The organism is Actinomadura rupiterrae, from assembly GCF_024172125.1.
Taxonomy (GTDB): domain Bacteria; phylum Actinomycetota; class Actinomycetes; order Streptosporangiales; family Streptosporangiaceae; genus Spirillospora; species Spirillospora rupiterrae.
Genome location: NZ_JAMZEA010000006.1, coordinates 736,897 through 780,933, shown reverse-complemented (window position 1 = coordinate 780,933; position 44,037 = coordinate 736,897). Strand labels below are relative to the sequence as shown.

The following is a 44,037-nucleotide window of genomic DNA, read 5'->3' as shown; positions in this document are numbered from 1 at the left end:
CCTGGCACGAGCGTGAGGCCCCGGGCATGTGTGAGGCTCCGGCGTCTACGCGCCCGCTCCGCGAGGTCCGGGTGTGTGTGAGGCTCCGGCGTGTGCGCAAGCTTCAGCGCGAGGCCGGAGCGGGCGTGAGGCCCGGGCGCGTGAACGCGAGGCACTGCGCGTGTGCGGGCCCGAGCGCTTGCGCGCGTCCTCAGCACGTACGTGAGGCCTCGGCGGGCGCGCAAGGCCCCGCGCGCGTGAGAGGCCTGGTGTGTGCAAGCCCCCAGCGCGTGCGCGGCTTGGGCGCGTGCGTGAGGGTCCCCGCGCGAGCGAAAGCGCCAGTACGTGCGCAAGGATCCAGCGTGTGCAGGCCCCGGCGCGTACGCAAGCCCGGCGCGTGTGTGATGTTCCGGCGTGTGTGTGAGGCCCCAGTACATGTGCGGCCTGGCGCGTGTGTGAGGTTTTGGTGCGAGCTTGGGCGGGCGCCTCTGTGCCGTCCCGACGTGTGTGAGGCCCCGCGCGTGCGCGAGCCCCCGGCGCGCGTGTGAGGCCGGCGGACATGTGAGGCCCGGCGGACGTGCGAGGCCCTGCGAGCGCGTGCCCCCGGCACGTAAGCAAGCCCCCCGGTGCGTGTGCAAGGCCCAGCGCGTGCGCGGCCTGGGCACGTGGGCCTCCGCACGTGTGTGAGGCACCGCGCATGCGCGAGGCCCGAGCGCGTGTGAGGCCCTCGGCGTGTGCGCAGTCTCCAGCGCCTGTGCGAGGCGGCAGTGCGAGCTTGTGGGCTCGCGCATACGCAGGCCTTGGCCGATGAGTGAGGGCTGGGGGCGTGGGTGAAGGGGCGGTGTGGGGGTGAGGGGCAAGTGTTTTGTTAGGGGGTGGTGTGGTTGTGAGATATTGAAGTTTGTGTGAAGGGGGGTTGGGTTTGTTAGAGGGTGTTACTTGAGTGAAGAGGGGGTGCTTGTGGGATGGGGTGTTGGGTGGGGGGTGGGTTGCGCGCGCGTGGGTGCGGGCGCGGGGGCGTTGGGGTTTGGGGGCGGCGAAACGTGGTGGGGGACGGGGCGTCCGGTGCTGGTCAGTTGGTTAACGCGGCGTTGACCCTGCGAGGAGGCTTGCGGATTCTGTCCGTACCGAGCCACGGGGAGCACGATCGGTTAGGGGTGACCGCAGTGAAAGTGCTGATCACAGGGGGAGCGGGGTTCATCGGGAGCACGATCGCGTCGGCCTTCGCCGAGCGCGGCGCCACGCCGGTCGTGCTCGACAGCCTGGTCACCGGACGGACGGAGTTCACGGCCGGGAAGGTCTTCTACCGCGGCGACATCGGGGACGGCGTGCTGGTGGACCGGATCTTCGCCGAGCATCCGGACATCGCCGCCGCGGTGCACTGCGCGGCGCTGATCGTCGTGCCGGACTCGGTGCGCGACCCGTCCCGCTACTACCGCGTGAACCTCACGCGGACGCTGGAGTTCGCCGAGCACCTGCGGCGCAACCACTGCGACCGGATGGTGTTCGCGTCCACGGCGGGCATGTACCGGCCGTCCCCGGACCTGTCGGTCACCGAGGCGTCCGAGCTCGACCCGCGCAACCCCTATACGCGCTCGAAGGCGATGGCGGAGGCGGCGCTGCGCGACCTGGCCGGGGCCTACGGGCTGCGCGTGGTGTCGCTGCGCTACCTGAACCCGATCGGCGCGGACCCGAAGATGCGCACGGGCCTGCAGTCGGGGAAGCCCACGCATGCGCTCGGCAAGATGATCGAGTCGTACGAGACGGGCGTGCCGTTCAAGATCACGGGTGTGGAGTGGCCGACCCGCGACGGGACGGCCATCCGCGACTACATCCACGTCTGGGACATCGCGCGCGCCTTCGTCACCGCCGTGGAACGTTTCGACGCGATCGTCCCGCCCGCCGCCGGAACTCCGCCCGCGCGCCTGGCCGGTGCCCCGTCCGCAGGTCCGGCTGGTGCTCTGCCTGCGTCCGATGCCGTGGCCTCACCCGCACGCTTGGCCGGCGCCCCGGCCGCGAGTACGCCTGGTGCTGCTTATCAGGTTGTGAATTTGGGGACTGGGGACGGGACGACCGTTCGGGAGTTGGTCGAGGCGTTTCGGGCGGTCGTCGGGGACGGGTTGGTTGTGGAGGAGGCGGCGGCGCGGCCGGGGGACGTGGTCGGGGCGTTCGTGGATCCGGCTAAGGCTTGGGAGGTTCTCGGCTGGAGGCCGGAGTTCACGATCGGCGATGCCATTCGGCACTCGCTTCAGTGGGCCGAGCATCGTCGACGTCTGGACGTCGTCGCCTGACCGGCGTCTGGCGGCAGCCGTCCGGCCCGCCGTCTGGCGGTCGTCTGGTCGGCGCATGGCTAGGTTCGTCGCTGGAGGGTGATTGGGAAGGTGGTTACGCCGCGGACGAAGGCGTTGCGGAGGATGCGCGGGCCTTCGAGGTCGGCATGCGCGGCCGATCCCACCCGGGCCACGAACTCCTCGAAGAAGATTCGCAGTTCGAGCCGGGCCAGGGACGCGCCGAGGCAGAAGTGGGGGCCGAAACCGAACGCGACGTGGTCGCCTGGCGGGCGGGTGACGTCCAGCTCGTCCGGACGGTCGAACACCGCCTCGTCGCGGTTCGCCGAGCCGTACATGAGGACGACCTGCTGCCCGGCCGGGACGGTCACGCCGGCGATCTCGGCGTCGCGGTCCGCAGTGCGGCACATGTTGAGGATCGGCGTCGTCCACCGGACGAACTCCTCGACCGCGCCGGGGATCAGGCCGGGGTCCTCGCGCAGCAGCCGCCACTGGTCCGGGTGCCGGATGAGCGCGTCGATCGCGGTCGCGATCACCGTCCGGGTCGTCTCCGCGCCGCCGACGAGCAGGAGCAGCGCCTCGTGCGCGAGGTGCTCGTCGTCGTAGCGGGGGCAGCCGCCGCCCGCGTTCGCCCAGAGGGTGAGCAGGTCGGAGGTCGGGCATTCGCGGCGGTCCCGGGCCATCTCCAGGACGGCCATGGCGAACTCGCCGACGGCGACGGTCGCCTCGTGCGTGACGTAGCGCTGCCCGCCGCCCGCGTAGACGGCCGTCGCCGACAGTGCGCGAGCTTCGGCCACGCCTCCTCGGGGAAGCCGAGCAGCCAGCCGATCACGCGGGCGGGCAGGGGCGCGGCGAGCGTCTCCACGGCGTCCGATGTGCCCTGGTCGAGGGCGTTCTCGATGCAGTCCACGGCGGTCGCGCGGATCCGGTCCGCGTAGCGGGCCACGCCGCGCGGGGTGAACCGCTGGTAGACCAGGCGGCGGCGCTGGGCGTGCTCCGGGTCGTCCACTCCGATCATGGACGGGTCGGAGGCGAGCTGCGGCCGGGTACCCCGCCGCCGTTCCGCCACAACTTCGGGTCGCGTTCGACGGCGAAGACGTCGGCGTGCCGGGGACACGCCCCACAGCCCGTTCGCCTCGTCGTGGTAGACCGGCGCCTCCGCGCGCAGCCACTTGTAAACCGACCAGGGGTCGGTCGCGTACATCTCGCCGTCGAGCAGGTCCACGTTCATGCCCGGCCTCCTCGGTCTGCTCGGTCCACGTTCATGACCGGCCTCCTCGGTCCGCTCGGTCCGCGTTCATGACCGGCCGCCTCGGCCCGCGAGGCCGCCTCGGACGAGCCGTCCGGGAAGCTCGCCGGTGGGTTCGCCGTCCGCGAAGGTCTGGACGCCGCGGACGAAGGTGGCGAGGTACCCGTCCGCCCGCTGGACGATGCGGCGGCCCCCGGCGGGCAGGTCGTACCGCACCTCGGGACGCCGCAACGCGACGGTGTCCAGATCGATGAGGTTGAGGTCGGCCCGCATGCCGGGCGCGATGACACCGCGGTCGGCCAGCCCGTACAGGCGGGCGGTGTCGCGGGTCATCATCGGACGACGTGCTCGACGGGCAGGCGCTCGCCGCGGCTCCGGTCCCGCGCCCAGTGGCTCAGCATCGTCGTGGGCAGGGACGCGTCGCAGATGAAACCGCAGTGCGCGCCGCCGTCGCCTAGGCCGAGGACGGCGCGCGGGTGCGTCAGCATTTCGCGCTGTGCGTCCAGGTTGAAATCGGAGTAGTTGAGTAGCGGCATCATCAGGACGTTGCGTCCGTCGTCCTCCAGCAGCTCGTCATAGAGCAGCTCCATAGGGTCGCGTCCGGATGCTGCGGCGCGTGCTGCAACGGACGTGTCGGGGTGCGGCTCGTAGTCGGGGTTGCGTTCCGCCAGGGGGAACAGCCGCTCGGGGAAGCCGCGGACCATCGCGGCGAGGATGTCCTCCTGTTCCGGACGTTCGGCCAGGATCCGAGCCTTCATCTCGGGGTCCCTCATGCGCGCGACGCGTTCGGCCCTCGGCAGTAGTGCCATCTCCACATAGGACGGGTGGTCGCCGAACGCATGGAGCGAGTCAAGGCAGATGAGCATCCCGAACGGACGGGACGCGACCTGTGGGAACAGCATCGCCTCGGCATCGGACGCGGACATTTCCAAGAGTTCGCGCCACAACTCCGGGACGGCATCGATCTGTAGGAGAGCGAACGAGACGGGCCGTCCGATGGCTTGGAGAGCCGCCGCATCCAGGCGACCTCCTGCGCGGGCGCGTTCACGTCCTCGCCCCGCCGCTCCTGCGGGAGCCAACTCGTACACGCCGCGTCCGAGCTCGCGGCAGGGCTTCGCCTATGCCGAACAGCTCGTCCTCGGCGGCGAAGGTGCCCGGCACGTACTCGCCGTCGATGGCCTTGTGCGTGAGCGTCCGCGATGTGGAGTAAGCCGAGCGCGCCCGCCGCGACGCCCTCCTTCACGATCGCCTTCATCGCGGCGATGTCGGCGGCGTCCGCGGGTTCGTTGCGCGCTCCGCGCTCGCCCATCACGTACGCGCGGACGGCGCCGTGCGGCACCTGCGTGCCGAGGTCCATCGTGAAGGCGCGGCGGCCCAGCGCGTCCAGGAACTCGGGGAAGGACTCCCACTCCCACGCGATGCCCTCGGCGAGCGCGCTGCCCGGGAATGTCCTCCACGCCCTCCATCAGCCCGATCAGCCAGTCGCGCCGGTGCGGCTGGGCGGGCGCGAACCCGACGCCGCAGTTTGCCCATGACGGCGGTCGTCACGCCGTGCAGGGAGGACGGCGCGAGCACCGGATCCCAGGTCGCCTGCCCGTCGTAGTGCGTGTGGACGTCCCACGAAGCCGGGCGTGAGGGCCGCGCCGCCCGCGTCGACCGTGCGCCGGGCGCGGCCGGAGACCGTCCCGACCTCGGTGATCCTCCCGTCGGCCGCGGCGACGTCGGCCGCGCGCGGCGGCGCGGCCCGTCCCGTCGACGACCAGCGCGTCCCCTGATGACGAGATCGTTCATGGTGCCTCCCCGCGCAGTTGCCTCGGAACCTCGGCGTAGTGCTCGGCGTCTCCGCGCTGTGCCTCGGTGTCTTCGTGCAGTGCCTCGAGACCTCCGTGCAGTGCCTCGAGACCTCCGCACAGTTCCTCGGGACCTCCGCGTTGTGCTTCGAGACCTCCGCGCGGTGCTTCGGGGTCTTCGCGCGGTGCCTCGGGGGCGCCGCGGAGTGCCTCGGGGCCGAACATGGGCTCGAACATGGCGCGGTAGTCGGGGCCGCGCCGCAGGTGGTGGCCGCCGTCCACGTTGATGACCTGGCCGGTGATCCAGGACGACTCGGCCCCGCGAGGAACCGCGCGGCCTCGGCGATGTCCTCGGGCTCGCCGGTGCGGGAGATCGGCATGCAGGCGAGGTAGTCGTCCAGGATCGGCCCGGCGTCGGCGATGCCCGCGACCAGTTCGGTGCGGACGAGCCCGGGCCGGATGCCGTTCACGCGGACGCCCGCGCCGCCCAGCTCGTCCGCCGCGAGCCTGACGAGGTGGTCGACGGCCGCCTTGGACGGCCCGTACGCGCCGAACCACCGGTGGGTGTTGGACGACGCGATGGACGAGATCGCGACGAACGCGCCGCCGCCGTCGCGCGCCATCCGCCGGCGCGTGCTTGAGCGTGAGCATCGTGCCGGTCGCGTTCAGCTCGAACGTCCGGCGCCAGGCGTCCGCGTCGAGCCCCTGGATCGGGCCGATCGAGGTCGAGCCGCCCGCGCTGTGCACGACCGCGCGCAGCGGGGCGTCCCGCGCGGCCTGCTCGACCGCGGCGGCGATCGCGTCCTCGTCGGTGACGTCGGCGACGGCGTACGGCAGGCCGGCTCGTTTCAGCTTGGCCTCGGTCCGGCCGCAGACCGTGACGCGCGCGCCGTCGGCGGCGAGCCGGCGGGCGCAGGCGAGGCCGATGCCGCTGCCTCCCCCGGTGACCAGTGCGGACGTGCCTTCCAGCGATGCCATCGCGCCTCCCAGAGCGGCCCGGGTGATGGAATGAGACGTGAGGCTAGGCTAAACGTCCGAACCAAGCGATTGGTAGGTCAGAGTTCCGCTCACCGGGGAGGCCAGGTGGAGGATTTCGACGGGCGCGTCGCCGTCGTGACCGGCGCGGGCAGCGGCATCGGCCGCGCGCTCGCGGAGCGGTTCGCGGCCGAGGGCATGCGCCTCGCGATCGCCGACATCGAGAAGGACGCGCTGGACGCCGTCCGCCGCTCCCTCGCCGCACGCGGTACGGAAGGTGATCGCGCAGGTCGTGGACGTGGGCGACGAGGAGGCCGTGCACGCCTTCGCCGACCGCGTCCTTCGACGGCTTCGGGGCCGTCCACGTGCTGTGCAACAACGCGGGGGTCTTCAACGGCTGCCAGATCTGGTCGCGTCCCGCGCGCGACTTCGCGTGGGCGCTCCAGGTCAACTTCTGGGGCGTGCTGCACGGGATCCAGGCGTTCGTCCCGCGGATGATCGAGGGCGGCGACGAGGGGCACATCGTGACCACCTCGTCCGTCGCGGGCCTGTTCGCCGCGCCGTTCTCCGGCCCGTACTCCGTCTCGAAGTTCGCCGCCTACGCCGCGACCGAGTGCCTCGGGCACGAGCTGGTCGTCTCCGGCTCCCGGCTGCGCGCCTCGGTCCTGTGCCCGGGCGGGGTCGCCACCCCGCATCCATCAGTCGGAACGCAACCGTCCGGCGTCGGCGCGGACCGAGCCGTCCGACGACCAGGCGTTCGTCGAGCAGGTCATCGCGGACACCGTCGCGGCCGGGATCGCGCCGGAAGCGGTCGCGGAGCAGGTCGTGGACGCCGTCCGGACGCAGCGGTTCCTGGTGCTGACGCATGACGCGTACCGGCCCGGGCTCGCCGCCCGCGCCGCCGCGCTCGCGTCCGGCGAGCTGCCTCCACTGCCCGACTACGAAACCCGTGACTGACCGCCTCTGCTGCCCGACTACGAAAGCCGTGACTGACCGCCTCCGCTTCCGACTGCGAAACCCGTGACTGACCGCTCCGCTTCCGACTGCGAAAGCCGTGACCGAGGGTCTCGATTCGAACGCGCGCCCCGTGGGACAGGCGGATCTGCGGGACAATGGGAGCGTCATCCCGAGGAGGCGCGTTGAGCGGCAGTGTGAGTGGCGGCGTCCGGATCACCGTCACCAGGACGTTGACGAAGGACCAGCAGGCCCGCCGGGAGCGGCTGCTGGAGGCCGCGCGCGAGCTGGCGGACGAGGGCGGCTACGGAGCCGTCACGATGCACGACGTCGCCGACCGCGCCGGCGTGGCCCGCGCCACGGTGTACCGGTACTTCGCGACCAAGGACCACCTGCTCACCGAGGTCGCCGCGGCCTGGGCGCACCGGGTGACCGCCGACATCGACGCGCTCGCCGTCGGCGACACCCCCACCGAGCGGCTCACCTCGCTGCTGGAGCGGATCGTGGAGATCGCGTCCGGTGAGCTGACCCTCACCTCGGCGATCATCCAGGCCGTCACCTCGGACGACCCGTCGGTCGAGGACGCCCGGACGGTGCTGTTCCTGTTCGTCCGGGACCGGCTGTCCGCGGCGATCGGCGACCCGGTGCCCGACCGGGACGCGGTCGAGATCGTCCTCGGCCACACGCTGCTCGCCGCGCTGGTCGCGCTGACCTCGCTGCGGCGGCCGCTCGAAGAGGTCACCTACATGGTCCGGACGTCCGGACGGCTCGTCCTGGCCGGAGCCCTCGCGACCGAGGCCCAGGCCGCGTCCTGAGCGTGGTCCACGGAGTGTCCGGCTGATTGGTCCTGTCGCGCGCGCACGAGCGCGCCCTACGGTGCCGGGATGAGCAACCCGTGGCTGTTCCTGCTGGCGGCGACCACCCTGATCGCCATCCCCGGCCCGAACCACCTCTACATCGTCACGCGCAGCATCGCGGACGGACGCCGCGCAGGCGTCGTCTCCGCGCTGGGCGTGGAGTGCGCGACGCTGGTGCACGTCGCGCTCGCGGCGGCCGGGCTGTCGGCGCTGATCGCCGCGTCCGCGACCGCGTTCTCCGTGCTGCGCTACGCGGGCGCGGCCTACCTGCTGTACCTCGCCGTCCGGACGCTGCGGTCCCGCGACGAGCTGAGCGAGGTCCGCGTCGCGCCCGCCTCGCTGCGCCGCGTCTTCCTGGACGGCCTGCTCGTCAACCTGTTCAAACCGAAGGTCGTGCTGTTCTTCCTGGCCTTCCTGCCGCAGTTCGTAGACCGCGCGGCAGGCGCCGTCCCGCTCCAGATCGCCGTCATGGGCCTGACCGTCGGTGCGATCGGCCTGCTCAGCGACACCGTGTACGCGGTCGCAGCCGGCTCGATCGGCAGCTGGCTCCGCGCACGCCCGGTGTTCCGCCGCCGCCAGCGCTACGCCACCGGCCTGATCTACCTAGGCCTAGGTGCAGCAGCCGCCCTCGCCACCCCCTCCACCCGCACCCGCTAGCCGAGGCGGAGGAGGCGCTGGACGATGGACGGCTTGTGTAGGGGGCGGTCCAGTGTTAGCGGGATGCGGGCTGAACCGGCCGTCAGGGTGCCGACCTTGGCGTTCTGGGGGGCGGAGCCGGGTGGGTTGCCGGCGACGCCGTACGGGACGGTCAGGCCGGGCCAGCCGACGACGGTGACGGGCTTGGCCGCGCGCAGCGGGGTGTGGCCGCCGAGGCCGTCGTCCACCTGCGCGACGCGGCTCCCGGACGGCGCGACCGTCGCGGCGACCAGGGCGTTTCCGGCAGCGGCGACCAGCGGCTGCGCGGCGGAGATCGCGCCCATCGCGCTCGGCGACGGCTGGTTCATGACCGCGCCGAGGATCAGCGTCTCCACCCCGCCGACCTGGCGGCGCGCGGCGAACACGAAGTTGCCGCCGGCCTTGTCGGTGTAGCCGGTCTTGCCGCCGACCACGCCGTACTGCCCGAGCAGGATGTTGCCCGCGTTGCGCGGCTTGCCGCCGCCGTCCGGCACGAACTCGCGCAGCGCGACCGACTCGGCGAAGCCGGGCAGCCGCATCGCCGCGCGCAGCAGCTTGACCTGGTCGGCGGCCGTGCTGACGGTCGCCGAGTCGTAGCCGCTCGGGTCGGTGTAGGTGGTGCTGGTCATGCCGAGCGAGCGCGCCGCCTCGTTCATCTTCTGGACGAACGCCTGGTCCGAGCCTGCGTCCCAGCGGGCCAGCTCGTGCGCGACGTCGTTCGCGGAGATGACCAGCAGCGCTTCGAGGGCCTTGCGCTCGGTGAGCCGCTGGTTCGGCGTGATGCCGAGCAGCGACTCGCCGCGCTTCTTGCGGTCCGCGACCTCGGCCGCGCCCTGCGGCGTGACCGTGAACGACGGCCCGTCCTCGCCGCTGCGCAGCGCCTTGTCGTGCAGGACCACGTACGCCGTCATGACCTTGGCGACGCTGGCCGTGGGCGTCGGCGTCGCCGCGCCGGACGAGCCCATCGTGCCCAGGCCGTCCACGTACACGGTCGCCTGCCCGGCGTTCGGCCACGGCAGGCTCGGCTTCTGCCCGCCGAACGTGTGGCTGGACGCGGACATCGACAGCGCCAGGGACGGCTCCGGCACCGGCCGCACGAGCTGCCCGGCCACCACACCGGCGACCAGGACGAGGACGGCCACAAGCCCGATCACGAGCCCGCGCTTGCCGCGCTTCGGCTCCTCCTCGTACGCGGGCGCGTCCGTCCGGGGTGCCTGCGCTTGGGGCTGCGCCTGCGGCTGGGCCGCCACGGCGAACTGGGACGGGTTCAGCGGCGCGTCCATGCGGGTGACGTCGGCGTCCCAGGTCTGCGCCTGGGCCTGGGCGCGCGCCTGCGCCTCGGCCTGCGCCTGAGCGCTGAACCGCGGCACGATCGGCCGATCCACACTCCCCAGCGGCCCGGCCGGAGCCGGACCAGGCCCTGCAGGCCCGGCGGACGCCGGGGAGGGCGCCGAGGGCCCGGCCTGATGCGGTCCGCTCGTCCGAGGCGGCACCTGGTGCTGCCCACTGGTTCGGGGCGTGGCTGGGTGCTGCCCGCTCGTCCGGGGCGTGGCCGGGGGCTGGCCGTTCGTCTGGGGCGCGACGGGGTGCTGGCCGCTGGTCCGAGGCGCCGCCTGGTGCTGGCCGCTGGACCGAGGGGCGACCTGCTGCTGCTCGTGCGCGCGCGGGGCCTGCTGCTCGGGCGGGCGCGGGGCGTTCGGGTGCTGGCCGCTCGTCTGGGGCGTGCCCTGCTGGGGCGCGCCGGGCTGGGGCGGGGCCTGCCGCGGGGCGTTCGGCTGGTGGCCGGCAGTCGTGGGATGGGTGCCGCTGGTGCGGGGGGTGTCGCCACCCCGTCCTGGGGTGGACGGGTGGGAGCCGCTGGTGTGGGGCGTTGTCGGGTGCGGGCCGCTGGTGCGTGGGGCGTCCTGGTCGTGCTTCTCCCGCGCGGGCGCAGGAGGCTCCGCCTTGGGGGCCTCGGGCTTCGGGGCGTCCGGCTTGCGGACGGTGGGAGCTTGTCCTCGACCGTCGGGGACGCCGAGCGGAACGGTTCGCCCTCGGCCGCCTTGGGGAGCGCGACCGTCCACTGCCCGGACGACTTGGACGCCTGGACGGGATGCGCGCCCGACTCGCGCGAGCCCTTCTCCGGCTCCGGCCTCTCGACCGGCTCCCCGCCAGGCCCCTCGACCGGTTCCCCGGCAGGCTTCTCGACCGGCTCCGCGCTCGGCTTCTCGACGTTGAATCGGGCTTAGGCTCGGCGTCGGTTTCGGCCGGGGGCTCCGGACGGGCGGGTACGGCGAACTCGATCGTCTCCGACCTGGCCGGCTCGGTCTCGTCCGGCCGGTTCTGGGCGTCGTCCGTCACGCCGCGTCCTCCTGCTAGCCCCGGGAAAGCTGAAGTGCGCGGTCGTAGGCGGACCGGAACCCCCGTTCGAGTCCCCGCGCTCATCTGGAAAGATGCGCAGGTTATCCGGAAAGTTCACTTCGTTATCAATTGGTGATCTTGAAATCGCGAACCCGGGCCGCCCGGAACGGCAAGACACCGTCGAAATCAGGCCCGACTACCCCCGGGAAGGCCGTGGTGTCCACGATGACCGCCCCGCCCGCCGTGACGGCGGACGACGCGGAGCTGATCCGCCGGTCGCACGACGATCCGGAGGCGTTCGCCGCGCTGTTCGACCGCTATGCCGGGATGCTGTTACCGCTACGTGTCCCGCCGGCTCGGCCCGGAGACCGCGAGGACCTGGTCGGCGACACGTTCCTCGCCGCGTTCGGCGGCCGGCACCGCTACGACCTGGCCCAGCCGGACGCGCGGCCCTGGCTGTTCGGCATCGTCACCAAGATCATGGCGCGGCACCACCGCCGCGAGGCCGCGCACTACCGGGCGCTGCGCCGCAGCCCCGTGGACGGTCCGGACGACGGCCCCGCCGAGCGGGTCGCCGCGGGCGTGGCGGCCTGGGAGTCGCGCACCGCGCTCGCGGCGGCGCTGGCCGCGCTGCCGCGCCGGGACCGCGACGTCCTGCTGCTGGTGGCGTGGGGCGACCTGTCCTACGAGGAGGTCGCGCGCGCTCTTGACATCCCCGTCGGCACCGTCCGGTCGCGGCTGAACCGGGCGCGGCGCAAGGTGCGCGCCGCGCTCGGCGGCGTCGACCCGACCGCCGTCGATCCGGCCGCTGAGGAGGGCTGAGCCGTGGGACGACCTCACACGAACGACCTACGCCCGACCGAGTGCTCCGACGACGTCACCCACCACGCCGTCACCGGCCCTGACCTGGAGCTTCTCCGGCTGCCGATCGCACGCCGATCATCAACTCGCGGCTGTACGTGCTGCGCCGCGAGGCCGACGGCACCTGGGCGGCCTGCGACGTGGACGAGGTCGGCGAGCTGTTCGTCGGCGGGATCTGCGTCGGACGCGGCTACCTCGGCGACCCCGACCGCACCCGCGCCGCCTTCTTCCAGGACCCGTTCGAGGACTTCCGCGACCCGTCCGACCACTCCCGGAACCCGTCCGCGGGCCCCCGGAGCCCGTCCGAGGAGTCGCCCACGGGCCGGCTCTACCGGACCGGCGACGCGGTGAAGCTGCTCCCGGCGGGCGCCGGCGGCGAGGACCGGCCCGTCCTGCAGTACCTCGGCCGGGTCGACCGGCAGGTGAAGATCGCCGGGGTGCGGATGGAGCTGGGCGAGATCGAGGCGGTGCTCCAGCGCCATCCGGGGGTGGGCGCGGCGGCGGTCGTGGTCCACGAGTTCGATTACTCGGGGTAGTCGCCCCGGCTCGTTTCGGTCGTGAACCATTGTCACATCCCGCGCGTCCGCGTTCACCCAGCGAACGCTCAGCGGCGGAGTTTTGTCACCTTGGTTAGTGATTGCAGTGGTCAAGTTATGCTTTCGGGGGGATTGCGGGGCATGTGACGGGCTGGTTAACTGAGCCCCTGCTACTCCTGAGTAGAGGTGCGGGTCGAGGGGTCCTCGGCACCGGGCGAAAGCAGCGGCGCTCCCGTCCGGACACGCGGTCGGGGCTCCCGGTGACAGACGTGTCCCGCCACGGCCGGGCGCGCGGCCGGGCGAGACGTTCCGAAGGGGCTGGGGGAAAGGGGAACGGCGCCACCCGACGGTTTTGTTGTTTCAACGCTTTTCGCATTCGCGTGGCTTCCCGGCATGGGCGTGCGTCCGTGCCGCCCGGGGAGCGCCGACCCCCTTCGACCGGGAAAGTTCCACTGAATGTCCCCCAGCGAGTTCGTTCCTCTTTCGGCCGCGCAGCAGAGCGTCTGGTACGCCCAGCAGCTGAATCCCGAGGTGCCGATCTGCATCGCGCAGTACATCGAGATCGAGGGGCCGCTCGAACCGGCGCTGTTCGAACGCATCGGGCGTCTGGCGACGCACGAGTTCCCGGGTATGCAGATCCGCTTGGCCGAACGCGACGGGCTGCCGTTCCAGACCATTGCCGAGGACGCGCACGCCGACATTCCCACGCTCGACTTCTCGGCCGAGCCCGACCCGCGCGAGGCGGCCGACGCCTGGATCCGCGCCGACATGGCCACCCCGATGGACCTGTACGGCGACTTCCTCTACACGCTGCGGGTGCTGCGCCTCGGCCCCGAGCTGCACCGCTGGTACCTGCGCGCGCACCACGTCGCGGTCGACGGCTTCGCCGGGTCCATGGTCAACGCCCGGATGGCCGAGCTGTACAACCTGCTGGTCGCGGGCGGCGAGTACGAGCCGCGCGAGCGCGGCGACTTCCGCGCGCTGCTCGCCGAGGACGCCGCCTACCGCGAGTCCGAGCGGTTCGCGCAGGACCGCGCCTACTGGACGGAGCGGTTCGCCGACCTGCCCGAGGTCGTGACCTTCACCTCGCGGACCGCGCCGCCGACGATGGACTTCCTGCGCAGCACCACCACCCTGGACGCGGCGGTCAGCTCGGAGCTGGCCGCCGGCGCCCGCCGCCTGCGCACCGCCACGCCCGGCATGGCGATCGCCGCGACCGCCGCGTACATGGCCCGCGTCACCGGCACCGAGGAGGTCGTGCTCGGCCTCGCGGTCACCGGCCGCACCACCGAGCTGGCCCGGACGACGCCGACGATGATGTCCAACATCGTCCCGCTGCGGGTGACCGTCGACCCGGACCTGTCCGTCGAGGAACTGACCCGCTCGGTGTCCCGGGCGACCGCGCGGGCGCTGCGGCACCAGCGCTACCGGGTCGAGGACCTGCGCCGCGACCTGGGCCTGCTCGCCGACGGGCGGCGCCTGTACGGCGCGATCGTCAACATCATGCCGTTCGACTACACGGCGGACTTCGCGGGCAGCCTCGCCACCGCGCACGCCCTCGCGCTCGGCCTGACCGAGGACATCGCGTTCAACATCCACGACGGCCTGGACGGGCGCGGCACCCGCATCGACCTGGACGGCCACCCGGCGCTGTACTCGTCCGAGGAGATCGCCGCGCACCACGAGCGGCACGTCCGGTTCCTGCGCACGCTGGCCGCCGCCGACCCCGCCACCCGGATCGGCGACCTGCCGCTGCTGTCGGACGGCGAGCGCGAGGCCGTCCTCACCCGCTGGAACGGGCCCGAGACCGGACGTCCCGCCGCCACCATCACCGAGATCTTCGCGGAGCGGGTCGCCGACGCGCCCGACGCGCCCGCCCTGGAGACGGCCGACGGCTCGTTCCGCCTCGGCTACGCCGAGCTGGCCGCCCGCACCGACCGGCTCGCGCACCGGCTCGCCGCGCTCGGCGTCGGCCCCGAGACCCCGGTCGCGACGCTGCTGGACCGGTCGCCCGCGATCGTCGAGTCGTCCCTGGCGATCCTGAAGGCCGGCGGCCACTACGTGCCCGTCCACCACTCCTTCCCGGCCGACCGGGTGGCGTGGCTGATGCGCGACACGGGCGCGACCGTCCTGATCACCGACCGCGCGATGCTCGACCGCAACCCGTGGCTCGCCGACGCGCCCACCGCCGGGATCACCCTCCTCAACCTGGACGACCCGGCGGAAGACGCGCCCGAAGCCGCGCCCGAAGCCGCCTTCGCGGCCGTCCACCCGGACCAGCTGGCCTACGGGATCTTCACCTCCGGCTCCACGGGCCTGCCGAAGGGCGTCGGCGTCAGCCACCGCGCCGTGGTCGACTACGCGACCGACTCCCGCACCCGGCTCGTCCCCGGCGACCGGATGCTGCTGCACTCGGCGCACGCGTTCGACGCGTCCACGCTGGAGATGTGGCGGCCGCTGCTCGGCGGCGCGACGGTCGTCGTCGCCGCGCCCGGCATGATCGACGCCGACACCCTGGACCGGACGGTCCGGGACGCGGGCATCACCCACCTGTTCGCCACGACGTCCCTGTTCAACCTGGTCGCGGCCGAGCGCCCGGCCGTGTTCGCGCCGCTGCGGACGCTGGAGCTGGGCGGCGAGGCCGCGTCCGCCTCCGCGATCGCGCGCGTCCTGGACGCCTGCCCGGACACGGCCGTCCTCAACGCCTACGGCCCGACCGAGGTCACCACCTACACGACCCTCTACGACACGCGCGGCGCGGTCTCGGCGGACGACCTGTCCGTCCCGATCGGCTCGGCACTGGACGACACCCGCCTGTACGTGCTGGACCGCGCGCTGCGGCCCGTCCCGGTCGGGGTGCCCGGCGAGCTGTACGTCGCGGGCGCGGGCGTCGCGCGCGGCTACATCGAGCGGCCCGGCCTGACCGCCGCCGCGTTCGTCGCCTGCCCGTTCGGGCCGCCCGGCGACCGCATGTACCGGACCGGCGACCTGGTCCGGCTTCGCCCGGACGGCACCCTGGAGTACCTGGACCGCGCCGACCAGCAGGTCAAGATCCGCGGGTTCCGGATCGAGCTGGGCGAGATCGAGGCCGCGCTCGCCGCCCATCCGGACGTCGCGCACGCCGCCGTGGTCGCCCGTGAGGACAAGCCCGGCGCCAAGCGCCTGGTCGGCTACGTCGTCGCCGCCGGGGACGCCGAGCCCGACCCGGCCGGACTGCGGCGGTTCGTCGCGGACGCGCTGCCCGACTACATGGTCCCGGGCGCGGTGCTCGTCCTGCCGACGCTGCCGCTCACCGGCAACGGCAAGCTCGACGTCCGCGCGCTGCCCGCGCCGGAGCCGGTGGCGGGCGACCGCCCGTTCCGCGCGCCGCGCACCCCGGTCGAGACCACCCTCGCCGCGCTGTTCGCCGAGGTCCTGGACGTGGACCGGGTCGGCCTGGACGACGGGTTCTTCGACCTCGGCGGCGACTCGATCATCGCGATGCGGCTGGTGTCCCGGGCCCGCGCGGCCGGGATCGCGCTGTCGCCGCGCGATGTGTTCCAGCGCCCGACCGTGGACGAGCTGGCCGCCGTCGCGACCGCCGCCGAACCGGACACCGCCCCCGCCGCCGAGCCGGTCGGCGACGTCCCGGCGACGCCGATCATGCACTGGCTGCGGGAGCTGGGCGGGCCGGTGGCCGGTTTCCACCAGAGCGTCGTGCTGCGCACCCCGCCCCACCTGGGCGAGGACGCGCTCGCGCGGGCGCTCGGCGTCCTGCTGGAGAAGCATGACGCGCTCCGGATGACCCTCGCCGAGGACGGCTCCCTGGCGATCCCGGCCGCCGCGCCGGACGCCTCCGGGCTCGTCCGCCGCACGGACGTCCAGGGCATGAACCCCGACCAGGTCGCCGAGGCCGAGCTGGCCATCGCCCCCGACCGGCTCGACCCGGCGTCCGGCGTGAACGTCCAGCTCGTCTGGCTCGACGCCGGGGACGACCCCGGACGCCTCCTCGTCGTCGTCCACCACCTCGTCGTGGACGGCGTGTCCTGGCGCATCCTGCTGCCCGACCTCGTCACCGCCTGGGCTGGCGCGGACCCCGACCCGGCGGGGACGCCGTTCCGCGACTGGGCCCTGCGCCTGACCGCCGAGGCCGCCGACCGCATCGGCGAGCTGCCGCTGTGGCGCGGCATCCTCGACGGCCCGGACGTTCCGCTCGGCAACCGGCCGCTCGACCCGGCCCGCGACACGCACGCCACCGCCCGCTCCCTCACGGTCAACCTCGACGCCGCGACCACCCGCGCCGTCCTGACGACCGTGCCCGCCGCGATCCACGGCCGTCCGACCGACGTGCTGCTCACCGGCCTCGCCCGCGCCGTCGCGGCCTGGCGCGGCGACGCCAGCCCAGTGCTGCTCGACCTGGAGGGCCACGGCCGCGAGGATCTGTTCCCGGGTGTCGACCTGTCCCGCACGGTCGGCTGGTTCACCAGCAAGTACCCGGTGCGGCTCGACGCGTCCGCCGACCTGCGCGAGACCAAGGAGCGGCTCCGCGCGATCCCGGACAGCGGCATCGGCTTCGGCCTGCTCCGCCACCTGCACGAGGACGCCCGCGCCGAGCTGGCCGCGCTGCCCTGCCCGAAGATCGTCTTCAACTACCTCGGCCGGATGGAGACCGGCGACGGGGACTGGAGCGTCGCGTCGGTGTCCGGCGGCGCGGACGATGCGATGCCGCTCGGCCACGCCCTCGCCATCGACGCCATCGCCCCCGCCGCCTTCGGCGAGCTGTCGGTCACCTGGACCTGGGCGGACGGCATCCTCGGCGAGACCGCCGTCCGCGCGCTCGCCGACGCCTGGTTCACCGCGCTGCGCGACCTCGCCGCCGCCGGCGACGCCGGGCACACCCCGTCCGACTTCCCGCTCGTCGCCGTGGACCGCGCCGACGTCGCCGAACTCGACCGGACCTTCCCCGACCTCGCCGACGTGTGGCCGCTCGCGCCGCTCCAGCAGGGCCTCTACTTCCACGCGCTGCTCGATGCGTCCGCGACCGACGTCTACACCGGCCAGCTCGTCCTTGACTTCGACGGCGACCTGGACATCGAGGCCCTCCGGGACGCCGCGTTCGAGCTGCCCGCGCGGCACCCGTCGCTGCGCACGGCGTTCACGCAGACCGTCGCGGGGGAGCCCGTCCAGGCCGTGCTCGGTGTGGTGTCCGGCGACGAGCTGTGGCGCGAGGTCGTCGCCGACGACGCCTCGCTGCCCGCCCTGATGGACGTCGAGCGGAAGCGCAGGTTCGACCTCACCCGTCCGCCGTTGCTGCGGTTCACGCTGGTCACGCTGGGGGAGCGCCGGTACCGGCTGCTGCTCACCTTCCACCACATCGTCCTGGACGGCTGGTCCATGCCGTCCCTCGCGGGCGAGCTGCTCGCCCTCTACACCGGCGAGCTCCCGCCGCGCGCGCCCGACTACAAGGACTACCTCGGCTGGCTCGTCCGGCAGGACCGCGCCGACGCAGACACCGCCTGGTCCAAGGCCCTGGACGGCCTGCCCGGCGGGACCCTCGTCGCGCCCGGCGCGCCCGACACCCCGCCCGGACTGCCGGAGAAGATCCGCGTCCCGCTCGGCGCGGAGCTGTCCGAGGCCGTCGCCGGGACCGCGCGCCGCCTCGGCGTCACCGCCAACACCGTCGTCCAGGCCGCCTGGGGACTGCTCCTCGCCCGCCTGCTCGGACGCGATGACGTGGTGTTCGGCGCGACCGTCTCGGGCCGTCCGATGGACCTGCCCGGCGTCGAGCGGATGGTCGGCCTGTTCATCAACACGCTGCCCGTCCGGGTCCGGCTGGACGACGCTGAGACCGCCGCCGCGCTGCTCGCCCGGCTCCAGGGCGAGCAGGCCGAGCTGATCCCGTTCCACCACCACGGCCTCGGCGACCTGCACCGGCTCGCGGGCGTGCCCGCGCTCTTCGACACCATGACGGTGTTCGAGAACTACCCGCTCGACGCGTCCCTGATCGGCGCGGAGATCGGCGCGGGCACCCGGCTCGCCGGCGCTGACCTGCTCGACTCCACGCACTACCCGCTCACGCTCGACGCCGTTCCGGGTGCCGAACTCCAGCTCCGGCTCGGGTTCCGGGCCGACGTGTTCGACCGCGCCACGGCCGAGCGCCTGGTCGCGCAGCTGGTCGGGCTCGTCCGGGCGCTCGCCGAGACGCCGGACGCCCCGGTCGGGACTCTCGATCTGACCGGCGACGATGCCGCTTCGCTGCGCTCGGCGTTCGGCGCCCTCGCAGCGCAGGGGCCGTCCGCTTCCCTGGCCGCCGCGACGCGCTCGGCCGTCGCGCCGGTCAAGAAGCTCGTCGCGTACGTCGTGGCCGCGCCCGGCGCGACCCTCGACCCGGAGGAGCTGCGCGCGCACGTCCGCGAGCATCTGCCCGAGTCGATGGTCCCGGCCGCCGTGGTGATCATGGACGAGCTGCCGCTCACCCCGAACGGCAAGGTCGACACCAAGGCGCTGCCCAAACCGGTGCTGACCGTCCCGCTGCGCGAGTACCGGGCGCCGCGCGACGGCCGAGAGACCGCCGTCGCCGCGATCTTCGCCGAGCTGCTCGGCGTGGACCGCGCCGGGCTCGACGACGACTTCTTCGACCTCGGCGGCGACTCGCTCATCGCGATGCGCGTGGTCAGCCGGGTGCGGCGGGCGCTCGGCGCCGAGCTGCCCGTGCGGGCGCTGTTCGAGCACCCGACCGTCGAGGCGCTCGCCGCCCGGATCGGTTCGGGGGACGGCGAGCCGTCCCGGGCCGCGCTCGTCCGCCGACCGCGTCCGGAGATCGTGCCTCTGTCTTACGGTCAGCAGCGGCTCTGGTTCCTGAACCGGTTCGAGGGGCCGTCCGCGACGTACAACATGCCTGTTGCGCTGCGGATCCAGGGCGCACTGGACGAGTCGGTGCTGCGTCTTGCCCTTGCGGACGTCGTCGGACGGCACGAGTCGCTGCGGACCGTCCTGCCGGACGTCGATGGCGTTCCGCGCCAGCATGTTCTTGCCGTTGAGGACGCGACGCCTGAGCTGGTGGTCGTGGAGACGACCGAAGCCGAGCTGCCTCTCCGGCTGGGGATGGCCGCCGGGCACGCCTTCGACATCTCGGCCGAGGCTCCGCTGCGGGCCTCGCTGTTCCGGCTCGCGCCCGACGAGCACGTGGTGCTGCTGCTGATGCACCACATCGCGGGTGATGGCTGGTCGATGGCTCCGCTCGCGCGCGACTTGCTGACGGCATACGCGTCGCGGGTTTCCGGGGATGCGCCCTCGTGGGCTCCGCTGCCCGTGCAGTACGCCGATTACACGCTCTGGATGCGGGAACTGCTCGGCTCGGAGGACGACCCGTCCTCGCTGGTCGCGGGGCAGATCGCGTACTGGAAGGCGGCGCTGGCCGGTCTGCCGGAGGAGCTGTCGCTTCCTGCTGACCGTCCGCGGCCTGCCGAGGCGTCCTACCGGGGCGGGACGACCCGCTTCACCCTGCCGCCTGCGACGCACGAAGCGCTGCTCGGCCTGGCCCGCTCGACCGGGGCGAGCCCCTTCATGGTCGCGCAGGCCGCGTTCGCCGCGCTGCTCTCGCGCCTCGGCGCCGGGACGGACGTCCCGATCGGCTCGCCCATCGCGGGCCGGACCGACGAGGCTCTGGACGATCTGGTCGGCATGTTCGTCAACATGCTCGTCTTCCGGACCGACACGTCCGGGAACCCGTCGTTCCGCGAGCTGGTCGGGCGCGTCCGCGAGACCGACTTGGGTGCGTATGCCCATCAGGACGTCCCGTTCGAGCGGCTCGTCGAAGTGCTGAACCCGCCGCGCCACCTGGGCCGCCACCCGCTGTTCCAGGTCGGGCTGACCTTCCAGAACAACCCGGAGGCGCGGATCGAGCTGCCCGGCTTCACCGCCGCGCCCGAACCGCTCAACGCCGGCGTCTCCCGGTTCGACCTGCTCATGGTGCTGACCGAGAGGACCGCCGCGGACGGCTCCCCGGCCGGAATCGACGGCGAGCTGGAGTTCGCGCTCGACCTGTACGACCCGGCGACCGCCGCCACGCTGGCGTCCCGCTTCTCCCGCTTCCTCACCGAGCTTCTCGCCACCCCGGACGCCCGCGTCGGCGAGGTCGACGTGCTCGACCCGGCCGAACGCCGCACGATCCTGGACACCTGGGCAGGCGGCTCGGCTCCGGTGGCCGAGCGGGCGACGATTCCTGCGTTGTTCGAGGCGCAGGCGGCTGCTCGTCCTGATGCCGTGGCGGTGTCGTTCGAGGGTCGTTCGTGGACGTATGCCGAGGTCAACGCGGCAGCGAACCGCCTCGCCCGTCACCTGGCCGCGCAGGGCGTCGGCCCGGAGCAGTTCGTCGCGCTGTCGTTCCCGCGCTCGGCCGACCTGGTGATCGCGATCTTGGCCGTCCTGAAGACCGGCGCGGCCTACGTTCCGATCGACCCGGACTACCCGGCCGACCGAATCGCCTACATGGTCGAGGACGCTTCGCCTGTCCTGACCCTCAGCAGCATCGAGGTCGACGGGGACCACTCGTCCGAGAACCTGGATGTCGCGATCTCGCCGGACAACCCGGCGTATGTGATCTACACGTCCGGTTCGACGGGCCGTCCGAAGGGTGTGGTCGTTCCGCATCAGAACGTGGTGCGGCTGCTGCGTTCCACGGAAGCGTGGTTCTCCTTCGGCCCGGACGATGTCTGGACGCTGTTCCACTCCTACGCGTTCGACTTCACCGTCTGGGAGCTGTGGGGATCGCTGCTGCACGGCGGCCGTCTCGTCGTCGTTCCGTATCTGACCTCGCGTTCGCCGGATGAGTTCCTGAAGCTGCTGGCGGCCGAGCGGGTCACGGTTCTGAACCAGACACCGTCGGCGTTCTACCAGCTCATGGCCGCTGACCGGGACAACCCGGGCACCGATCTGGCGCTGCGGTACGTCATTTTCGGCGGCGAGGCACTCGAACTCGGCCGTCTCGACGACTGGTACAGCCGTCACGCGGAGAACGCTCCGACGCTGGTCAACATGTACGGGATCACGGAGACGACCGTCCACGTCTCGTACATCGAACTCGATCGGGCCTACGCGGCGACCGCGCCGGGCAGCATCATCGGCGTCGGCATCCCTGACCTGCGCGTTTACGTGCTCGATGAGCGGCTCCAGCCCGTCCCGGCCGGTGTGGTCGGCGAGCTGTACGTCGCGGGCGCGGGCTTGGCGCGCGGCTACCTGAAACGGCCGGCCCTCACCGCCGAACGCTTCATCGCCGATCCGTTCAGCCGCGAACCCGGCGCGCGCATGTACCGCACCGGCGACATCGGACGCTGGCTGAACGACGGCCGTCTCGAATACCTCGGCCGTTCCGACCAGCAGGTTCAGCTCCGCGGTTTCCGGATCGAGTTGGGCGAGATCGAGGCGGCCCTCGCCCGGAACGAGGACGTCAAGGACGCGGCCGTGGTCGTCCGGGACGAGAAGCTGATCGCCTACGCCGTCCCGGCCGCGCCCGGCACGACGCTTGACGCCGCCGACCTGCGGCGGTTCGTGAATGCAACGCTCCCGGACCACATGGTCCCGGCGACCGTCGTCACCCTGGACGCGCTGCCGCTGACCGTCAACGGCAAGCTCGACCGCAAGGCGCTTCCCGACCCCGACTTCCAGGCCAAGCCGGACTCTCGCGCGCCCCGCACGCCCGAGGAAGAGGCCCTCGCCGCGCTGTTCGCGGAAGTCCTGAACCTCCCGAAGGCCGGGATCGACGACGGGTTCTTCGACCTCGGCGGCGACTCGATCATCGCGATCCAGCTCGTCTCCCGTGCCCGCCAACAGGGTCTCGCCATCTCGCCGCGCGACGTCTTCCAGCACCAGACCGTCGCCGAGCTGGCCGCCGTCGCGCAGCCGGTAGGCGAGGACGAGCGCGTCGAGGTCGAGGAGTCCGGAGCCGGAACCGGGCCGGTCCCGGTGACGCCGATCGTCGGCTGGCTGCGCGAGCGGGTCGGCGGAGACGCCTCGCTGATCTCCGGGTTCCACCAGGCGACGCTCCTGGTCACACCGCCCGACCTGGGCCTGGACCGGCTGACGGCGGCCCTCCGGACCGTCCTCGACCACCACGACATGCTCCGCCTGACGCTCGACGTGGACGGGGACGACTGGCGGCCGGTCGTCCGTCCCGAGGGGAGCGTCAACGCGGCCGACCTGGTCTCCCGCGTGGACGTCGCGGGCCTGGACGCCGACAAGCTCCAGAAGATCGCCGCCGAGCAGGCCGCCGCCGCGCGCGACGCGCTCGACCCGGCGCGCGGCGAGGTCGCGCGGCTCGTCTGGCTGGACGCGGGCGAGGAGCGCGGGCGGCTGCTGGTCGTCCTGCACCACCTGGTCGTGGACGGCGTGTCCTGGCGGATCGTCCTGCCGGACCTGGTCGCCGCCTGGGCGGGAGTGGAGCTGGAGCCCGTCCCGACGTCGTTCCGCGGCTGGGCGCGCAAGCTCACCGCGGCCGCGTCCGACCCGTCCGTGACCGGCGACCTGGACGACTGGCTCGACATCGCGGACGGCCCGAAGCAGGATCTCGCCGACCGGCCGCTCGACCCGCGCGTGGACATCGCCGCGCGCGCCGCGTCGGTCCGGCTGACGCTGCCCGCCGAGGTGACGAGGCCGCTGCTCACCGACGTCCCGGCCGCCTACCACGGGCGCGTCAACGACGTCCTGCTGACCGGGCTCGCGCTGGCCGTGACGCACTGGCGCAGGCGGCGCGGCGGGCGCACGACCGGCGGCGTGCTGATCGACCTCGAAGGCCACGGACGCGAGGACGCCGTTCCCGGCGTGGACCTGTCCCGGACGGCCGGCTGGTTCACCGCGATCCATCCCGTCCGGCTCGACCCCGGCACCACTGACTGGGCCGAGATCGAGCGCGGCGGACCGGTCGTCGGGACGGCGCTGAAGAAGGTCAAGGAGCAGCTCCGCGCGGTTCCGGGCGGCAGCGGCCTGGGTTACGGCCTGCTGCGGTACTGCGGCGACGCCGACCAGGCGGACGAGCTGGCCGAGCTGCCGCCCGCGCAGCTCGCGTTCAACTACCTGGGCCGGGTCGAGTCCGGCGGCGACGGCGACTGGACGATCGCGCCCGAGGAGCTGCCCGCCGGCGAGGACCCGCGGATGCCGATGGCGCACGCGCTGGAGGTCAACGCCGTCACCCGCGACCTGCCGTCCGGGCCGGAGCTGACCGCCGTGTGGTCCTTCCCCGACGGCCTGCTCGACGCGGGCGACGTCCGGGACCTGGCCGAGACGTGGTTCGCGGCGCTGCGCGGCCTGGTCGCGCACGCGGCGTCCGGCGAGGCGGGCGGTTTCACCGCGTCCGACCTGCTGGTCGACCTGGACCAGAGCGAGATCGACACCCTGCAAGAGGCGTGGAGGAACAGGCAGTGAACCGGGGGGACCTTGAGGACATCCTGCCGCTGTCGCCGTTGCAGCAGGGGTTCTTCTTCCACGCCGTCCTGGACGACGCGGCGGCCGACGTCTACACCGCGCAGCTCGTCCTCGACCTGGACGGTCCGCTCGACGCCGCCGCGCTGCGCCGGTCCGCCGAGGCGCTGCTGCGCCGCCATGCCAACCTGCGCGCGGCGTTCTGGCACGAGGACCTGTCCAAACCCGTCCAGGTGATCCCGCGCTCGGTCGATCTGCCGTGGGAGGAAGCGGACGCGGCGGACGATGCCGAAGCGGACGCGATCGTCGCGCGCGAGCGGCTGCGGCCCTTCCCGCTGACCGATCCGCCGCTGCTGCGGTTCGTCCTGGTGCGGCGCGGGCCGGAGCGGCACCGGCTGATCCTGACGAACCACCACATCCTGCTGGACGGCTGGTCCACGCCCGTCCTGGCGACCGAACTGTTCCTGCTCTACGTGCAGGGCGGCGACGACACCGGCTTCCCGCGCGTCACCCCGTACAAGAACTACCTGGCCTGGCTCGCGAAGCAGGACCGCGCCGCCGCCGAGGTCGCCTGGCAGAAGGCGCTGTCCGGGCTGGACGAGCCGTCCCTCGTCGCGCCCGAGGCCGCCGGACGCCGTCCCGTCCCGCCGGGCAGCGCCGTCACCGAGCTGGAGGAGCGCTTCACCCGGAAGCTGACGCGGGTCGCGCGCCGCCACAACGCGACGCTCAACACCGTCCTGCAAGCGGCGTGGGGGATCGTCCTGGGCCGGATGCTCGGCCGCGACGACGTGGCGTTCGGCTCGACGGCCTCGGGCCGTCCGCCGGAGCTGCCTGGTGTCGAGCAGATGATCGGCCTGTTCATCAACACGCTCCCCGTGCGGGTCAGGTTCCGCCAGGACGAGCCGTTCGGCGCGCTCGTCGAGCGGCTCCAGGAGGAGCAGACCGAGCTTCTCCCGCACCACCACCTCGGCCTCACCGACATCCAGCGCGCGGCCGGGCAGGCCGGGCCGCTCTTCGACACCATGACGGTGCTGGAGAACTACCCGTTCGACCCGGCGAGCATGGACGGCTCGCTGAACGGCGTCCGGATCGCCGGTGCCGACGCCTACGACGCGACGCACTTCCCGCTGTCGCTGGTCGCCGCGCCCGGACCGGACCGGATGGCGCTGCGCCTGCACTACCGGCCCGACGTCTACACGCAGGACGTCGCCGACGCGCTGCTCGGGCGCGTCCGGCGCGTCCTGGAACGGTTCGCCGACGACCCCGAGCGCCTGATCGGCGCGTTCGACCTGGCCGGGGACGACGAGACGGCCCGCATCGCCGCCTGGAACGACACGGCCGTGACGCCGCGTCCGGGCACGGTCATCGACCTGTTCGAAGCGCAGGCCGCCCGCACACCAGACGACGTCGCGCTGGTCTGGTGCGGTCAATCGCTGACGTATGCGCAGCTGAACGAGCGCGCGAACCGGCTCGCGCACGAGCTGATCGCGCGGGGGATCGGCCCGGAGGACCGCGTAGCGCTCGTCCTGCCCCGGACGCCCGAGATCGTCGTCGCGATCCTCGGCGTCCTGAAGTCGGGCGCGGCCTACGTCCCGGTCGATCCCGAATACCCGGTCGACCGCATCGCCTCCATGCTGGAGGACGCGAACCCCGTCCTCACGCTCACGCTTGAGCATGGGGCGTTCTCGGCCGACCGCCCCTCGACCGACCCTTGGCGGGCGATCTCCCCGGCGAACGCGGCCTACGTCATCTACACGTCCGGTTCGACGGGAAGTCCCAAGGGCGTCGTCGTCCCGCACGCCGGAATCCTGAACTACTACGACGCGCACCGCGTCCGGTTCTTCGAGCCGGCGGAGGCCGAGGCCGGGCGGCGGATGCGGTTCGCGCACCTCGCGTCGTTCTCGTTCGACACCTCGTGGATGGGCCTGCTGTGGATGTTCCACGGCCACGAGCTGCACCTGATCGGCGACACCGACCGGCGCGACGTGGAGGCGTTCGCGTCCTACATCGCGGGCCACCGGATCGACCTGGTCAACACCACGCCCTCGCATTTCCAGTCGCTCCGCGAGGCCGGGCTCCTGGACGGCGAGCACCGCCCGTCGCAGCTGCTCATCGGCGGCGAGGCGATCAGCGACGCGCTCTGGGACGACCTGCGGGGCCTCGACGGCGTGACCGTCCGGAACTTCTACGGCCCGACCGAGGCGTCCGTCGACACCATGAGCGTGGTCGTCGCGGACGCGCCCCGGCCCACGGTCGGCGGCCCGCACCCCGGCGCCCGTGCCTACGTGCTCGACGCCGCGCTCCAGCCCGCGCCGGTCGGCGTCCCCGGCGAGCTGTACTTGGCGGGCGTCCAGCTCGCCCGCGGCTACCTCAACCGGACGGCCCTGACCGCCGAGCGGTTCGTCGCCGACCCTTTCGCCCCCGAGCCGGGCGCGCGCATGTACCGGACGGGCGACCTCGCACGCTGGACCTCCGGCGGCACGATCGAGTTCCTCGGCCGCGCCGACGACCAGGTCAAGATCCGCGGCTTCCGGGTGGAACTCGGCGAGATCGAGAACGTGCTGGCCCGGTTCGATGGCGTCGGGCAGGCCGTCGCCGTCGTCCGCGAGGACGCCGACGCCCCGGGCGGCAAGCGGCTCGCTGCGTACGTCGTGCCCGCGACGGTCGATGTCGCCGCGCTGCGCCGCCATGCAGCCGCGCACCTTCCCGACTACATGGTTCCGTCGCTGACCGTCCTGGACGCGCTGCCGCTGACCGTGAACGGCAAGGTCGACAAGCGCGCGCTGCCCGCACCGGAGGCCGCCTCCGCCGGGTCCGGGCGCGCGCCGCGCTCGCCGCAGGAGGAGATCCTCTGCGGGCTGTTCGCCGAGGTTCTCGGCGTCGCGCGGATCGGCGTGGACGACGGGTTCTTCGAGCTGGGCGGCGACTCGCTCACCGCGACCCGCCTGGTCAGCCGGATCCGCACGGCGCTCGGCGTGGAGCTGCCCGTCCGCGCCCTGTTCGAGGCGCCGACCGTCGCCGGGCTTTCGGCGCGGCTGGCCAGCGCCTCCGGTGCTGCGCGTCCTGCGCTGGTTTCGGCAGATCGTCCGGACGTCCTGCCGCTCTCGTACGCGCAGCAGCGGCTCTGGTTCCTCAACCGGTTCGACGGGCCGTCCGCGACGTTCAACATGCCCGTCGCGCTGCGGCTCCAGGGCCCGCTCGACCCGTCCGCGCTGGAAGCGGCGCTGGCCGACGCCGTCACCCGGCACGAGTCCCTCCGGACGATCTTCCCGGACGTCGCGGGCACGCCCCGCCAGCTGGTCCTGGACCCGGCAGCCGCCCGCCCGCGCATGCCGATCACCGACACATCCCCGTCCGCGCTGCCGCTCGCGCTGGCCGCGATCGTCGGGCAGGGCTTCGACCTGTCCGCCGAGCCGCCGCTGCGCGCCGCGCTGTTCCGGCTCGCGCCCGACGAGCACGTGGTGCTGCTGGTCATGCACCACATTGCGGGCGACGGATGGTCGATGGCTCCGCTCGCACGCGATGTGCTTCTGGCCTACGTCTCGCGGATTTCGGGGGAGGCGCCGTCGTGGTCGCCGCTGCCGGTGCAGTACGCGGACTACACGCTTTGGCAGCGCTCGCTTCTCGGTTCGGAGGACGACCCGTCCTCGCTGGTCGCGGAGCAGATCGCGTACTGGAAGGCGGCGCTGGACAGGCTGCCGGAGGAGCTTGCGCTTCCTGCTGATCGTCCGCGACCTGCCGAGGCGTCCTACCGGGGCGGCACGTTCACGTTCGAGTTGGATTCCGGCCTGCACGGCGCGCTGCTCGGGCTGGCTCGCGAATCCGGCGCGAGCCTGTTCATGGTCATGCAGGCCGCGTTCGCCGCGCTGCTCACTCGGCTCGGCGCCGGTTCGGACATCCCGATCGGTTCCCCGATCGCGGGCCGGACGGACGAAGCCCTGGACGATCTCGTCGGCATGTTCGTCAACATGCTCGTGCTGCGGACCGACACGTCCGGGAACCCGTCGTTCCGCGAGCTGGTCGCGCGCGTGCGCGAGACCGATCTGGGCGCGTACGCCCATCAGGACGTCCCGTTCGAGCGGCTCGTCGAGGTGCTGAACCCGGCACGATCGATGGCCCGGCACCCGCTGTTCCAGGTCGCGCTGTCCTTCCAGAACAACCCGGAAGCGACGCTCGAACTCGACGGCCTCACCGGCGGCCCGGTGGACCTCCCGCTCGGCACCGCCAAGTACGACCTCTCGCTCTACCTGCAAGAACTCACCGACGCGTCCGGCGCCCCGGCCGGGATCTCGGCCGGGCTGGAGTACGCGCTCGACCTCTTCGACCCCGACACGGCGTCCTCGCTGGCCGCGCGGTTCGAACGGCTGCTGCGCGAGTTCGTGGACGCCCCGGACGAGCCGATCGCCGCCGCCGAGATCCTCGACCGCTCCGAACGCCGCACGATCCTGCGCAAGTGGGCGGGCGGCTCGGCTCCGGTGGCCGAGCGGGCGACGATTCCTGCGTTGTTCGAGGCGCAGGCGGCTGCTCGTCCTGATGCGGTGGCGGTGTCGTTCGATGGGCGTTCATGGACGTATGCCGAGGTCAATGCGGCGGCGAACCGCCTGGCCCGGCACCTCGCCGCGCAGGGCGCGGGCCCGGAGAGCTTCGTCGCGCTCGAACTGCCGCGGTCTGCTGACCTGGTCATCGGCGTACTCGCCGTCCTCAAGACGGGCGCCGCCTACGTTCCGATCGACCCGGACTACCCGGCGGACCGGATCGCCTACATGGTCGAGGACGCCGCTCCCGTCCTGACCGTGACCGGTGTTGAGGTCGATGGCGAGTACTCGTCCGAGAACCTGGACGTGTCGGTCTCGCCGGATAACCCGGCGTATGTGATCTACACGTCCGGTTCGACGGGCCGTCCGAAGGGCGTTGTCGTTCCGCATCAGAACGTGGTGCGGCTGTTGCGTTCCACGGAAGCGTGGTTCTCGTTCGGCCCGGACGACGTCTGGACGCTGTTCCACTCCTACGCGTTCGACTTCACCGTCTGGGAGCTGTGGGGATCGCTCCTGTACGGCGGCCGTCTCGTCGTCGTGCCGTACCTGACCTCGCGTTCGCCTGATGAGTTCTTGAAGCTTCTCGCGTCCGAGCGGGTCACGGTTCTGAATCAGACGCCGTCGGCGTTCTACCAGCTCATGGCCGCCGACCGGGACAACCCGGGCACCGATCTGGCGCTGCGGTACGTCATCTTCGGCGGCGAGGCACTCGAACTCGGCCGTCTCGACGACTGGTACAGCCGCCACCCGGACGACGCGCCGACGCTGGTCAACATGTACGGGATCACCGAGACGACCGTCCACGTCTCGTACGTCGCGCTCGATCGCGTTTACGCCGCCACGGCGCCCGGCAGCATCATCGGCGTCGGCATCCCCGACCTGAAGGTTTACGTGCTGGACGAGCGGCTCCAGCCCGTCCCAGCCGGTGTGGTCGGCGAAATGTATGTCGCGGGCGCCGGTCTGGCGCGCGGCTACCTGAACCGCCCAGACCTGACGGCGGAGCGGTTCGTGGCCGATCCGTTCGGGAAGTCCGGCGAGCGCATGTACCGCACGGGTGACCTGGGACGATGGCGCAAGGACGGAACGCTCGAATACCTCGGCCGCGCTGACCAGCAGGTCCAGTTGCGCGGTTTCCGGATCGAGCTGGGCGAGATCGAATCCGCCCTCGTCCGACACGAAGACGTGACCGACGCGGCCGTGGTCGTCCGCGACGAGAAGCTGATCGCCTACGCCGTCCCGGCGACGCCCGGCATGACACTCGACGCCGCTGACCTGCGGCGGTTCGTCAGCGCGGCGCTCCCGCAGCACATGGTCCCGGCGACGGTCGTGACGCTCTGCGCGCTGCCGCTGACCTCGAACGGCAAGCTCGACCGCAAGGCTCTCCCGGACCCGGACTTCCAGGCGAAGGCCGACTCCCGCGCTCCCCGAACGGCAGAAGAAGAGACCCTTGCCGCGCTGTTCGCGGAGGTGCTCGGCCTCCAGAAGGTCGGCATCGACGACGGGTTCTTCGACCTCGGCGGCGACTCGATCATCGCGATCCAGCTCGTCTCCCGCGCCCGCCAACAGGGTCTCGCCATCTCGCCGCGCGACGTCTTCCAACATCAGACTGTCGCCGAGCTGGCCGCCGTCGCGCAGCCGGTAGGCAAGGGGGAGCAGGCGGAGGTCGAAGCGCCCGGCGCGGCGCTCGGGACGATCCCGCCGACGCCGATCATGCGCTGGTTCGGCCGCCTGTACGGTCCGACCGCCGACTACAGCCAGCGGATGCTCCTGGTCGTCCCGCCCGATCTCGGCCTGGGACGCCTGACGGCGGCCCTCCAGACCGTCCTCGACCACCACGACATGCTCCGCCTGCGCGCGGCGGACGGCGTGTTCGAGGTTCCCGAGCGAGGTTCCGTGGACGCGGGGCAGCTCGTCCGCCGCGTGGACGTCGAGGGCCTGGACGACGCGACGTTCCGGACCGTCCTGCACAAGGAATCCCTGAGCGCACGGCAGCGGCTCGCCCCGAGCGAAGGCGTCATGGTCCAGGCGGTCTGGTTCGACGCCGGGCCCGACCGGCGCGGACGGCTGCTCGTCACGGCGCATCACCTGGTCGTGGACGGCGTGTCCTGGCGGATCGTCCTGCCGGACCTGGTCGCGGCCTGGGCGGGAGCCGAGCTGGAGCCCGTCCCGACGTCGTTCCGGCGCTGGGCGCAGAAGCTCACCGCCGAGGCCGTCAGCCCCGAACGCGCCCAAGAGGCAGATCTCTGGCGCGAGATCGAGGCGACCGGCGACCCGGCGCTCGCCGACCGGAAGCTCGACCCGGCGATCGACACCTTCGGCTCCGCGCGGCACCTGACGGTAGAGCTGCCCGCCGACGTGACGGGGCCGCTGCTTACCGATGTGCCTGCCGCGTTCCACGCCCGCGCGAACGACGTGCTGCTCACCGCGCTCGCGCTCGCCGTCGCCGACTGGCGCGACGGCGCAGAGACAGGCGTCCTCGTCGATCTCGAAGGGCACGGCCGCGAGGAGATCGTCCCCGGCGTGGACCTGTCCCGGACGGTCGGCTGGTTCACGTCGATCTTCCCCGTCGCGCTCGACGCGGGCGCGCCCGCCTGGACGGAGGTCGAGAGTGGCGGCGAGGCGGTCGGCGACGCGCTCAAGCGGGTCAAGGAGCAGCTCCGCCGCATCCCGGACAACGGCATCGGTTTCGGCCTCCTGACCGGCGAGAACGCGGACCGCGAGACGCCGCAGATCGCGTTCAACTACCTCGGCCGGACGGCCGCCACCGAGGACGATGCCGACTGGTCGCCCGCCGGCCCGGACGACAATGCGGCGCTCGCCGGAGGCCAGGATGACGCGCTCGGCCTCGTCCACGCCGTCGAGGTGAACGCGCACACCCGCGACCTGCCGTCCGGGCCGGTGCTGTCGGCGACCTGGACGTACGCGGGCGGCCTGTTCGAGGAGGAGCGCATCGCGGTGCTCGCCGACCGCTGGACCGCCGCGCTGCGCGGGCTGGTGGCGCACGTGACCGAGGGCGCGGGCGGCGGGTTCACCCCGTCCGACCTGTCCCTGGTGGAGATCGACCAGGACGAGATCGACGAGCTGGCCGCCGAGCTGGACCTTTCCGACTGGGAGCTGGATTGAGCGCCGAACCCCGCCCGAGCGGCGAGCAGAAGAAGCCGTCGCAGCTCCAGGACGTCTGGCCGCTGTCGCCGCTGCAGCAGGGCCTGTTCTTCCACGCCCGCTATGCCGACGCGGATGCCGACGTCTACACCGCGCAGGTCGTCGTCGAGCTGCGCGGGGCGCTCGACGCCGCCGCGCTGAAGGCAGCCGCAGCGGCGCTGCTGCGCCGGCACGCGAACCTCCGGGCGGCGTTCCGGCAGCGCAAGGAGGGCACGCCCGTCCAGGTGATCGTCCGCGAGGTGCGGACGCCGTGGGAGGAGATCGACCTCACCGCGCACCCGGACGCCGAGGCCGAGGCGGCGGCCGTCGCCGATCGCGAGCGGGCCCGCCCGTTCGACCTGGCCAAGCCGCCGCTGCTCCGGTTCGTCCTGGTGAAGCTCGCGGACGACCGGCACCGCCTCGTCTTCACGAACCACCACATCCTGCTGGACGGCTGGTCGACCCCGATCCTCCAGACCGAGCTGTTCACGCTGTACCTGACCAGGGGAGACGACAGCGGCCTGCCGCGCGTCACGCCGTACAAGAACTACCTCGCCTGGCTCGCCAAGCAGGACCGCGAGGCCGCGGAGAAGGCGTGGCACAGCGCGCTGTCCGGTGTCGGCGAGCCGACGCTCGTCGCCCCCGGCGCGTCCGAACCGCCCGACCATGCCGAGCCCGGCCGCGTCCGGCGCGAACTCGACCCCGAACTCACCAAGGCCCTCGCCGAGCGGGCCCGCGCGCACAACGTCACGCTCAACACCGTCCTGCAGCTGGCCTGGGGGATCCTGCTCGGCCGCCTCACCGGACGCGACGACGTGACGTTCGGCGCGGCCGTTTCGGGGCGTCCGGCCGACCTGCCGGGCGTCGAGCAGATGATCGGCCTGTTCATCAACACGCTCCCGGTCCGCGTCCGGGTCGGCGCGCGGGACACGGTCGCGCGGGCGCTCGCGAACCTCCAGGGCGAGCAGGCCGACCTGCTGCCGCACCACCACCTCGGCCTGACCGACATCCAGCGCATCTCCGGCATCGGCCCGCTCTTCGACACGATGACCGTGCTGGAGAACTACCCGTTCGACCCCGAGGCCGCCGGGGCCGACCTCGGCGGGCTGACGCTGCACGGCGCCGGCGGCTACGACGCCTCGCACTACCCGCTCGCGCTCGCGGCCGTCCCGGGCGAGCGGCTGTCGCTGCGCCTCGACCACCGCGCCGACCTGTTCACCGCCGCCCAGGCCGAGACGATCATGGAACGGCTGCTGCGCGTGCTCGACGCGATCGCGCACCGGCCCGAAGTGCCCCTCGCGCGCATCGACATCCTGTCCGAGGACGAGCGCCGGAAGCTGTTCGGCGAGTGGCAGGGCGAGTCCGTCGGGCGCGTCCCGGAGACCATCACCGGACGCATCGCCGCCCTCGCCGAAGCCGACCCCGACCGCGAAGCCCTCCGCACGCCGGACGGCAGCGTCTCCTACAGCGAGCTGAACCGGCGCGCCAACCGCCTCGCGCATCTCCTGCGCGCGCGAGGCGTCGAGCGCGAGACGCGCGTGGCGATGCTCGTCGAGCGTTCGGCGGACGTCGTCGTAGCGACCCTCGGCATCCTCAAGGCGGGCGGCGCGTACGCGCCGATCCACCACAGCTACCCGCAGGACCGCGTGCAGTGGGCGGTCGCCGAGGTCAACGCGCCCGTCCTGCTGGTCGACTCGGCGATGCTGCAGCGCGTCGAGGGCCTGGACACCGACGCCGAGATCATCGTCATCGACCGCGACACCGCCCTCGCGTCCCAGCCGGACACCGACCCCGGCGTGGACGTCCACACCGAGCAGGTCGCGTACGTGATGTTCACGTCCGGCTCGACCGGGCTGCCCAAGGGCGCGATGCTCACCCACCGGAACGTCGTGGACCTCGCCACCGAGCCGGTCATGCGGACCGGCGCGCACGACCGGGTCCTCGTCCACTCGCCGCACGCGTTCGACGCGTCCACCTACGAGCTGTGGGTGCCGCTGCTCGCGGGCGGGACGGCCGTGCTCGCGCCCCCCGGACGCGTCGACGCCGCCGAGCTGGAACGCCTCGTCGCTGAGGGCGGCGTCACCGGGATCTTCATCACGACGACGCTGTTCAACCTGGTCGCCGAGGAGCGGCCCGGGGCGTTCGCCGGGCTCCGCGAGGTGCTGACCGGCGGCGAGGCCGGCTCGGTCACCGCCATGCGGAAGGTCCTCGCCGCCTGCCCGGACACCGAGGTCGGCAACGTTTACGGCCCGACCGAATGCACGACCTACACCACGATCGTCGGGATGCGCGCGCCGCTCGCCGACCCGGCCGAGAACGCGCCGGTCCTCGGCCGTCCGATCGCCGACATGCAGCTGTACGTGCTGGACGAGGCGCTGCGGCCCGTCCCGCCCGGCGTCACCGGCGAGGCGTACATCGCGGGCTCCGGCGTCGGGCGCGGCTACCTGCACCGGCCCGCGCTGACCGCCGAGCGCTGGGTCGCCGACCCCTTCGGCCCGCCCGGAACCCGCATGTACCGGACGGGCGACCTGGTCCGATGGCGCACCGACGGCACGCTGGAGTACGTCGACCGGGTCGACTTCCAGGTGAAGATCCGCGGTTTCCGGATCGAGCTGGGCGAGATCGAGACCGCGCTGGCCGCCGAGCCGGACGTCGCGCACGTCGCCGTCCTCGTGCACCGGGACGGGGGCGTGAAGCGGCTGGTCGGCTACGTCGTCCCGGCCGCCGGGACGACTCTCGACACCGCCGCGCTGCGCCGGGCGGTCGCCGCGCGGCTGCCCGAGTACATGGTGCCGTCCGCGATCGTCGTGCTCGACACGCTGCCGCTCGGCCCGAACGGCAAGCTCGACCGGCGCGCCCTGCCCGTCCCGGACTTCGCCGAGGCCGCCGCCGGACGCGCGCCCGCCGGCCCCGACGAGGAGATCCTCTGCGCGGTGTTCGCCGACGTCCTCGGCCTCGAACGGGTCGGCGCGGACGTGTCGTTCTTCGACCTCGGCGGCGACAGCGTCACCGCGCTGAAGCTGGCAAGCCGGGCCAAGCAGGCCGGTGTCGAGCTGACCCCGCGCGACGTGTTCACCCACCAGACCGTGGAGAAGCTCGTCCGCCGGACGGACGACGACGCGTCCCTCGGGTTCCAGCCGCTGCTGCCGATCCGCGCTACCGGATCGCATCCGCCGCTGTTCTTCGTCCACCCGGCGGGCGGCCTGGCCTGGGGTTACATGCAGTTCCAGGCGCACCTGCCCGCCGACCGGCCGGTTTACGGCCTGCAGTCGCGGGTCTTCACGGGGGCGGAACCGGCCGCGGACGTCGCCGCGATGGCCGCCGACTACGCCGAGCTGATCCGGACCGTCCAGCCGCACGGGCCCTACCACCTGGCGGGCTGGTCGCTCGGCGGGCTCATCGCCTTCGAGGCGGCCTGCCTGCTGCAACAGGGCGGCGAGGAGGTCGCGCTGCTCGCGCTGATCGACTCCTACCACGGCCAGGATCTCGACTCCGCCGAGCGCGACGTCCTGCCCGAGGTGCTCGGCGCGATCGGCGTCGATCCGGCGGCGGTGATCTCCGGGGGCGAGCCCGACGTCCGGAAGATCATGGAGCTGCTCGCGGCGCGCGGCGACGCGCTGTCCACCCTCGGCGAGGACGACCTCGTCCGCGTGTTCCGCGCCTACCAGGCGGGCATCCGGCAGGCCGAGCTGTACACGCCCGGCCGGTTCCGCGGCGACCTGCTGTTCTTCACCGCGCTCCGGGACCGTCCGGCGGGCGCGCCCGAGCCGCTCGCGCACTGGGGCCCGGTCGTGGACGGCACGATCACCGAGCACCCCGTGGACGCCGAGCACCACGCCCTGATGGACCCCGGACCGGTCGCCGCGATGGGCCCCGTGCTCGCCGCCGCGCTCGACGCGACCCCCAGCGGCCAGACAGGCACCACTCCCCACAACCCGGCAGGAAGGACCACCCCATGACCAACCCGTTCGAGGACCCCGACGGCACGTTCCTCGTGCTGGTGAACGGCGAGGGCCAGCACTCGCTCTGGCCGTCGTTCGCCGAGGTCCCCGCAGGCTGGACGGTCGCCAAGCAGGCCGACACCCGCGCCGCCTGCGTCGCCTACGTCGAGGCGAACTGGACCGACATGCGCCCGAGCAGCCTGGTGGAGGCCATGGGTGGCTGACCCGGCCCCCGACCCCGGCCCGCTTTTCGGGGCGGTCGAGGTCCCGGCGGTCACCGAGTGGACGATGGAGATGCGCGACCCCTCCGGGCTGCGGCCCGCGCCGCTCCCGTCCGTCGAGATGACCTTCACCCTCGCCCGGGTGCCGTCGCCGGACGTCAACCGCGCGCTCTACGCGGCGGTCGGCGCGCGGGTCTGCTGGACCGACCGGTTCGGCTGGTCGCACGCGGACTGGGCCCGCTGGGTGGACCGCCCCGAGCTGTCCACCTGGATCGTCATGGCCGAGGGCACCGTCGCCGGGTACTTCGAGATCGAGGCGCAGCCCGGCGGCGACACCGAGATCCACCTGGTCGGCCTCACCCCGGCGTTCGTCGGCCGCCGCTACGGCGGCTACCTCGTCGAGCAGTGCACCCGGCGCGCCTGGCAGCGCGGCAGGCTGTGGGCCGAGCGGTCCGGGCCCGCGACCCGAGTGTGGCTGCGCACCAGCACGCTGGACCATCCGAACGCGATCGCCAACTACCGGCGGCGGGGCTTCACCGTCGCCGCCGCGTCCACCGGGCCCAAGGTCGTCCCCGACCCGCGCGTGGCCCCCTGGCCGCTGCCGCACGACCCCCGCCTCGCCGCATCCGACGTCACCGAGGAAGTCGAGGATCTCGTCCCATGACCTGGTTCCGCTGCGTGACCGGCCGTCCCTGGGCGCCGCTGCGCCTGTTCTGCTTCCCGCACGCGGGCGGCTCGGCGGTGTTCTACCGGAGCTGGGCCGAGGCGGTCGGCCCGGCCGTCGAGCTGCACGCCGTCCAGTACCCCGGACGCGCCGACCGGATCGGCGACGCCCTGATCCCGGACGCGCGGCGGCTCGCGAAGCTGATCGCCGGCGCGCTCGCGCAGCACGCGGACCGTCCGGCCGTGCTTTTCGGACACAGCATGGGCGCGCTGGTCGCCTACGAGACCGCGCTGCTCATGCAGGAACGCGGCCTGCCGCCCGCGCACCTGTTCGTTTCGGGCGCGCGTGCCCCGCAGGGCTGGCAGGACGCGCGGCGGACGATCTCCACGCTGGACGACGACGGCGTGGTGGCCGAGATGGTCGCGCTAGGCGGGTCCGACGCCGACGCCCTGACCGATCCCGAGCTGCGGGAACTCGTCCTGCCGTACGTCCGCAACGACTTCGCGCTGGTCGAGGCGTACGAACCGGCCGCGGACGCGCCGAAGCTGGACGTTCCGGTCACCGCGCTCGTCGGCGACGCCGACCGGGACGTCCCCGTCGAGCAGGCCGGACGCTGGCGCGACACCACCACCGCGGACTTCGCGCTGAAGGTGCTCCCCGGCGGCCACTTCTACCTGCAGCAGGAGCGGGACGCGGTGGTCCGCGAGGTGCTGACCCGGCTGCAGGTCCCCGCGTCTGGGCACTGAACCGGAACCCCCGAGGAGGGCGTGATGGCCGGATCCGAACTGGAGAAGCTCGTCCGGACCTACTACGAGCTGGTCGACGCCGACCGGCTGGACGACATGCTCGCGCTGTTCCACGACGAGATCGTCTACGAGCGCCAGGGCACCCCGACCATCGTCGGGATCGACGCGCTGCGCCGCTTCTACCGGGACGAGCGGGTGATCGCGTCCGGCGCGCACCGGCTCGACCAGGTGCTGCCCGGCGACGAGTGGGTCGCGGTGCGCGGCGGCTTCGCCGGGCGGCTGCGGGACGGCTCGCCGGTCGACCTGCGCTTCACCGACTGGCACCTGTTCCGCGACGGCCGCATCGTCCGCCGGGAGTCCCTGTTCCCCGGCCGGACGGTATGACCCGTCCGACCGGGGAACTGACCGGGGCAGGTGGCCCAAGGGGCCGGCTAACCGGCTGGGTTTAGTAGACGGACGCGCCGAACGCGCTGAGCGCGGCGGTGACGGGCTGGAAGAAGGTCGTCCCGCCGGAGGAGCAGTTGCCGCTGCCGCCGGAGGTCAGGCCGAGCGCGGTGTTGCCGGCGAACAGCGAGCCGCCGCTGTCGCCCGGCTCGGCGCACACGGTCGTCCTGATCAGGCCGCGGACGGTGCCCTCGGCGTAGTTGACGGTCTGGTTGAGCGCGGTGACCGTGCCGGAGTGGACGTGCGTGGTGCTGCCGCTGCGGTACACGGTCTGCCCGACGGACGGGGTGGCCGCGGAGGTGATGTCGCGGAAGCCGGGGTAGAGGTCCACGCCGCCCTGCGTGTCGGTCGGGGTGGAGGAGTACTTCACGATGCCGTAGTCGTGGCCCGGGAAGCTGCTGCCCGCCGTCGTGCCGAGCACGGCGGTGTGCGAGGAGTTGGAGTACCAGGTGGAGCCGAGGTTCGTGCAGTGCCCGGCGGTCAGGAAGTAGTAGGCGCCGCTCTTCTTGACGTTGAAGCCGAGCGAGCAGCGGTACTGGCCGGTGTAGATCGCGTCGCCGCCGGCGGTGTACAGGTGGAACGCCCCGGCCACCCGCTCGATCCGGACGGCCTTGCCCTGCTTGGCGGCGGCGGCCTTGACCTTGGCGAGCTTGGCGCCGGTGACGGTGCTGTCGATCGACAGCACGACCTTGCCGGTGCGGTCGGCGCCCCAGGCGGTGCCGGGGACGGACGCGTCGCGCTGGAGCGCGGCCATGACCTGCTGGGCGTCGGCGGGGGCGGTCGGCTGCGCCTGCGCGGCCGGGACGGTGACGGCGGTGGTGAGGAGCGCGGCGGCGGACACGGTCAGGGCAGTGCGGGTACGCGGGTGCGGGGTACGCACGGGGAGCCTCCCGGGGGGTTCGGATGCGTCCTGGGCGACGCACCCGGAGTGAGCCGAGCATCCGTTGGCGGCGGGCCGCGCGCCTAGGGACGATCATGCTTATCTCGGACCGCGGGAGTTGGCGAAAAACGTTCGGGATAAATCGGCGAAACCGGGCATGGCTACTGGTTTGACACTTGTAGTCGGGCCGAGTGCGGCGCCCCGTCGGCCGCCGGGACACCGCACCCTCGCTCGGAGCTACGAGCTGCAGCGCGCTACGTGGCATGTGGCGCTGCTCGCATGTCGCGCGACGTGGCGCGTCGCGCTACCTGGCCTCTCGCACTGCCTGGTCTCTCGCGCTACCTGGCGTGTCGCGCGACGTGGCGTGCCGCGCGACGTGCCAGGGGACGTCAGTACAGCTCGACGCCGAAGTGGCTCAGCGCCGGGCCGACCGGCTGGAAGAAGGTCTCCCCGCCGGAGGTGCAGTCGCCGCTGCCGCCGGAGGTCAGGCCGACGGCCTTGTCCCCGGCGAACAGCGAGCCGCCGCTGTCGCCCGGCTCGGCGCAGACGGTGGTCTGGATGAGGCCGGAGACCGACCCCTCCTGGTAGTTCACCGTCTGGTCGAGCGCGGTCACCTTGCCGTCGTGCACCTGGGTGGTGCTGCCGCTGCGGCTGACGGTCTGCCCGACCACCGCGTCGCCGGCGCCGGTGATGTCCTGCTCGCCCTTGGAGTACAGGCTCACGACGCCCTTGGTGTCGGACGGCGCGCTCGCGTACTTGACCAGGCCGAAGTCGTTTCCGGGGAAGGTCCCGTCCACGGTGTCCCCGAGCGGCTTGGAGCCGCCCTGGTCGGCCGACCACGACTTGCCGATGGCGGTGCAGTGCCCCGCCGTCAGGAAGTAGTAGTCCGAGCCCTTCTTGACGTTGAACCCGAGGGAGCAGCGGCCGCCGCTGGTCCAGATGGCCTCGCCGCCCGCGGTCAGCGGCCGGAACTTGCCGCTGACGTGCGAGAGGCGGACCGCCGCGCCGTGCTTCTGCGCGGCCTTCTTGACCTTGGCCAGCTTGCTGCCGGTGACCGTCCTGTCGACCGACAGGACGACCTGGTCGGCCTTCGGGTCCGCGGCCCACGCCGTGCCCGGGATGCTCGCATCCCGCCTCAGCGCGGCCATGACCTTCTTCAGGTCGCCGCCGGACCGGGCGACCTTCCGGGGTTCCGCTCCCGCCGCGCGCACGGCCTTGGCCGCGTTCGCGCTGGTCACGGTGACCACGAGCTTGCCGGTCGCGTCGTCCACGTAGGACCCGGCGGTGGCTCCGCCGAGCTTGGTGGACAGGCCCTTGGCCAGGGCGGCCTTGGCGAGGTTCGCCTTGGCCAGGGCGACCTGCGGGGAAGGCGTCGCCGGTCGGGCGGCCTTCCCGGGGGCCGCGGTCGCGATGGCCGGGACGGCGGCGAGGGTGGCCGCCGTCAGGCCGAGGGCCGTGCCGAGCACGACCGGTCCGCGCACGCGGGTGTGACGGATTCTCACTGGGCCTCCAGAGGGGATTGGGCGCGCCCCTAATGGCGCGCCGGAGGTCATCCCCGAGCTTGGTGATCGACCTGACTGAACGGAACCCGAGAAGTTGCCGAAGAACCGCCGACTCGTTGGCACATTGGGTGCGCGTCCGAACCCATATTTCGGGCATGGTGGCCCGATGGCCGAAACCCCTCCGGCGTTGGATGTGCTGTCCAACAGCGGCCTGCCGCCGGCCTTCGCGCCGGACCCGCCCCGACGTATCGTCGAAGCGGCGGGGGGCGGCAGCAGGCCGCGGGAACCACCCCGCCCCCGGCCTCCGCCCGCGGGAGTGGCCATGGGCATCGAGATCCGGGTGGAAGGGCTCAAGAAGTCGTTCGGACGGCAGGTGGTGTGGGAGGACGTCAGCCTCACCATCCCCGCCGGGGAGATCTCCGCGCTGCTCGGGCCGTCCGGCACGGGCAAGTCGGTCTTCCTGAAGAACCTGGTCGGGCTGCTGCGCCCGGACCGCGGCCACGTCTACGTGGACGGCCGCGACGTCCCCCGCGTCCGCGAGGACGAGCTGTACGAGGTGCGCCGCCGGTTCGGCGTGCTGTTCCAGGACGGCGCCCTGTTCGGCTCGATGAACATCTTCGACAACATCGCCTTCCCGTTGCGCGAGCACACCCGCAAGGGCGAGGCCGAGATCCGGCGGATCGTGCTGGAGAAGATGGACATGGTCGGGCTGACCGGCTCCGACGACAAGCTGCCCGGCGAGATCTCCGGCGGCATGAAGAAGCGCGCCGGGCTCGCCCGCGCGCTCGTGCTCGACCCCGAGGTGATCCTCGCCGACGAGCCCGACTCCGGGCTGGACCCCGTCCGGACGGCGTACCTGAACCAGCTGTTCGTCGACCTCAACGCCGAGATGGGCGCGACGTTCCTGATCGTCACGCACGACATCGGCACGGCCCGGGTGCTGCCCGACAACCTCGGCCTGCTGTTCCGGCGCGGCCTGGTGATGTTCGGGCCGCGCGAGATGATCCTGTCCAGCACGCACCCGGCGGTGAACCAGTTCTTCAACGCGCGCCGCGAGGGCCCGATCGGCATGGCCGAGGAGAAGGACCAGGGCGAGCTGGCCGCCGAGGGCGGGTCGCCGAAGGCGCTGCCCGCGCCGATCCTGCCGCAGCTCATGCCGAGCGGCGGCGGCGTCCGGCCGTCCATGCGGCGGCCGGGGGAGTGGCTCGCCGAGCACCGCGTCCAGCCGCCGCCCGGATCGTTCGTCGACGAGCTCGGCCGGGACTGGCTGAACGACTGGGATTCCCTCACCTCCGCGCGGCGCCGCCCCGAATAGCCCGGCGAACTGGGACAATAGCCCCGTGACGCTGCTGCTGAACCGCTCCGACCTGGAACGCCTCCTCGACCCGGCCGCGGTCCTCGCCGCCCTGCGCGCCGGGTTCACGGCCGGGCCGGGCGAGGTCGCCGCGCGCCGCGTGGTGACCCCGCTGCCCGGCACCGGCAGCGCGACCGCGCTGATCCCCGGCCTGGTCGCCGGCGTCCCCGCGTACACGGTCAAGGTCAACGCCAAGTTCCCGGCGTCCCGGCCCGCGCTGCGCGGCGTGGTCTGCCTGCACGACCTGGAGTCCGGCGCGCTGCTCGCGCTGCTCGACTCGGCGACCGTCACCGCCTGGCGCACCGGCCTCGCCGCCGCGCTCGGCACCGACGCGCTCGCCCGCCGCGCGGGCGGACGGGTCGCCGTGGTCGGCGCGGGCGCCCAGTCCGACCTGGTGCTGCGCGGACTTGGCACGCTCCGGCCCGTCACCGGCCTCACGGTCACCGACCTGGACGCGGGCCGCGCCGCCGCGTTCGCCGAGGCGCACGGCGCCCGGCTCGGCGTCCCGTCCGGCACCGCGGACGACCCGCGCGAGGCCGTGGCCGGCGCGGACGTCGTGATCGCCGCGACCTGGGCGCGGCGGCCGCTGCTGCACGCCGCCGACATCGCGCCCGGCACCCACCTGACCTCGCTCGGCGCGGACGAGCCCGGCAAGACCGAACTCGCCCCCGACCTGCTCGAACGCGCCCGCGTCGTGGTGGACGACGTGCCGCTCGCGGTCGAGATGGGCGTGCTCGCCGCGGCGGGCCTGTCGGTGCGGCACGCCGCCGGGACGCTCGGCGACCTGCTGCGCGGCGAGGTCCCCGGGCGCGTCCGGGACGAGGAGGTCACCGTCTACGCCCCGGTCGGCCTGCCCTGGCAGGACCTCGCCCTGTCCTGGGCGGCCTACCAGGCGGCGCAGGAGGCCGGGGCCGGGACGTCCTACGACTTCCTCGGCTGAGGCCCGGTCCTCGGCCCGAGGCCCAAAGTCCGATACCCCCTCCCCGGGGCGCTCTCTAGGTTGGGAACATGACGACCTCCACTGATGTCGCGCTCGTCCTCGGCCCCGGCGGCCCGATCGGGACGGCCTGGCTGCTCGGCCTCGGCAACGGCCTGCGGCGCGCCGGCGCCGACCTCGCCCGCGCCGATCTCATCGTCGGCACCTCGGCGGGCGCGATCGCGGGCGCCGCGTTCGCGCACGGCCGCGACCTGGACGAGGTGGCCGAGGTCCCGCCCGGCGAGCGGGTCGGCGACCCGACCGCGATGCCGCGCGTCTTCGAGATCCTGAACGCGCCCGGCGCCGACCCGCGCGAGTCGCTGCGCAAGGTCGCCGCGCTGGCGCGCGAGGTCGTCGCGATGCCGCCAGAACGGCACATGAGGTCGATGGAGTGGATCGCCGGTTCGGCCGAGTGGCCGGACGCGCGGCTGCTCATCACCGCCGTGGACGCCGACGCGGGCGAGCCCGTCGTCTGGACGCGCGACAGCGGCGTCCCGCTGCCCGCCGCGATGGCGTCCAGCAGCGCCGCGCCGGGCGCGGTCCACCCGGTCGGGATCGGCGGGCGCGAGTACATCGACGGCGCGTTCGGCGGCGGATCGAACGTCCACCTCGCCGAGGGCGCGGGCACGCTGATCCTCATCGAGCCGATGGGGCACCTGATGCCCGGCCCGGACGGCGGCGCCGACCTGCGGATCCACCCGGACGCCGCCACTGTGGAGGCGTACGGCCCGGACCTCGGCGACCGCACCCGCTGGAACGCGGTCTACAAGGAGGGCCTGCGGCAGGCCGCCGGCGTCGTGGAACAGGTTTCAGCCCTGCTCCCGTGAACCGCCTCACGCCGCGGTCGCGGGGCTGCCGCTCAGCGGCCGACGCGGGGGCGCTGCGAGGTGAGGTGCCAGCCGGAGCAGGTCGGGCAGCGGTAGGCGCGGATCTCGGTCTTGTCCCGGTCCGGGCGGCCCTGGCGCTGGATCGTGGCCAGGGCCAGGGTGGCGGCGATGCGGTCCCTGAAGCGGACCTTGCCCGTCGGGCAGCGGGTGGGGACGCGGTACCGGGTTCGGCGACGGGACATCGGAACCACCTCCGGCGCGACAGGGTGATGATTCCGGTGTACATCAGGATGATGCCAAAGTCCCGACTTTCACCGCCAAATCCGCTGTAAGGCGCCGAGAGCGCATTGAAACACGTTCTCGTTCGTGCTGGGGTTGGGGGGTGATCTGGGACCGCTTCCGCATCGACGGCCGCGTCGCCGTCGTCACCGGCGCCGGGCGCGGCATCGGCGCGTCCTCCGCCGTCGCGCTCGCGCAGGCCGGCGCCGACGTCGTCCTCGCCGCCCGCACCGAAGAGCAGCTGCGCAAGGTCGCCGCCGAGATCGAGGCAGCCGGGCGGCGCGCCCTGGTCGTCCCGGCCGACCTCTCCGACCCCGCCGCGTCCGCCGACCTCGCCGCCCGCGCCGCCGACGCGTTCGGACGGCTCGACATCGTCGTCAACAACGTCGGCGGCACCATGCCCGCCGCCTTCCTCGACACCGGCACCGACGAGCTGGAAGAGGCGTTCCGGTTCAACGTCTCGGGCGCGCACGCGCTGACCCGCGCCGCCGTCCCGCACATGCTCGCGGCAGGCGGGGGAGCGGTCGTGAACATCGCCTCCGCGATGGGACGCATGGCCGGGCGCGGCTTCCTCGCCTACGGGACCGCGAAGGCCGCGCTCGTCCACTACACGCGTCTCGCCGCCACCG

The 44,037-nt window shown here is 73.0% G+C and carries 26 protein-coding genes and 3 pseudogenes (1 of these 29 only partly in view); 21 read left to right on the top strand and 8 right to left on the bottom strand.

Going from position 1 to position 44,037, the window contains the following annotated elements; genetic code table 11:
* Positions 1-1,136: 1,136 nt before the first annotated feature.
* Positions 1,137-2,270, top strand: a complete 1,134-nt coding sequence (locus FHU30_RS24345; protein ID WP_253870676.1) for an NAD-dependent epimerase/dehydratase family protein — start codon at positions 1,137-1,139, stop codon at positions 2,268-2,270.
* 59 nt (positions 2,271-2,329) lie between these two features.
* Here FHU30_RS24345 and FHU30_RS24340 read toward each other — a convergent pair whose 3' ends face one another.
* The 3 genes from FHU30_RS24340 to FHU30_RS24330 all read right to left on the bottom strand — a co-directional run bounded on the left by FHU30_RS24340 (position 2,330) and on the right by FHU30_RS24330 (position 4,442).
* Positions 2,330-3,064, bottom strand: a complete 735-nt coding sequence (locus tag FHU30_RS24340; protein ID WP_253878867.1) for a cytochrome P450 — start codon at positions 3,062-3,064, stop codon at positions 2,330-2,332.
* A 500-nt stretch (positions 3,065-3,564) separates the two neighbouring features.
* Positions 3,565-3,852: an amidohydrolase family protein gene (locus tag FHU30_RS24335; protein ID WP_253878865.1), complete on the bottom strand. Its 288-nt coding sequence runs from the start codon at positions 3,850-3,852 to the stop codon at positions 3,565-3,567.
* On the bottom strand, positions 3,849-4,442 hold the full coding sequence (locus FHU30_RS24330; protein WP_253878863.1) for a hypothetical protein: 594 nt from the start codon (positions 4,440-4,442) through the stop codon (positions 3,849-3,851). The genes FHU30_RS24335 and FHU30_RS24330 overlap by 4 nt, the downstream gene beginning before the upstream one ends.
* 705 nt (positions 4,443-5,147) lie before the next feature.
* Between FHU30_RS24330 and FHU30_RS24325 the strand changes: the two genes are divergently transcribed.
* A complete protein-coding gene (locus tag FHU30_RS24325; protein ID WP_253878862.1) occupies positions 5,148-5,291 on the top strand; it encodes a hypothetical protein in 144 nt (47 codons plus the stop codon).
* A 389-nt stretch (positions 5,292-5,680) separates the two neighbouring features.
* On the opposite strand, the pseudogene FHU30_RS47695 reads toward FHU30_RS24325, so the two are convergent.
* Positions 5,681-6,284 (bottom strand): annotated as a pseudogene (locus tag FHU30_RS47695) (SDR family NAD(P)-dependent oxidoreductase); the annotation flags it as partial.
* A 30-nt stretch (positions 6,285-6,314) separates the two neighbouring features.
* Between FHU30_RS47695 and FHU30_RS24315 the strand changes: the two are divergent.
* From FHU30_RS24315 to FHU30_RS24300, 5 genes and pseudogenes are all read left to right on the top strand, one after another.
* Positions 6,315-6,536: pseudogene (locus FHU30_RS24315) on the top strand (SDR family NAD(P)-dependent oxidoreductase); the annotation flags it as partial.
* Positions 6,537-6,637: 101 nt separating this feature from the next.
* A pseudogene (locus FHU30_RS24310) lies at positions 6,638-7,150 on the top strand (SDR family NAD(P)-dependent oxidoreductase); the annotation flags it as partial.
* Positions 7,107-7,238, top strand: a complete 132-nt coding sequence (locus FHU30_RS46290) for a hypothetical protein (RefSeq protein WP_301323495.1) — start codon at positions 7,107-7,109, stop codon at positions 7,236-7,238. The pseudogene FHU30_RS24310 and the gene FHU30_RS46290, both read left to right, overlap by 44 nt.
* Before the next feature lie 182 nt (positions 7,239-7,420).
* Positions 7,421-8,050, top strand: a complete 630-nt coding sequence (locus FHU30_RS24305; RefSeq protein WP_253870662.1) for a TetR/AcrR family transcriptional regulator — start codon at positions 7,421-7,423, stop codon at positions 8,048-8,050.
* A gap of 69 nt (positions 8,051-8,119) precedes the next feature.
* Positions 8,120-8,749, top strand: coding sequence for a LysE family translocator (locus FHU30_RS24300; protein ID WP_253878856.1), 630 nt, complete (start codon positions 8,120-8,122; stop codon positions 8,747-8,749).
* Here the strand turns inward: FHU30_RS24300 and FHU30_RS24295 are convergent.
* Complete coding sequence (locus tag FHU30_RS24295) at positions 8,746-10,137, bottom strand: D-alanyl-D-alanine carboxypeptidase family protein (RefSeq protein ID WP_253878854.1); 1,392 nt, start codon at positions 10,135-10,137, stop codon at positions 8,746-8,748. The genes FHU30_RS24300 and FHU30_RS24295 overlap by 4 nt on opposite strands.
* Before the next feature lie 621 nt (positions 10,138-10,758).
* On the opposite strand from FHU30_RS24295, the gene FHU30_RS24290 reads away from it, so the two are divergent.
* The 10 genes from FHU30_RS24290 to FHU30_RS24245 all read left to right on the top strand — a co-directional run bounded on the left by FHU30_RS24290 (position 10,759) and on the right by FHU30_RS24245 (position 37,530).
* Complete coding sequence (locus tag FHU30_RS24290; protein WP_253878853.1) at positions 10,759-10,995, top strand: hypothetical protein; 237 nt, start codon at positions 10,759-10,761, stop codon at positions 10,993-10,995.
* Positions 10,996-11,332: 337 nt separating this feature from the next.
* The gene (locus FHU30_RS24285; protein ID WP_253878851.1) at positions 11,333-11,929 is read left to right on the top strand and encodes an RNA polymerase sigma factor; all 597 of its coding nucleotides are present in this window, start codon (positions 11,333-11,335) and stop codon (positions 11,927-11,929) included.
* 137 nt (positions 11,930-12,066) lie between these two features.
* Positions 12,067-12,504 (top strand): acyl-CoA synthetase family protein, encoded by a 438-nt coding sequence (locus FHU30_RS24280; RefSeq protein WP_253878849.1) that lies wholly within the window; start codon positions 12,067-12,069, stop codon positions 12,502-12,504.
* Between the two features lie 456 nt (positions 12,505-12,960).
* Positions 12,961-23,901, top strand: a complete 10,941-nt coding sequence (locus FHU30_RS24275; protein ID WP_253878847.1) for a non-ribosomal peptide synthetase — start codon at positions 12,961-12,963, stop codon at positions 23,899-23,901.
* Entirely contained in the window at positions 23,898-31,556 is a 7,659-nt protein-coding gene (locus FHU30_RS24270) for a non-ribosomal peptide synthetase (protein ID WP_253878846.1), read from the top strand. Before FHU30_RS24275 ends, FHU30_RS24270 begins: the two co-directional genes overlap by 4 nt.
* Positions 31,553-35,533: a non-ribosomal peptide synthetase gene (locus FHU30_RS24265; protein WP_253878844.1), complete on the top strand. Its 3,981-nt coding sequence runs from the start codon at positions 31,553-31,555 to the stop codon at positions 35,531-35,533. Before FHU30_RS24270 ends, FHU30_RS24265 begins: the two co-directional genes overlap by 4 nt.
* Complete coding sequence (locus FHU30_RS24260; protein WP_253878842.1) at positions 35,530-35,739, top strand: MbtH family protein; 210 nt, start codon at positions 35,530-35,532, stop codon at positions 35,737-35,739. The genes FHU30_RS24265 and FHU30_RS24260 overlap by 4 nt, the downstream gene beginning before the upstream one ends.
* A complete protein-coding gene (locus FHU30_RS24255; protein WP_253878841.1) occupies positions 35,732-36,400 on the top strand; it encodes a GNAT family N-acetyltransferase in 669 nt (222 codons plus the stop codon). Before FHU30_RS24260 ends, FHU30_RS24255 begins: the two co-directional genes overlap by 8 nt.
* Positions 36,397-37,146: a thioesterase II family protein gene (locus tag FHU30_RS24250; protein WP_253878840.1), complete on the top strand. Its 750-nt coding sequence runs from the start codon at positions 36,397-36,399 to the stop codon at positions 37,144-37,146. The genes FHU30_RS24255 and FHU30_RS24250 overlap by 4 nt, the downstream gene beginning before the upstream one ends.
* A gap of 24 nt (positions 37,147-37,170) precedes the next feature.
* Entirely contained in the window at positions 37,171-37,530 is a 360-nt protein-coding gene (locus tag FHU30_RS24245; RefSeq protein ID WP_253878839.1) for a nuclear transport factor 2 family protein, read from the top strand.
* 61 nt (positions 37,531-37,591) lie between these two features.
* On the opposite strand, the gene FHU30_RS24240 is transcribed toward FHU30_RS24245, so the two are convergent.
* Both FHU30_RS24240 and FHU30_RS24235 read right to left on the bottom strand, forming a co-directional pair.
* A complete protein-coding gene (locus tag FHU30_RS24240) occupies positions 37,592-38,470 on the bottom strand; it encodes a S1 family peptidase (protein ID WP_253878838.1) in 879 nt (292 codons plus the stop codon).
* Positions 38,471-38,859: 389 nt separating this feature from the next.
* Positions 38,860-39,951, bottom strand: a complete 1,092-nt coding sequence (locus tag FHU30_RS24235) for a S1 family peptidase (RefSeq protein ID WP_253878837.1) — start codon at positions 39,949-39,951, stop codon at positions 38,860-38,862.
* 343 nt (positions 39,952-40,294) lie between these two features.
* Between FHU30_RS24235 and FHU30_RS24230 the strand changes: the two genes are divergently transcribed.
* The 3 genes from FHU30_RS24230 (at position 40,295) to FHU30_RS24220 (ending at position 43,129) form a co-directional block, all read left to right on the top strand.
* A complete protein-coding gene (locus FHU30_RS24230) occupies positions 40,295-41,287 on the top strand; it encodes an ABC transporter ATP-binding protein (protein WP_253878836.1) in 993 nt (330 codons plus the stop codon).
* A 25-nt stretch (positions 41,288-41,312) separates the two neighbouring features.
* The gene (locus FHU30_RS24225) at positions 41,313-42,266 is read left to right on the top strand and encodes an ornithine cyclodeaminase family protein (protein ID WP_253878835.1); all 954 of its coding nucleotides are present in this window, start codon (positions 41,313-41,315) and stop codon (positions 42,264-42,266) included.
* A 68-nt stretch (positions 42,267-42,334) separates the two neighbouring features.
* Entirely contained in the window at positions 42,335-43,129 is a 795-nt protein-coding gene (locus FHU30_RS24220) for a patatin-like phospholipase family protein (protein WP_253878834.1), read from the top strand.
* Between the two features lie 32 nt (positions 43,130-43,161).
* On the opposite strand, the gene FHU30_RS24215 is transcribed toward FHU30_RS24220, so the two are convergent.
* The gene (locus tag FHU30_RS24215) at positions 43,162-43,371 is read right to left on the bottom strand and encodes a hypothetical protein (protein WP_253878833.1); all 210 of its coding nucleotides are present in this window, start codon (positions 43,369-43,371) and stop codon (positions 43,162-43,164) included.
* Positions 43,372-43,511: 140 nt separating this feature from the next.
* On the opposite strand from FHU30_RS24215, the gene FHU30_RS24210 reads away from it, so the two are divergent.
* Positions 43,512-44,037: the 5' portion of an SDR family oxidoreductase gene (locus FHU30_RS24210; protein ID WP_253878832.1), read on the top strand. 263 nt of this gene lie beyond the right edge of the window; the window shows 526 of its 789 coding nt (coding positions 1-526); the start codon lies at positions 43,512-43,514; the stop codon falls past the right edge of the window.

Excerpts from the sequence above, each read along its gene's own strand:
- FHU30_RS24285 (WP_253878851.1), top strand. The coding sequence starts at position 11,333 with ATGACCGCCCCGCCCGCCGTGACGGCGGACGACGCGGAGCTGATCCGC.
- FHU30_RS24250 (WP_253878840.1), top strand. The coding sequence starts at position 36,397 with ATGACCTGGTTCCGCTGCGTGACCGGCCGTCCCTGGGCGCCGCTGCGC.
- FHU30_RS24335 (WP_253878865.1), bottom strand. The coding sequence starts at position 3,852 with ATGATGACCCGCGACACCGCCCGCCTGTACGGGCTGGCCGACCGCGGT.
- FHU30_RS24300 (WP_253878856.1), top strand. The coding sequence starts at position 8,120 with ATGAGCAACCCGTGGCTGTTCCTGCTGGCGGCGACCACCCTGATCGCC.
- FHU30_RS24245 (WP_253878839.1), top strand. The coding sequence starts at position 37,171 with ATGGCCGGATCCGAACTGGAGAAGCTCGTCCGGACCTACTACGAGCTG.
- FHU30_RS24220 (WP_253878834.1), top strand. The coding sequence starts at position 42,335 with ATGACGACCTCCACTGATGTCGCGCTCGTCCTCGGCCCCGGCGGCCCG.
- FHU30_RS24260 (WP_253878842.1), top strand. The coding sequence starts at position 35,530 with ATGACCAACCCGTTCGAGGACCCCGACGGCACGTTCCTCGTGCTGGTG.
- FHU30_RS24230 (WP_253878836.1), top strand. The coding sequence starts at position 40,295 with ATGGGCATCGAGATCCGGGTGGAAGGGCTCAAGAAGTCGTTCGGACGG.
- FHU30_RS24330 (WP_253878863.1), bottom strand. The coding sequence starts at position 4,442 with ATGTCCGCGTCCGATGCCGAGGCGATGCTGTTCCCACAGGTCGCGTCC.
- FHU30_RS24215 (WP_253878833.1), bottom strand. The coding sequence starts at position 43,371 with ATGTCCCGTCGCCGAACCCGGTACCGCGTCCCCACCCGCTGCCCGACG.
- FHU30_RS24275 (WP_253878847.1), top strand. The coding sequence starts at position 12,961 with ATGTCCCCCAGCGAGTTCGTTCCTCTTTCGGCCGCGCAGCAGAGCGTC.